The following is a 57,671-nucleotide window of genomic DNA, read 5'->3' on the forward strand; positions in this document are numbered from 1 at the left end:
CGTTCCGATGGGCAAATCAACTTGCTCAATGCGCTGTACGTCGCCGCCAACTATCCCATCAACGAAGTTTCGCTGTTCTTCAATAATCGTCTGTATCGCGGTAACCGCACGACCAAGGCCCACGCAGACGGTTTTGATGCCTTTGCTTCGCCAAACCTGGCGCCGCTGCTGGAAGCCGGCATCCATATCCGCCGTCTCGGTACCCCGCCGGCGCCACGCGGAAATGGCGAGCTGATCGTCCACCCGATTACGCCGCAGCCTATCGGCGTGGTTACTATCTATCCTGGGATTTCTGCCGATGTGGTGCGTAATTTCCTGCGTCAGCCGGTGAAAGCGCTGATCCTGCGCTCCTATGGCGTAGGCAATGCGCCGCAGAACGGCGAGTTTATTCAGGTCCTGGCGGAAGCCAGCCAGCGCGGCATTGTGGTGGTGAACCTGACGCAATGCATGTCGGGTAAGGTGAATATGGGTGGCTATGCCACGGGCAACGCGCTGGCGCAGGCCGGAGTCATTAGCGGTTTTGATATGACCGTGGAAGCGACGCTGACCAAGCTACACTATCTGCTCAGTCAGAACCTTGATGGTGCGGCCATTCGAAACGCCATGCAGCAAAACCTGCGCGGCGAATTGACCCCCGATGAGTAAGGAGCAAGCCATGAGCCACCGCGCACTGCTATTGGTCGACCTGCAAAATGATTTCTGCGCCGGCGGCGCACTCGCCGTCCCCGAAGGCGACAGCACCATTGATATCGCAAATCAGCTGATCGACTGGAGTCTGGCGCGCGGCGACGCCATCATCGCAAGCCAGGACTGGCATCCGGCCAACCATGGTAGCTTTGCCAGTCAGCATCAGGCCGAGCCCTATGCCCAGGGAGAGCTCGATGGCCTACCGCAGACTTTCTGGCCCGATCACTGCGTGCAGCATAGCGATGGCGCCGCGCTGCACCCGTTACTGAAACAGCAGGCCATCAACGCCGTGTTTCATAAAGGGCAAAACCCGGCAATCGACAGCTACAGCGCGTTTTTCGACAACGGTCACCGGCAGAAAACCGAACTGGATGGCTGGCTGCGCGCGCACGGCGTGACGGAGCTGAACATTCTCGGCCTCGCGACGGATTACTGCGTTAAATTTACCGTGCTCGATGCGCTGGATTTGGGCTACACCGTTAACGTTATCACCGACGGCTGTCGCGGCGTCAACCTGCAGCCGCAGGACAGCGCCGTTGCCTTTATGGAAATGGTCGCCGCCGGAGCCACGCTCTACACCCTCGATGACTGGCTGGAAACTCAGCCCTGACCTCACGCCCGGCGCACCTCACGCCGGGCGGTATTTACCGCCTCGTTGACCTCGATAAATTGAGCTGTCTCGCAGTTTCCCCGGATAAGGGCTGATACTGTGGGCAGGCTGTTTTTTCGCCACGCCATTTCCGTGGCGTGTGCTTATTTATTATTGTCAAAGAGGAACTCCGATGAAACTTTTGCCCTTGCTGGCAGCATTCCCCCTGCTCTGCGCCTCTGTCGTTTCCGCGCAATCTTATATGTCGGTCGGCTACTTTAACGGCGGCGGCGACGTCACCGCAGGCCCCGGCGGCGATATCGACAAGCTTGATGTCCGACAAATAACCCACCTTAACTACTCGTTCGGCCTTATCTACAACGATGAAAAAGACGAGACCAACGATGCGCTAAAAGATCCTGACCATCTCCATCAAATCTGGCTGTCGCCAAAAGTACAGGCGGATTTACAAAAACTGCCGGCCCTACGTCAACAAAATCCCGATCTGAAAGTTCTGCTCTCCGTCGGCGGCTGGGGCGCGCGTGGATTTTCCGGCGCGGCGGCCACGCCGGAAAGCCGGGCGGTGTTTATCCGTTCGGTCCAGCAGGTCATTAACCAGTATGGCCTTGATGGCATCGACCTTGACTGGGAGTTTCCGGTTAACGGCGCCTGGGGATTGGTGGCCAGCCAGCCGGCGGATCGCGATAACTTTACCGCGTTGCTGAAAGAACTACGTGCCGCCGTCGGCACTAAGAAACTGGTGACCATCGCCGTGGGCGCCAATGTTGAAAGTCCAAAAAGCTGGGTCGACGTGAAAGCGGTCGCCCCGCAGCTGGACTACATCAATCTGATGACTTACGACATGGCCTATGGCACGCAATATTTTAACTCAAATCTCTATGACTCCCGCCACTGGCCGACCGTAGCCGCAGCGGATAAATACAGCGCCGATTTTGTGGTGAATAACTATCTGGCAGCGGGTCTGAAACCGAGTCAGCTGAATCTCGGGATTGGTTTCTATGGCCGGGTCCCGAAACGTGCCGTCGAGCCTGGCATTGACTGGAGTAAGCCTGATGCGCAGAAAAACCCGGCTACCCAACCTTACTTCGGGGCGCAGCAAATCGAGTTGTTTAAATCGCTGGGTTATGACCTGAGCAAAGATACCTATGTGAAATACAACGATATTGTTGCCAAACTGCTCAACGATCCGCAGAAACGCTTCACTGAACACTGGGATGACGAAGCGAAGGTGCCGTGGTTATCGGTAAATTCTGCCGATGGCAAAGCGCTGTTCGCCCTGTCCTACGAGAACCCTCGTTCGGTGGCGATCAAAGCCGAGTACATCAAGAGCAAAGGGTTAGCAGGCGGTATGTTCTGGGAGTATGGCGCTGATGATAAAAACCAGCTTGCCCGCCAGTTGGCCGAGTCGTTAGGCATTAAGACGCAATAAAGCATGAGCCCCGGAAGCCCTGCGCAACCGGGGTGACATGAAGAGCCGCCCGGCTAGGCCGGGCGCTCAGTACGGCAGGTTACTGCGGTTTGAACGTTGCAATCGGCTTCGGCACGATACCGAAATCCTCTTTCAATTGCTGTTTACTCTTCATCACCATCTGACCGTTGGTGTCGATGGTCATGTGCTGCGCATCCGTGTTGTTGCGCGCCTGCCACAACATCACCAGCTGCATGCTGTTTTCTTTTTGTTCCGGGGTCAGCGCAACGCCGTCCGGCCATTTTCCTAACTCCACCGCGGTGGCTAAACGTTGGTACAGTTCCGGCGTCATACTGGCAATAATTTGCTCGATATCCATCATCTGCTCATCCGTCTTGGAATAATTTGCTGAATCGTTTCTTAGCCTTTAGTTCGTTCGCCGTTTTGGTCATCGGCGAAGCTTAAAGAGGCCGAATTGACGCAAAAACGCTCGCCGGTCGGCTGCGGGCCATCCGGGAAGACATGCCCCAGGTGCGCATCGCAATTGCCGCAGCGAATTTCCGTACGCTGCATCCCGTGCGAGTAATCATTGAGATAACGAATCGCGTCGTCGCTCACCGGCTCATAGAAGCTCGGCCAGCCACAGCCGGAGTCATACTTGGATTGTGAGTGAAACAGCGGCGCATCGCAGACCAGGCAGTGGTAGATGCCGTCTTTTTTATTATGCAGCAGCCGTCCGGTAAACGGCGGTTCGGTACCGTGATTCTGCGTCACATAAAACTGCATCTCGCTCAATTCTTGTTTGAGCTCGTCAGGAGATGGTTTATTAGCCATGTGATTACTTCTCGCTTTGAAAGGGCAACTTTACCCGTCGATTCTAACAAAACATTAACAATGAAACCTGTACTTTTGTTCTAAACTTATCCGATGCCATCAGGCAGCCAGATAATTGTGATGCTAATCACATTTTTATCTTATATGACCTTTAAAATTCCGGACGCAGTCCCCATATGGAATTGGGCTCAAAGGGAGAGTGAGGCAAATCAATCGCGCAAAGGTCTGCTCAGGATTGATTTGTCGCAATGATTGACACGATTCCGCTTGACGCTGCGTAAGGTTTTTGTAATTTTACAGGCAACCTTTTATTCACTAACAAATAGCTGGTGGAATATATGACTATCAAAGTAGGTATCAACGGTTTTGGCCGTATCGGTCGCATTGTTTTCCGTGCTGCTCAGAAACGTTCTGACATCGAGATCGTTGCAATCAACGACCTGTTAGACGCAGAGTACATGGCTTACATGCTGAAGTATGACTCCACTCACGGTCGTTTCGACGGCACCGTTGAAGTGAAAGACGGTCATCTGGTCGTTAACGGTAAAAAAATCCGTGTTACCGCTGAACGTGACCCGGCTAACCTGAAATGGGACGAAGTTGGTGTTGACGTTGTTGCTGAAGCAACCGGTATCTTCCTGACCGACGAAACCGCTCGTAAACACATCACCGCTGGCGCGAAAAAAGTCGTTCTGACTGGCCCGTCCAAAGACAACACTCCGATGTTCGTTCGCGGCGCTAACTTCGACACTTACGCAGGCCAGGACATCGTTTCTAACGCATCCTGCACCACCAACTGCCTGGCTCCGCTGGCTAAAGTCATCAACGACAACTTCGGTATCGTTGAAGGCCTGATGACCACCGTTCACGCGACTACCGCCACTCAGAAAACCGTTGATGGCCCGTCTCACAAAGACTGGCGCGGCGGCCGCGGCGCAGCTCAGAACATCATCCCGTCCTCTACCGGCGCTGCTAAAGCGGTAGGTAAAGTACTGCCAGAACTGAACGGCAAACTGACCGGTATGGCGTTCCGCGTTCCGACTCCGAACGTATCCGTTGTTGACCTGACCGTTCGTCTGGAAAAAGCAGCGTCCTACGAAGAAATCAAGAAAGCAATCAAAGCGGCTTCTGAAGGCGCAATGAAAGGCGTTCTGGGTTACACCGAAGACGACGTTGTATCTACCGATTTCAACGGCGAAGTTTGCACTTCCGTGTTCGATGCTAAAGCTGGTATCGCACTGAACGACAACTTCGTGAAACTGGTTTCCTGGTACGACAACGAAACTGGTTACTCCAACAAAGTTCTGGACCTGATTGCTCACATCTCCAAATAAGTTGAGATGAATAAGTAATCAATAAGAGCGGCTTCGGTCGCTCTTTTTTTTGCCTGAAAGAGGATGGCGTAATGATCAATAAAATTTTTGCTCTCCCGGTGATTGAACAACTTTCTCCTGCATTCTCCCGCCGCAAGCTGGACGATCTTGAACTTATCGTCGTTGACCACCCGCAGGTAAAAGCTTCCGTCGCCCTGCAGGGCGCTCACCTGCTCTCCTGGCAACCGGCCGGTGAAGAAGAAGTTTTGTGGTTGAGCAACAATACCCCATTTAAAAGCGGCGTCGCCCTGCGCGGCGGCGTACCCATCTGCTGGCCATGGTTCGGCCCGTCAGCGCAACAGGGGCTGCCGTCGCACGGTTTTGCACGCAACCTGCCATGGGCGCTAAAATGCCAGGACGAAGATGAAAACGGCGTGATGCTGACCTTCGAACTGCAGAGCAGTGACGAAACCCGCAAATACTGGCCGCACGACTTCACGCTGTATGCGCGCTTCAAGCTGGGTAAGACCTGCGAGATCGAACTGGAAGCCCACGGCGAGTTTGAAACCACATCCGCCCTGCACACCTACTTCAACGTTGGCGATATCGCGGCGGTGAAAGTTAGCGGCCTTGGCGACCGCTATGTTGATAAAGTGCTGAATGCCGAAGAAGGCGTGCTGAAAGACGGCATCCAGACCTTCCCTGACCGTACCGACCGCGTTTATCTGAATGCCGAAGCGTGCAGCGTGATTCATGATGACGTGCTGAAGCGCAACATCGACGTGATCCATCGCCATCACGGTAACGTCGTTGCCTGGAACCCGGGCCCGGCGCTTTCCGTCAGCATGGGTGATATGCCGGATGACGGCTACAAAACTTTCGTGTGCGTGGAAACCTGCTGCGTTACCGCGCCGCAGAAAGCCAGCGAAGAGAAACCCACTCGCCTGGCGCAGACCATTCGCGTTGTGAAGCGTTAAGACCGACAAGCGTCTGGCGTGAGCGGATGGCGCTTCGCTTATCCGGCCTACTTAACACCGTGTTTACTGAGGCGATAGTGGGCGCGACCCGTAGGCCGGATAAGGCGTAGCCGCCACCCGGCATAAACGCGAATTGTCGTGGGAGGTCGCCACTTCCGCACCACCGTATAGCAAAACAGGGCATAACGCCCTGTTTTGATGCATAAAAAAGTCTGTGGAAGTGCACTATCAGAAGGAGTAGGTGATCCCCGTCGAAATCAGGCCGCTCCAGGATTTGTCCACCATCGGGCTATCGGTGATTTCGTCAGACAGACGAGTGTAACGGGCAATACCGTAAACGCTCCAGTCGCCGAGGAAACGATAGTTCGCCGCCAGCTCCAGATACGGGTTCCAGCTGCTGTCAGGATCGTAGCTGCGCATGCCGCTACGATTCGACTCATGCTTCGAGACGCCGTAGTAGTATTCGTTTTGATTGTCGCTGTTCCACTCCACGCCAATACCCGGCGTCAGGGTCAGGTTGCCGTTGGTATAACGATACAGCCATGCCAAATCCCAGGTGATGCCGTTGCTGTTGTCCAGCGTATCGCCGGCCAGCGTCGTACGCAGGAATCCGTACTGAGTGTTATGAACGTAGCTTAAACCCGCCATCATGGTGGATTTGCGGCGATCCAGCTTGCGCATCTGCGAATTGTCGCTGTCGCCCGGCTTGAAATACATTGGCGACCAGTAAGCGGTCACGGACAGTTTGTCGTTGGTATCATTCCACAGGTAGTAGCCACCACCCAAACCGTGGAACCAGAAGTTTTCACTTTCATAACTAATGACAGGTACTGGGTAAACATCTGCATCATATTGTTTATAAGGATGCTCGACGACGCCCACGCCGGCCCCCAGCGTTAACTTCCCGTCAGCGTGCACTGCGCTAGCTGACGTCGCGATGAACACACCCAGTGCCAGAAGTTTGATTTTAGTCACGATCCATATTCCTGTTGTCAAATAATTAGCGCGTGCAGTTTAACGTCGTAGAGGTCATGCCTCAAATGCTTTACTTGCTCTTACACTAAACCGAACAATTTCCCACTGCTTAATGACCGCCCTTTTGCGACTTCATGACAGATTAATGAAAGGCTTTGGCAAGATATGCGAAAAATTGCCTGGTTTCCGGATGAGTTATTGATATGTCATTGAAATTGAGTTTTAGCGGCATGCAAGTTTTCTAAATGCATCTACGCTTAAATTTAGAAGGTGTAGTCGCAGAGCACGTTATCCAAATCGCTTCTGTAACCTGGCACGAGGGTTGCTGATAAGTAAAGGATGTCGTTCAGCCTGCTCCTTCCGGGGGCCCCTACTATTCATATGAACGGCTCTCAACCTGTGCTAAAAAACGAAAGGACGGCATGCCATGAATATATTCGATCACTATCGCCAGCGCTATGAAGCTGCCAAGGACGAAGAGTTCACACTGCAGGAGTTTCTTACCATCTGCCGGCAAGATCGCAGTGCTTATGCCAACGCGGCAGAGCGGCTATTGACGGCCATTGGTGAACCAGTCATGGTCGATACGGCCCTGGAGCCGCGGCTGTCCCGCCTCTTTTCAAACCGGGTTGTCGCACGCTATCCGGCGTTTGAAGAGTTCTATGGTATGGAAGATGCCATCGAGCAGATTGTTTCCTACCTGAAACATGCTGCGCAGGGTCTGGAAGAGAAAAAACAGATTCTGTATTTGCTGGGGCCGGTCGGCGGCGGTAAATCCTCGCTGGCGGAACGTCTGAAATCGCTGATGCAGCGAGTGCCAATCTACGTGCTGAGCGCCAACGGCGAACGCAGCCCGGTCAACGATCATCCGCTGTGCCTGTTTAACCCGCAGGAGGACGCGCAGATCCTCAATAAAGAATACGGCATTCCTAACCGTTATCTCGGCACAATAATGTCGCCGTGGGCGGCTAAACGCCTGCACGAGTTCGGCGGTGATATCACTAAATTCCGCGTCGTGAAAGTGTGGCCGTCAATCCTCGAACAGATTGCCATCGCCAAAACGGAACCCGGTGATGAAAATAACCAGGACATTTCGGCGCTGGTGGGGAAAGTGGATATCCGTAAACTGGAACACTATGCGCAAAACGATCCGGATGCCTATGGTTACTCCGGCGCGCTGTGCCGCGCCAACCAGGGGATCATGGAATTCGTCGAGATGTTTAAAGCGCCGATTAAAGTATTGCACCCCCTGCTGACGGCGACCCAGGAAGGCAACTATAACGGTACCGAGGGTATCTCCGCCCTGCCGTTCAACGGTATTATCCTCGCACACTCCAACGAATCCGAGTGGGTGACCTTCCGTAATAACAAAAACAACGAGGCGTTCCTTGACCGTGTCTATATCGTCAAAGTGCCTTATTGCTTGCGCATCTCGGAAGAGATCCGTATTTATGAAAAATTGTTGAATAACAGTGAACTGACCCATGCGCCATGCGCCCCTGGAACGCTCGAAACGCTGTCGCGCTTCTCAATCCTGTCGCGCCTGAAAGAGCCGGAAAACTCGAGCATCTACTCGAAGATGCGCGTCTATGACGGCGAAAGCTTAAAAGATACCGATCCGAAAGCGAAATCCTACCAGGAGTATCGTGATTACGCCGGCGTTGACGAAGGGATGAACGGTCTCTCTACCCGTTTTGCCTTTAAAATTCTCTCAAGGGTGTTTAACTTCGATCATGCCGAAGTGGCGGCTAACCCGGTCCATCTGTTCTACGTACTGGAACAGCAAATCGAACGCGAACAGTTCCCGCAGGAGCAAGCCGAACGTTATCTGGAATTCCTCAAAGGCTATCTGATCCCGAAATACGCCGAGTTTATCGGTAAAGAGATCCAGACTGCTTATCTTGAGTCTTATTCCGAATATGGACAGAACATTTTTGACAGATATGTCACTTATGCGGATTTCTGGATTCAGGATCAGGAGTACCGCGATCCGGATACCGGGCAACTGTTCGACCGTGAGTCGCTGAATTCGGAACTGGAGAAAATCGAGAAACCCGCCGGGATCAGCAACCCGAAAGATTTCCGTAACGAAATCGTCAACTTCGTGCTGCGCGCCAGAGCGAATAACAGCGGACGTAATCCGAACTGGACCAGCTATGAGAAACTGCGCACGGTTATTGAGAAGAAAATGTTCTCCAATACCGAGGAGCTGTTGCCGGTCATTTCGTTCAATGCCAAAACGTCTACCGACGAGCAGAAAAAACACGACGACTTTGTCGATCGCATGATGGAAAAAGGCTATACCCGTAAACAGGTGCGCCTGCTGTGCGAATGGTACCTGCGGGTACGTAAATCGTCCTGATAGCGACAAACCCGGTAGCCGCGGCTGCCGGGTTTCAGCACCACGGCTCGTATAATGAAAGACATCTACCCTAATCAACATCAGGGTACAGTTGGCAAATGCAGTACAGGAGGGCATATGACCTGGTTCATAGACCGACGCCTGAACGGGAAGAACAAAAGCGCTGTCAATCGTCAGCGCTTTCTGCGCCGTTACAAGGCGCAGATAAAGCAGTCGATCTCCGAAGCCATCAATAAACGTTCGGTGACCGATATCGACAGCGGTGAATCCGTCTCCATTCCGACGGACGATATTAACGAGCCAATGTTTCATCAGGGGCGCGGCGGGCTACGTAATCGCGTCCATCCCGGCAACGATCACTTTGTGCAGAACGACCGCATTGAACGCCCACAGGGCGGCGGCGGTGGAGGCGGCGGTGGTCAGGGGCAAGCCAGCGCCGATGGCGAGGGCCAGGATGAATTCGTCTTTCAGATTTCCAAAGATGAATATCTTGACCTGCTGTTTGAAGATCTGGCCCTTCCCAACCTGAAGAAAAACCAGCAACGCCAGTTGAACGAGTTCAAAACCCATCGTGCGGGTTTTACCGCCAACGGCGTGCCGGCCAATATCAGCGTGGTGCGTTCATTACAGAATTCGCTGGCGCGGCGAACCGCGATGACCGCCGGTAAACGGCGCGAACTGCGGGCATTGGAAGACTGTCTCGATACCATTGCCAAAAGCGAACCAGCGCAGCTGCTGGAAGAGGAGCGGCTACGTAAAGAGATTGCGGAACTGCGGGCTAAAATTGAGCGCGTGCCGTTTATCGACACGTTTGATTTACGCTACAAAAACTATGAGAAACGACCGGAGCCTTCAAGCCAGGCGGTGATGTTCTGCCTGATGGATGTTTCTGGTTCAATGGACCAGTCCACAAAAGACATGGCGAAACGTTTTTACATTCTGCTGTATTTGTTCCTCAGCCGGACCTATAAAAACGTTGAAGTGGTCTATATCCGCCACCACACCCAGGCGAAAGAGGTGGATGAACATGAGTTTTTCTATTCCCAGGAGACCGGCGGCACGATTGTTTCAAGCGCCCTGAAGTTGATGGATGAGGTTGTTAAAGCCCGCTATGACCCGGCGCAGTGGAATATTTACGCCGCGCAGGCGTCGGATGGCGATAACTGGGCAGACGACTCGCCGCTGTGTCATGAACTGCTGGCGAAGAAAATACTGCCGGTGGTTCGTTACTACAGCTATATCGAAATCACCCGCCGCGCCCACCAGACTCTGTGGCGCGAGTATGAACATCTGCAGGCAACATTTGAGAATTTTGCTATGCAGCATATTCGCGATCAGGAAGATATTTACCCGGTGTTCCGTGAACTGTTCCATAAACAAGGCACCACCAGCAATACTTAGCCTCATTAATCAGCCAGATAAATACCCATTCTGGCTGATTTTTCTGTACCACAAACACATAAATAGCCAGGTTCAGGCTCCGCTCATTTACATTTAGATAATTACCGAATTAATCCTTTACGCATTGGGCCTCTGGATGGCTAAAATAAATGTTGCACTATTTTTTCTACTATGCGTTAATGGCTACGTCGATTTGAAAGACAGAAAGATATTACCCAAGCAGTTACTCACACCTCCAGGCGCTATCGCTGATACCACCTTTCCTGAGTCTCTCCAATAGTATTAAGATTCTTCTGCAAATCAAATCCTGTATGCTTTGATACATTAAAAAACTGGATAGAAGATGACTAATAAGAGTAATGGCTTAGTAAGACGGTTAAACGCCGGCTAAATTTGATGCGAACTTCTGATTTACGATAACGATGACGGCTTTGACCTGAGTAGATAAATAAGAAGCATCTCATTCAAATCACCACAAAATGGCATAAATTGATAACATAATTTGTCAGGCATGCTATTTTTAGTAGTAACATTAAAGATATTTCCGTTTTGAAGCTCAGCCCACCAGAAACTTTACGTATTTATAATCTGTGGATGAGTGACAAAATGTAAAAAAACATAATAATATAAAAGGATAAAATTATGATTAACAATATTCATTTCCGATGCCCGTGCTGCCATGGGTCACAGTACAGAACCTCACATTTTGATGTGAGCGAAAAAAATCCCTTCGGCGCGAAATGCATTTTTTGTAAATCCGACATGGTGACTTTTGACAATATCGAATCTATCGATGTTTATCAGCCTGTCATGTCACAGCTCGCCGGAAGCGGCAAAATGTTTGCCTCCGCCGCCTCATGAGTGGCCTTAGGCCAGTCCTGCGCACTCTTCAGACACGCGTCATGAAGAGTGCCGCTTTTTAGTCCAGCCTGCCTTGCCCTATTCTCCACTCCTGAACTATCTGTCAGCATAGTTTTCTGACCAGCCGTTTGTTCACCCACGCTCTGGTAGCCAGTTTATCCACTATGATAAAATCAGCTAAACGAGTAGGACGAATGCAAACATCATGAAATTACAGAATAAATTACTGCGACATGTTATTTCCGCAGGCGTCGTGGTGTTGACGTCTTCATTTCTCGTATACGAATTAATCGCTACCCATCGCGATATGTCAGGCTATATGCGATACATCATAGAAAAAGGAGAATCGACCTTTCTCTATGATAAGTATCAGAATCAACTCATCATCTCTCAGTTTCTGCGCAAGCTGGATACTCCCCCAAACCAAACAGAGTTAGAACAGGTCTGTAATAGCGTACAACACAACGGGGATGTCAGTGGTTTGAATATCGCCGGCTATACCTATCCCCAATTGCATGGCACCCTAAGCGCCGCACATGCCGACTGCGGCAAATGGCGTGGAGATATTCCTGCGCTCCAGGCATTCGATCGCGCGGTTGCCAGAAATGATAGCTGGCAGCCAGAGGTTCCTGCGACGCTCAAATCAGAAAAACGCTTTCGCTATTACATAGATCTGGTAAATAAATACATCTACTTTTATGCGCCCGTCAGAATTAAAAGCAATCCGATACAGAACTGGAATTTTCTTCAGGACAGTAAACTGGGTATTAGCCAGGCCAGCCTTGATGGTTTAGAACAGGGTCGTTCGCTCATCTCGACCGTGTATGTTGATGCGATGACGGGAAAGAATATTTTATCGTTTTTAACGCCAGTGTATTTCAAGGATAAGCTGAAAGGCGTAGTGATGGTCGATGTGACCGCGCAAGAGATTGAGGCCTTGTTATACACCAGCGACCGACCTTTGGTGTGGCGCTATCTGGATATTACCTTGAAGGATTCCGATACCGGCGCGCTCATTGAGGTACATAATAGTAAAACACATCTGTTGAATTACGCCCATTACACCCATCAGGTAGCAGAAAACTTACGGATAACCTTATCTCTTGATATTATGTATTTTCTGCTCAGCTCGTGGAAACTCTTCCTGTTTTATTTACTCTCAACCGCCGCGTTACTGCACCTGGTGCGGGTTCATTTCCGCCACTACAACTCGGTGTCGAAAGAGAATATCAGCGATACCATGACCGGCCTTTATAATCGTAAGATCCTTACCCCGATGCTGGAATCACGCCTGCAACGACTTACCGCGCAAGGGGTTAACGTCGTTACAATGGCCCTTGACTGCGATGGACTGAAAAAGATCAACGATACCTGGGGGCATAACGCCGGCGACGAAGCGATTATTCTTCTGGCGCAGGCTATTTCCGCTTCTATTCGCAGCAGCGATTATGGCGTGCGCTTAGGAGGCGATGAGTTCTTTCTAATTCTGATCGATTATCCGGAAGATGAAGCGGAAAATATCCCGGCGAGGATCCGGCAATATCTGGCGATTCATGACCATCAACAGCGCGTCGATTTCTCCTGGGGAGCGGAACATCTCGCGCCAGAACACTCACTCGGTGAAGCAATGAAAGCAGCCGATGCGCGCCTGTATATAAACAAAAAGCAGAAAAAAATCCCCGGCATTCGCTGATAAGTTTTCATTGCCGCCGCGCGGAGTTAAGCTTGCCCTTTTCAGCAGAGGAACCATCGCAATATGCAATCGCCAGAGACAGCCGACATACACCAGCGGTTATGCCGCCTCCTTGATGAGCAGCAGGCTCGCTATCGGGTCATGGAACATGAAGCCGTTGGCAAATGTGAAGCCGTATCTGCAATCCGCGGTACCGCGTTGGGACAGGGCGCCAAAGCGCTGGTCTGTAAAGTGAAAGGTAATGGGATAAACCAGCACGTACTGGCTATCCTTGCCGGCGATCAGCAGGCCGATTTATCCCGTCTGGCGCAGCATATTGGCGGCAGTAAAGCGTCGCTCGCCAGCCCGGCGGAGGTCAATGCTCTTACCGCCTGCGTATTTGGCGCCATTCCGCCGTTTAGCTTTCACCCTAAGCTAAAACTGGTCGCCGACCCGCTGCTGTTCGAACGTTTTACCGAGATAGCCTTTAATGCCGGCCTGCTGGAAAAATCGATCATTATGAATACCGACGATTATCTGCGTATCGCCCGCCCTGAGCTGGCAGCGTTCCGTCGCGTCATTTAGCACATCGCCCGTGTGCGACAAGATTCGCAGGCGGCGCTGGTAGACTGATTTGCAGTAAATAAATTAAAAGCCTGTTTATTCACGCGATTATGCGTAGAGTAAGCAGGTTTCTTTTTTATTTTGGCAAGGACCTCTGGAATGTTCGATACAACCCTGTTTATCTTGCTGGGGCTGGCGGCGCTCGGCTTTATCAGTCATAACACCACGGTCGCTATCTCAATACTGGTGCTCATCATCGTGCGGGTGACGCCGCTTAATGTTTTCTTTCCCTGGATTGAAAAGCAGGGGCTGACCATCGGTATCATCATTTTGACCATCGGCGTGATGGCTCCCATCGCCAGCGGAACGCTACCGCCCTCAACGCTGATCCACTCTTTTGTGAACTGGAAGTCACTGCTGGCGATTGCCGTGGGCGTGTTCGTCTCGTGGCTTGGCGGACGTGGCGTCGCGCTAATGGGTTCGCAGCCTCAGCTGGTCGCCGGGCTGCTGGTGGGTACCGTACTGGGCGTTGCGCTGTTTCGCGGTGTCCCGGTCGGGCCGCTTATCGCCGCCGGCATTATTTCGCTTTTTATCGGAAAGGCTTAGATAAACTGGCGTGGTAGCGGCCAGGCGTTTGCCCTAATCCTTTTTTAAACATGGTGATAAAGGCGGTTGTTGAATCATAACCGAGCGTCTGGGCGGTTTGCTGTACCGTCTGTCCGCGCACCAGCATCTGCAGCGCCAGGATCAGCTGCAGCTGGTGCCGCCAGCGGCGAAAGCTAAGCCCGGTCTCCCGCACCACCAGCCGTGCCAGATTGCGTTCGCTCATGGCGAACGCCGCCGCCCACTGCGAGAGCGTCTGCCAGTGCGCCGGATCGCGGGCCATCGTGTCGGCCATCCGGCGGATCTTCGGATGTCCTGAAACCGGCAGCTGCAGATGTTCCTGCGGTTGTTGCGGTAGCTCATCAAATAATACCTGCACCAGGCGCTGCGTAGGCGACGTGTCAAGCGCCTCCCTGCCGCGTTCGGCAAGGGTCATAATCAACTCTCGCACCAGCGGTGAGATTTTTAACGTGCAGCAATGCTCAGGCATCGGCGCCGCCCCCGGTTCAATGAACAAAAAGCACACCTGCGCTCCTGGCGTTGCGCGATTGCTGTGCGGGAGTTGACCCGGTACCCACACCGCATACAGCGGCGGCACCATCCACATGGCGTTATCCACTTCGCAGGTTAAAGCGCCGTGCAACGCGAGGATCAGCTGACCTTTGCGGTGCTGATGACGCGGAATAAACTGCTCGTCGTCCACCACCTGAATGCGAAACGCCAGCGCCGCTTCATGGCCGCTATCTGGTTCATAGCCGTCTAAACCCAGTCCAATCATCAAATTGTCCGATATTAGCGATAATCTGTCATTTTAGCTTGATTCAAACAGCCGTTAAACAGGCTATTGTTACGACCCTGTTTATTAGTCTGAGAATGTTATGAGTCCTGTTTCTTCCTCTGCCAACGGCAACAAACTGCTGCTGATTGTCGGAATTTTATTTATCGCCGCCACGCTACGGGTAACTTTCACCGGTATCGCCCCACTGCTGGATGCGATACGCGCTGAATACCAACTGACGACGGCGCAAACCGGGCTGCTCACGACCCTGCCGCTGCTGGCCTTCGGGCTGGTCTCTCCGCTGGCGGCCGGCGTCGCCCGCCGTTTCGGCATTGAGCGTAGCCTGCTGCTGGCGATGGTGATTATTTGCCTCGGGATCGGATTACGTTCCCTCCCCTCAGCAGCCTGGCTATATATCGGTACAGCGCTCATTGGCTGCGGCATCGCGCTGGGTAACGTGCTGTTGCCAGGGTTAATTAAGCGTGATTTTTCCGGCCATGTCGCCCGGATGACCGGCGCCTACTCCATTACCATGGGCGCGGCGGCGGCGGCAGGTTCCGCGATGGTGGTGCCGCTGGCGCTGGCGGGGTTTGGCTGGCGCGGCGCGCTGCTGCTACTGATGGTTTTCCCACTGCTGGCGCTATTACTCTGGCTGCCGCAGGCCCGTCGTCAGGCTTCCACGCCGATGACCGGATCGGGCGCTGCGCACAATCGGGGGATCTGGCGTTCGGCGCTGGCCTGGCAGGTCACGCTGTTCCTTGGGATTAATTCACTGGTCTATTACGTTATCGTTGGTTGGCTGCCCGCAATCCTGCAGAGTATGGGCTATAGCGAAGCGCAGGCTGGCTCGCTACATGGCCTGCTGCAGCTGGCAACCGCCGCGCCAGGCCTGGCCATCCCGCTGGTACTCCACAGGCTAAAAGATCAGCGCGGCATCGCCGTTCTGGTAGCCTTAATGTGCGTGGTAAGCACGCTGGGATTGTGGTTACTGCCCGGTCAGGCGGTGATCTGGACATTGATTTTTGGCTTCGGATCCGGCGCCACCATGATCCTTGGCCTGACGTTTATTGGTCTACGCGCCAGCTCAGCGCATCAGGCCGCGGCGCTTTCCGGCATGGCGCAGACTATTGGTTATCTGCTGGCCGCCTGCGGACCGCCGCTCATCGGTAAAATCCATGATGCTTACGGCGACTGGCATATACCGTTAATCATCGTCGCACTCATCGCAGTGGTCATGGCGCTGTTCGGCGCCCTTGCCGGCAGGGCGCGGGAAATTCATTAATCACAAGAGTCGGCAGCCAGGGCTGCCGATTTTTTATTGCCGGGCCGCGTGCAGGAAAGCCTGTACCAGCGACGCCGGACGCCCTTCCAGCGCGTTGCGCTCGTGCTGGAACAGCGTGGCGACGAAGAACGGATGGGTGGTTAACTCCACGGCGCGGATCTCGCCGTTCTCATCCCACCCGGTTACCCGCAGCGCGCCCTGCTCCAGTTCATGGGCAAAGCTTTCGGCAATACCGTAGTTACAATGATATCCCTCTTCAATGCTGTCCCGGCCATAAGCGCGGGCGATCAGCGTGTTCGCGCGCAGTTCGATAGCATCTGATTTTTCCACCAGCGAACAGCTTAATGGCGCAATGACCATGCGCCCTTCGCTATCGGTTTCGGCGTGCGCCGCATCCTGCCATCCCATAACATTACGGGCATATTCGATAATCGCGTGCTGGAAACCGCCGCAGGTGCCGAGGAACGGAATGCTATTTTCGCGGGCGTAGCGAATGGCGATGAATGCGCCATCGGCGTTTTTATACGGGCTGGCGGGAACCACCCAGATGGCGTCATAATCGGTGAGCTGATCTGCGCTGACAATCTCGCTGGTGGCTAACCAGTCATAGCTCACCGGTTGTTCCAGGACCGCGGCAGCATCATCAATAGCCAGCGGAATAGCCTTATGGGCAATCACGTCAGGGTTGTAATCGCCAACAAGGGCAATGCGCAAAGGGGTGTTCATAGCAGGATCCTTATGTCTGAGGATTATCGGGCAACACAAGGAACCTCAGATTAGCGATATCATTCGCGGAACACAATGGTTATTTAGCGGCGCGCTGCACGGTCTTGCCGCCAGAATGACATAACGACGGGAGAATAATGATGATTCAATGTAAACGCGTTTATGACCCTACAGAGGCCAGCGACGGTTACCGCGTGCTGGTCGATCGCCTGTGGCCACGGGGGATAAAAAAAGAGGATTTGCATTATGACGAATGGTGTAAAAGCCTGACGCCTTCCAGCGATTTACGTAAGGCTCTGCACGGAGAAGCGATTGACTTCTCTCACTTCCGCCAGCAGTACCGCGAAGAGCTGGAAACCCATCGCGATGAAGGTCTACGGCTCGCCAAATTGGCCAACCAGCAGCCATTAACCCTGCTCTATGCGGCAAAAGATACGCAACAAAATCATGCGCTGGTGCTGGCGGAGTGGCTGAAGAGCTTAATTTAGCGGCGGCGAATTATTTCTTCGCCGGATGATCGCGCCGCCACAGTTCCCATTCATCAAGCGTTTCGCCACTGGGAAGTTTACAGTCGGTGCGTACGCCCTGAGGCGTCTGGACCGGAACCTGCTTACCGCCCTTCTGGTCGCAATAGACGGCGGCCGGATTGGCCATACCGATCGAATTTGGCGGCGGCGGCGCATCAGGCTGTTGCGACTGAGCGCAGCCCGCTAGCATCAGCGGCAACATCATTACTATCCACTTCATAATTACTCCTGTTTTATTCAAAGCGACCTTTCGCCCTGAATCTCCACGGTTTCTCCATTTTAACTACACTTTTGCCCTTTAGAGTAGCGCTCGTTCTCGAATTGACCAGAGAACAGATCATTCCATAATCAATGAGTTTTGCCCCATCGCCCCCGATGGGGCTTTTTTTTACCGTCGCGATAGCAGATATCCCCCTGCTAAATGTGATACATTCGTTATAAATTTGTTTGTTATTAGCTGTTCGCTGCGCCAGCTCGCAGTACTGCGCTAACCTCCGGGGGCCGTTTCATTCATGTCAGACTTCATTCTTGCCCGCGTCTCACAGACGCTTGCTACCGAACGAACGCTCGAAACGTTGGTGCGACAACTGCTGGAAATGCTGGAGCTGGTGACTCGTATGGAGTCTACCTATCTGACACGGATTGATTTAGAAGCGCAGCGCCAGTTAGTCATGTATGCCCACAACAGCAGCGAAATGCAGATCCCGGAAGGCTTTTCCGTTCCCTGGGACGAGTCGCTCTGCAAACGCGCAATCGATGATAACTGTATATTTTGCAACGAGGTTGGCCAACGCTGGCGCTCCTGCACCGCCGCGCAGGAACTCGGGATCGCCACGTTCTTTAGTATTCCTGTCCATCTTGCCGATGGTTCGTTATATGGTACGTTGTGCGCCACCAGCCGCGTCAAACAGCCCTATAATCTTGAAGGTGAGCAGGTAATGATCCTGTTCGCCAGCCTGATCTCCCATTACGTGGAGAAAGAGACGCTGGTTCAGCAGCTGCGCAGCGCGAATGCGGCGCTGGAGATGCACTCCTATACCGATGAGCTGACCGGTCTGGCTAACCGCCGCGCGTTGTTTAAACATCTTAAAACGCTGTTTACTCAAGCTCGCGCCCAGCAGCGCAGGCTCCTGCTTATTTTTATCGACCTCGACGATTTTAAAGCGATTAACGATAAACTGGGCCACCCCTGCGGCGACAGTTTTCTCATCCAGATAGGTGAACGATTAAGTGCCAACGTACGTAACGAAGATACCGTTGGCCGCCTCGGCGGCGATGAATTTTTAATCATCGGCCCGGCGCTTGAATCATCTGAGCAGGAGGAATTTATTGCCCACCTACGCCAGCAGCTTACCGGGCGTTACCGTCTGGCCGGACACGGTATAGAATACCCTGGCGCCAGCTTTGGAGTGATCGAAGTCGATCCGCAAAATATGGACGTTGAGCAGGCGCTGCGCGCAGCGGATGAAGCCATGTATCACGATAAAAACTCGCGCCGCAAGCTGACCATTTTCGATATTGACCAGAAAGCATAACTTTCCAGTATGATAGATAACATAACGTTAAGAGACAGGAACTAAGCATGAAATTGGGTATTCTTTTTCCGGTGGTGATTTTCATCGTCGCCGTGGTCTTTCTGGGCTGGTTTTTTGTTGGCGGCTATGCGGCGCCAGGGGGGGCATCATGAAAAAGACGACCATCATTATGATTATCGTCGCCATCGTGGTGATTGCCGGCACCGAATTGGGCTGGTGGTAATCTCAATTTTTCCCGCCGCCCCGCTATTGCAGAGTTGTCTTATCTACTCAATAAGTTAGGACGATACACTCATTTCATCAGCCGCTTCGCTGTATTTATGCAGCAAAGCGGGCATTAACTGGAGAAGTGAGTAATGAAAAAACCGATGGTGTTACCGTTGATTATTGCGCTGTGCACGCTGTTATCGGGATGTATCGTGGATGATGGTTACCATCATCGGCACCACCACCATCATCATCATGATCGAGGATGGTGACAGACGGGATCACGCAAAAGGCGAACTAGTGTTCGCCTTGTTGCTTTTAGTCCTGACGGTCAGAACCTAAAAACAGAAAGCCCAGCGGGATAGCAAATAATACGGTGAACACGGTACTGTAAACCATCACCATCGCGCCTTGCAGGAAGAACATCGAGGTTGTCCACTCCGAGTACGGCATATTGTACTCGCTCACCACGCCACCGAACGTTGCGCGGCCCACGACGGCAAGCGCAATAGCAAATACCGTCGCCATCGACAACAGAAACTTCTTGCCGTTTTTATTACTGAGGATTTTTTGCAGAATCATCCGGGTTCCCTTCTCTGTGAGCGATAATCGGCTGTATATGTAACACCAATGCAATAAAAATTGAAGGGTTTTTGTTACAACACAGCGATTATCGCTGGCAAACCGATTCCGGGATCAGGACTGCAGCGTCGCAAGGCGTGCGGCAAAGCCAACAAAGACCAGGCCGATCAGGCTGTTGCCCAATTTCGCCAGTTTCTTTTTGGTTTTCACATAGCGCGTAACAAACGAGCCAGACAGGATAAGGAAGCTCATGTAGACAAAGCTAATGATCTCCAGCGTCAGCGCCAGGATAAAGAACGCGACGCCCGGCGATGTCGCATTAACGTCAATGAACTGGACGAAAAAAGAGACATAGAAAAGGATCGCTTTCGGGTTGGTCAGGCTCAGGGTTAACGAGCGTTTGAGGATCGCGCTCCCCGGCTCAGCATCGGCGGCATCATGCCCCTCGCGCTGTTTAAATACCGAGTAGAGCATTTTAGCGCCCAGCCAAAGCAGATAAATCGCGCCGAGATAGCGCACAATATTAAACAGCACCGGCGTCGTTTTGATAAGCGTCGCAACGCCAGCAAATGCCAGGAACATCAGAACCGCGTCGCCGATAAACACGCCGGCGGCGGCAAGGTATCCTTTCTTAACGCCGTGCGCGATACCGGTTTTCAGTACAAAAAAGGTATTGGGACCAGGTACGAGAATGATAAAAATAGCCCCGACCAGGTAGGTCAGATAATTCAAAACACCAAACTCAGCGAACACGCTGCACTCCTTCGCTTTCAACAAAAAGTATGATCCGGCTCACGTTAACGCAACTGCGGTCATTTTGAAAGCGTGGAGCGCAACTGTGGTACTAATATACCGAAGTTTCGCCAAGCGGGCGGGTTTTGAACCGGCGATGCACCCACAGGTACTGCTCCGGCGCACGCAGAATTTCGCGTTCAATGACCTTGTTGATATAGCTGGCGGCAATCTGTTTATCTTCGCCGGGATAATCATTCATAACTTCACTGATATGCAGGCTGTAGCCTTTACGATCCAGCTTGCGCACCATACTGATACTCAGCATTTTCGAACCGGAGAGGCGCGACAACACCCAAGTACCATTAGTCGTCGCCGCCTGTGGTACCGAGAAGAACGGCGCAAAAACGCTGCCCTTCGGGCCGTAATCCTGATCCGGCGCAAACCACACCGCCTCACCGGATTTCAACGCATGTACCAGCCCGGAGAGATTACGACGGTCGATCATCGCTTTATTCGAGCGCAGACGAGCGCGAGTCTGCACCCACTCCATAAGCGGGCTATTGTGCGGGCGATACGTCGCCATCATCGGACGACACAAGCCCATTGCGCGACCACCCAGCTCCAGTGACATAAAGTGAATGCCAACAACCATCACGCCTTTATCGGCGCTAAGCGCAGCGTTCAGATTAGCGATGCCTTCGACGTCAAACCATTTTTTAACGCGTTCATCGCTCCAGAACCACGCCATACCCGTTTCGATAAGCCCCATGCCGAGGGACATAAAGTTCTCTTCCAGCAGCTTTTCGCGGGCAGCGCTGGACATTTCCGGGAAGCACAGCTCAATGTTACGCCGGGCGATGTGTTCCCGACGTTTCAGAAAGCGACGCGATAGCCGCCCTGCGCTGGTGCCGAGCGTATGTAACACGGGATAAGGGAGTTGGACGATTAACCAAAGAATGGCCAGGCCAAACCAGGTCACCCAATAACGGGGAAGCAATAGATGTTTTTTAAAGGCGCAAGACATGGTTTTTCCTGTAAACATTAAAATATAGGGTAACGCTTAAGGAAAAAACGAGTCCCTTCATCCGTCATTAGGCGATACAGCAAGTCAGACAATAGTAATCCTGGTAAATTCACGGCAGCAAGAAAAAATTACACTTAACGCTAAAATACATAATAGATTCACAGATGTTACAAATTGTAAAGCAGAATTGAGGTCCGCTCATTCATATTCACACTGATAATCATTTTCGCGCTAATGATTTTTTCTGATATAGGAATGGACTTAAACTGCCATCTGGCGATTTTACAAGCGTGGATTCACGCAGGCCGCTACTGACGCTGCCTCCCAGCGCATCAAGCCCCGAACAGTAACGACCAAAAAACATACATACCTCAAATGCGTTCAATACAAACAATCACTGTAGATAATAATATTCACATACCGTGCTGGCCGATTAAAATGTTAGTAATTAATAAATATAAATAAGAACAGGATTATTTATGCTTACTGATAAATACTGACAAAAGTATAGCGTTGCAGCTAGTAGTCACGTTCGCAGGAATATCGACCTCATCCCCCGTGATTACTCTTCGATGCACTCCAGGCAATAAAGCGGCATTGCCGATGCCATCTCACAAAATTGAGACTGACAAAACATTATCGCGGATTTGGGCATTGTCCAGTCCGCGTTTACCGTCTCCTGAAAGGTGATGTAAAAGCCATCACTCCTCACCGCAACTAGATATGAATCAAACTGTGAAGTGATTCATCATGTGATTACCAGAATGAAAGCGACTATGTGAGCTAAAATGAATTGTTTACGGAGCGTGGATGAAGCCTCAGTTATGCGTCGCTTCACTCGCGCCGCGTCCGGGAGGCATTTGAGCGCACTTTCGGATGCCACAGGATTAACGGCAACAGCGGATTGCATGGACGGAGAAAAAAATGCGTATTGCCTTAAAGTCGGCTTTAATGCTGATCACGCGCGTTATTAATGCCATCAACCCGAGGCTGGATCTGCATTTACAGCGCACGGCGCTGATAAGCTACAAATTATCACTGGCGTTGGATCTTCCAGCGCCCCAGCAAAAAACCGTTTTTCTGGCCGCGCTGCTGCATGATATCGGCGTACTGGGCGATAAGCGGCGCATTGACTCACTGAATGCGATAGATAACCTTTATGACCCACACCAAATCCGCGGCGTACAGATGCTTGCCGGCCTGGATACTTTTACTCTTATCAGCCCCATTATTGGCGATCACCACTTTAGCCCTACTCGCAAAGGTAATCTGGAGCAACATATCGTCTATTTTGCGGACTGCTTTGAACGGCTCCTTCCTACGCAAGGCGTCGTTGCCCCGGACCAACAAAAAGCGCTCATCGCCCGCTTTGTCGATGACTATCGCGATATCGATCCGCCACTGTGCGATACCCTGTGTGAACTGGCGCAACACCCTACCTTCTGGCGCCATATGCAAGCAGAACATATTCAGCGGCTGCTGGAAATTGTGGGACCGATTAATGACGTATTTATTGACATCGATGGTCTGAAAGATATTTGTTTGCTGATCGCGAAAATTGTCGATACTTACAGTAGTTTCACCGCCAGCCACAGCATTATGGTTGGCGAAATTTCTTATGCCCTCGCCGTCTATATGAATTTACCGCCGCTGGTATGCCGCAAAATTGAAATTGCCGGCTATTTGCATGATATCGGCAAAATATATATTCCACTGGCGATCCTCGAAAAACAGGCTGAACTTAGCGATGACGAAGCGCTATTGATCCGCGAACATAGCTATATGACCGGTGAAATATTACGAGATTTCACCGATCTGGCGGAAATCATCGATTGGGCCGCTAATCACCATGAAAAACTCGATGGCAGCGGCTATCCACTTCATTTAAATCATCGTTATTTACACCTTCCAGACAGAATTATCGCCGTTGCGGACATCTTTACCGCGCTCGTTGAGGATCGCCCTTATCGGCTCGGAATGCCGTATCAAGAGGCGTTACATCTTATCGAAGCTGATGTTATAAATGGCGCTCTGGATAACGATGTGTATCTTGTTTTGCGCCAGCATGCCCAGGCGCTACATCACCTCGTCACCCGCATACCGCGCCTTTGAATCTTCTGATTGGCGGCGTGGTTCTATAATAAAAATACGAATCGCTCATTCATCTGCCTGCAAGGAAATACTCGGTGAGAATCGCGACCATGACTAACTGGGCCTACGGGATCACCGTAGGGCTGACCATTGCATCCGGTATTGCGATGCTAATGGCTTCCGGCGCCGATCGCGCTGAACGCCAGGCAGTACAACAACGGGATACGTTCGTTCGTCTTGCCGATGAGATAGAAAGCGACGCGTGGGAGCTTTCAGACCTCGCGCGACTGTACGTCATCGAAAAACAACCAGAGACGCTGCAACAGTATCGTCAGCAGATCCAAACTCTCAAATCAATTGAAAATCGGTTGCTTAAACTAAAAGACATTGGCGCCAGCCAGCAGGAGCTGGCGCTGTTGCGCGACGGTCTGCGTATTGCCGATGAATTACAAGATGAACAGCAGACCGCCATCGATCGCGTCGCTCACGGCGAAGAGAAAGAGGCTATTTTGCAGGTTTACGGTAAGCCTTATGAGCAGGAGTTGGAGCGTGTGCAAACGCAAATCGATCATTTCCGCCTGCTGCTGGAAGGCCGAACGAACAACGCCATGCAGCAAGCGACTGAAAAATCGCGCCTCTGGCGGACGCTTTCGGAAGCGATGGTTGGCCTGACCGCCTTGATGTTTTTATTTGTTCTCGGCTTTATTCTCAAACGCCGGGTGCTCACCCCTGTGGTACGACTCAGCGATGTGGTACAACGTCTGGCATCGCAGGATTATGCCGTCGAACCACCGCACTTCAAACAGATCGATGAAATTGGCGATATGGCGCAGGCGATCCGCATCTTTCGCGAAAATGGCCTTGCCCGCCAGCGCCTTGAACAACAACGCGATGCCGACTGGGCCGTTCGTGAACTGCTGGCGCGCATGACTCAACGCTTGCAGGGATGTGAGTCATTTGAGGATGTGGTGAAGGTCGCTGAACTTTTCGCCCCCAATATCGCGCCTGACGTTCCTGGCCGGCTGTATATTCTGGATACCGATCCCTGGCAGATGCGCTGCGTCGCGCAGTGGCTTTCGCCACCTGACGAGGAGGCCGTGTTTTATCCCGATAACTGCTGGGCAGTACGCCGAGGCCTCAGCCATCCGCCGGTTAACGGCGAACCGGACATCGCCTGCTATCATCTGCCGCAAGAATGCAACGAGCAATCATTATGCGTTCCACTGATCGCGCAGGGTGAAGCCATTGGCCTGCTCTCTTTCCGTAATGTCACCAGTGAGACAGCCCCTTCCCGCGCCTATCTTGAACTCATGGCGGAAGCGCTGGGTCTGGCGTTGTCCAATCAGCGTCTGCGCAACGCTCTGCTGGAAAAAGCGTTGTTTGATTCTCTGACCGGGTTGCGAAACCGCCATCATCTTGAGGAAGCGCTGCATACGCAGATGAATCTCGCGGTACGCAACAACAGCCCGCTGAGCTGCCTGATGATTGATATCGATCACTTTAAGGCGGTTAACGATAATTACGGCCATGAGGCGGGCGATCTGGTGATTAAAAACGTCGCGGCGATCATCCAGCGCGCGGTTCGCGATATTGGCATGGCATTCCGCTATGGCGGCGAAGAGTTTTTGGTGCTGCTTTCCGGCAGCGATGAGGCCAGAGCGGAAACCTGCGCGACTGAAATCTACAACAACGTGAGAAATATGACCCTACGCTGCGGGCTGACGGATATAGGCCAGGTGAATGTCTCTATTGGTATCGCCAGCTATCCGCAACACGCACAAAGCGACAGCCTGCTACGTGCCGCAGATGCCGCATTGTATCGGGCGAAAGAGCTGGGACGCTCGCGAATTATCCGCTTTGATATGCTGAAATCGGCATAACATGTCACCCCAAACGGGAGTGTATCCGCTCCCGTTTGGCGCATTACACCGATTTGTCCACCCGGGTATCATTTCCCGACGTCAGGATGCGCACCTTATCTCCCTTATTGAAGATAAGCCGACCGTCGTAACCCTGTAGCACCTGTATCACCTGACCGCTACTGGTTTTGATTAACAGTTCGACCTGCTGAGCGCCCTGCTGCCGATCCTGGTGATAGCGAGAGGCGCCAGCACCGGCCAGAGCGCCTGCGGCGGTCATCGCCGTCTGCCCTTTGCCGTTGCCGAACTGATGGCCGACCACGCCGCCCAGCGTTCCTGCCGCCAGCGTGCGAAGCGGCTGGCGCTGATGCGGAGTGCTAATAATATGGCTTTCCTGTACGACGCCATAATCAACCAACGTTTTAGTCCCGGCGACGCCAGCCTGGCTAAACAACGCGGCCATTCCCAGCGCAATAAAGAGAAACTTCTTCATGATGACACCCTTGTCTTTTCATTGCGGAAAGTCAACTATCAATGCTCCGCCGGGCTGCGGAGCATTAGGACATCGCTTAGTTGAGTGCCTGCTGCAGATCTTTTTTTACCTGCTCGCGCTGTTCAGCCGTCAGCACCTGATTAATGCCGAAGTAATATTTCACGCGGTAATAACGCGTCTGCTGATCCAATTGCGCAAAAGCGGCTAGCTGCTGTTTTACTTTCGCATCGTCCCATTTACCGGACTGAATTACGTCAACCAGCGCGCCATCCTGGTAACCACCAATTTTGATATTTTTGAGGTTTGTTTCCAGCTCCTGACGCAGGGCCTGAATTTTGCTGACCTGATCGTTGCTCAGCTTGAGATGTTGCACCACCGGGTCCTGGGATAACGGCGGCACTTCGGCTGTCGTCGCGGCCTGAGCGGCGACGGAAAGACCCGCAGTCATCACTACGGCGGCCAGGGTGTTACGCAAGAAAGTATTCACGATAAATTGTCCTTAATACGCTTTATAAAGAGTGCGGATTATTACCTCCGAAATATGATCCATCTGTAACTAAGCGTTAAATTTAAATCTGGACAAATTTACAATAGATTTTATTTAATAGATAAAATAGCTGAGATGTCAGCAGCCGATCTTTTTTTAACTACACTTATTGTTAAATTGGCTGAATATTCTCTTCGACCCATCAGGAACGCCTTATGCCACCACGTAGCGCCAGCGATCTGTACGCCGAAATGAAAAATATGTCCGTAGAGGAGCGTATTCGCTTTTTCTCGCTTTCGCTTGCGGAAATGCATCGTGAGCTGCAGGAAAGCATCAGCGAGATTGAGTCGATGCAGCGAGCGCTGGCCGAAAGCGAGGAGAACCATCGGCAGCTGGTTGAAACCGCACAAGATGCGGTGATTACCATCAATCATGCCGGCGTGGTGATTAACTGGAACCAGGCTGCGGAAAGAATGTTCGGCTGGTCCGCAGGGGAGGCAATCGGCAACAACCTGGGCGAGATGATCGTGCCGGAAGAGTTTCGCGAGCAGCACGCACGTGGTTTAATGCGCTTTCAGGCGGCTCAGCCGTCGAATATTCTTAATCGAACTATTGAAATTACCGCCCTGCATCGTACTAAAGGCAAGTTCCCTATCGAGCTGTCGATCTGGCCGCATCAACAATCAGGCAAGCAGATTTTCTCCGCGTTTATTCGCGATATCACCGACCGTAAACAGCGGGAGCAGGTGGTCTGGCTGCACGCCAACTTCGACGCGCTGACCGGATTGCCAAACCGCAGGCTGTTGGTAAATCGCCTTGAACTGGCGATTACGCAGGCCATCGCCAATGAGACAGAAGTAGCGCTGCTCTTTATCGATCTCGACCGCTTTAAGCCGGTGAATGACGTTTACGGCCACGCCGTGGGTGACGAACTGCTGCGGCTAGTGGCGTTCCGTCTACAAAGCGTTTTACGAGAAGGTGATACGGTGGCCCGCCTCGGCGGCGATGAGTTTATCGCCCTGCTCCCCGGTTTAAAGGCAAACGATCCGCTCCCCCGACAAACGGCGGAAAAAATCAGCAATGCGTTGACTCAGTCATTTTTGATCCACGAGCATGTTATTACGATTTCCGGCAGCATCGGCATTGCGCTTTTCCCTCACGATGCCGCAGATGCCGATACATTGCTGAACAGTGCGGATAAAGCGATGTACAGTAGTAAGAAGGGGACGCCGCGAGAGAGGTAAGTGAGATTAGACAGCCGTTCAGCGTCAAAATACTGGCCCTGAAAACGCAGCGGATTGCTGATACGATCGGCGTAGACCTCCCCTTTTTCTCCCCATACGCCCGTCTTCTCAGACCACACTATCTCGCCCTGCAATGGCGTCAGGCGGTGCTGCCGGCTGCCAGTATCAAAAATACCCTGTGCCGCCGGCTGGAATCTTTTTTCCCGACATTATTCCATTTGGTAAAAGGGCTTTCGCATTGCAAAAACCACACAGTAGCGTGGATTCTTATCATTTAAAGAAATAGTTCTTACTCTCGCTAAAAAATAAACTCTCTCATTTTCGATTACTTTATAAAATTTCCACTATGCCCTTTTATTTAAAAAAAACTCAAGGTACTTCTTAGGTCTGCCTTTAAATGCTCTCTCTTTTCCATAGCTATAAGCATCGTTAAAATATTTGTAAGCTTCATCAAATTGTTCTAGCTCATAACAAACCATACCCAGATCGATCGATGGCGCTGTATCTATCTCCGACCCTCTCGTTTGCAACGTCATTTCGCCCCATTTTTTTGCCTCATTGTAATCACCAAGGTCAAAATAAGCGCTGAATATATTTGCGGAAATCCAGTTAGCAACTTGCCATTCTGGTTTTGGTTCAGGCAAAATACTCCAGGCTTTTTCATATTGCTCTAACGCCTGTGCATATTTTTTGTCATCATGCAACTCATTTCCTTTTTCAACAAAGAAGTTAACTCTGGATTCAATTCTTGGATTTTCGAGTTCTTTCATAGTGCAATACTCCTTTACTGGAAATACTGATATTTTTCTTCTGGGCCAATAAAATCTCCAGAATGTTTATATCTGTCAGGAAGCAAGGCTCCCTAAATCTTATGATCCCATTTATTAATTTTTAATACTTGACATTATAGATGTGCAATCCAATTTATTATTAAACCCTGCATGATAATTAACCATGCAGGGTATTAAAGTAGTACATCCTTAAATTAAGAGTATCATTACAATCCCGTAGATAACTTCATTCCTTTATTGACTGTTAGATTCATTATACTTCCAAAAAAATCTGAAAAGGTTTTATTTATAAGATAAAGATGATTTAAATCATCATCATCACTAATATCATAGCTTTGTTTATTATCCTCAGCATGTAGGCAAGTCCGGTCCCAGTAATAAACTCCGGCCAAATTATTTTTAGTTATCAGGACATAGCCATTGTCACTTGGATCCATGCCAATTATTAGTGCACCATCAATAAACGATATTTCATCTAGTAACTCTTCATTAATTTCAACTATATCAAAATTACTATTACTAGTCTTATAACCAAGAAGCACATCGAATGAAATAAAATCATTATCAACTTTGTCGAATGGTAGATCGCAATAGTCAGGTGCCACCATTCTATATCCATTGTATTTTTTTAAAAAATCTTTGTAATCATCAGGAAAAGCAACAGAGAAATGTCCCTCCAGATAACTAATATCTTGTTTATCAATACTTAATCCAGTCAAAATAGGCATTCTATAACTCCTGATATTATTGACAGTTGCTTTTTATTTTAGATACACCGCCTCTATGGGTGAACCGGCGATGAATATTTTTGGGCACTTCCTGCATTGTGATGCCATTTTGATGATGATGCCACGTATTAAGATCATAATTCGCCTGGCCTTTTGGCGCTAATGCATCTGCTTTACCAAAATCTCCTCCAGGTGACTTACTATGATCTCCCCTTAAGTCTGGAACATTAACACTCTGCCTTTCATATGGTGTAAAATCTGGAAACCCTTCTGGATAGCGAACAACATTGCCAGCACTATCTTGGTATACCCAAACTTTGCTTTCAACTTCTTGCCAAACCGTTCCCCCTTTATTAAGCCACTTGCTTATATCAGGTGAGTTTAACGGTTTTCCAGTCAGCCCCCACGGATCCACCCATCCCAGCGGGTTCGGCGCATACTGATAAACATTCAGCCCGCCGGCTAATCCAATCGGATCCTGACTAATAAATCCCGCAATTTCAGGATCATAGTAACGATGTCGATTATAGTGCAGCCCCGTTTCAGCGTCAAAATACTGTCCCTGGAAACGCAGCGGGTTGCTGATACGATCGGCGTAGACCTCCCCTTTCTCTCCCCATACGCCCGTCTTCTCCGACCACACTATCTCGCCCTGTAATGACGTCAGGCGGACCGGCGCGCCGTTCGGGTCACAATGATAGTGCCAGCTCTCCTTCCTGCCCGCTTCCTGCGTCAGCAGCGCCAGCGGCTGAAAACTTCCCGGATAGTACACGTACTCGCGCATACTGCTGAACAGCGTTTCCTGCGCTTTCTGCCGCTGCAGCCGGCTGCCGGTATCAAAAATGCTCTGTGCCGCCAGCGGTTCGCAGGTGATAGTGACCGTTTCCCCCGCCAGCGCGTCGCCCTGCCAGTAGAACCAGCGCGTCTCTTCCGCCGTCTGCTTGAACACCCGGCGCCCCAGCCCGTCATAGCCGTAACGCACCAGCCGCTCACCCTTGCGCACCGCCACCAGTTGGCGGTTATCGTCCCAGCTGAAATCCTCTTTCTCGCCGTTATGCCGGACATCGCGCCGCTGTCGCAGCTCGCCCGCGCGATCGAATACATAACGCACCCCGCGCTGCTGCCCCTCGCGGAACCAGCCCCCGGCGCTCTCATTCACCGCCCGGGTCTGCGTTTGCAGGTGGCTGCCCGCCGCATCCTGCACAAACTGCCGCAGCGTACCGTCCGGCGCGGTATGGGCCGTCAAGCGCCCCACCGGATCGTAAGCGTAACGATCGCTGCCCCACAGGCTGTCATTGCGCCGGGTCAGGTTACCCAGCCTATCCCAGCTGAAGCCGCTAGCGAACAGCGGTAAATCATTCTGCAACACCTGCTGCGACGTCAGCTGGCCGAGCCGGTCGTAGGTGAAATGACGCGTCACCTCCGCCGACAGCTGCTCGCTGACCCGCCGCCCGGCCTCATCGTAACCCAGCACGATCGGCGCATCATCATTCAGCTGGATCTGGCTCAGCCGGTCATACTCATCCATGGCGTAACGCACCTGATGACCGCTGTCGCTGCGCCGGGAGACCAGCAGGCCGCGCTCGTTATAGCCATAATGCAGCTGAAAACCGTCCTGCTCCTCCAGCAGCACCCGCCCGGCGTCATCATAGCGCCACGCCAGCCGCCGCCACGGATTCTCACACAGCACCATCCGCCCGCAGGGATCGTAATGATACTTCGCCTGCAGGGTATCGCCGCTGCGCCGCTCGCTTAGCCGCCCGCCGCGGTCGTAACCGTAGCGCACCAGCCGCCCCAGCGGATCCTCACGGCTGATCAGCCGGTTGCCTTTATCCCAGCCATAACGGGTTACCTGTCCCCAGTAATCGGTCTCCGCGGCGATGCGCCCCAGCGCGTCGCGGTCCAGCTGCCAGCGCTGACCGTTCTGGTTGATCACCGCCAGCAGGCGATCTTCCAGGTCGTACTGATAGCCAAGCGTTGCGCCATCCGGCGTCTCGCAGGCGGCCAGCATTCCGGTGCGGTTATAACGAAAACGGGTTATCTGGCCGGCTTCATCGGTGAAGTGAAGCGGTGAATCTTCCCGGTCGTAAGCGACGCTAATTTCGCCACCCTGCGGATTGACCATCGCCACCAGCCGATCCTTGCTGTCCCAGTGGAAACGGCTGCTGCCGCCGCCGGCGTCAATACGCTCCAGCAGCGTGCCGCGCGCGGAATGCCGCAGTTGAGTGGTTCCCGCGCCGGCCTGGCTCAGCGCCTGCAAAAAACCAAACCGATCATAGCGATAGCGACTCTGCCCGGAACCCGGCACGTCCGCCGCGCTCAGCTGCCCGTACTCATCATACTGATAGCGCGAGGTGACGCCGGTAGGGTCCGTTCCCGCCAGCAGGTTGCCGCGTTCGTCATAGTCCGAACGCCAGCAGGCGCCTTTCTCATCAATCAGCGCCAGCACATCGCCGTCTTCATTGTAGGCCGCCTGAATCTGGCTATCGTCCGGCAGATGTTCGGCGATCATTCGCCCCTGTTCATCATACTCCCAACGACGCGTGCTGCCGTCCGGCTCAATGAGTTCGACGGTGCGGCCAAAATCATCGTAGTGGAAGACGGTATTGCCGCCGGTCGGATCGATCTCCGAAACCGGCAGGCCGTTATCATCAAAGCTGACAGACGTTACATGGCCGTTGGAATCGGTGATTTCCACTTCGTTGAGCAAGTCGTGCCAGGCGAAATGGTAATCCCATACGCCGCCGTCGCCCCAGGCGTGGACCACCCGCCACTCGTCATTGAACTGGTAGTGGAAGCCCTGGCCGTTACGGTCGACATGGCTGGTCATATGGCGCTGTTGATAGTAGAAGCGCCGCGGATGCGAAAGCGCATCGATCTCCGCGCTCAACTGATTATCGCTATCGTATTCATAGCGGGTCAGCGGCGTGATCTCGTCATCCAGCGCGTTGCGCAGGCGTAGCGCCCGCAGGCGGCCATCCTGCCAGGTGACGAGGATCTCCCTGCCGCTCATGCCGCGCGTGCTGAACTCGCGAATACGCTCAAGTTCGCGCCCCTGCCAGTCGAACTGCCAGCCGTTACCGTTACGGTCCGCCAGCCGGTAAATCGCCAGCGGCCCGCGCTTACCGCGAAACTGCAGTCGCGCGCTCCCTTCCTGCTCAACATGCCAGAAGCATTCGCCATTGCGGGTTTCCCGCCACAGGCGGCTGCCGTCCGGCAGGCCGACAATACTCTGATCGCGGCCGTCAGACTGCGGCAACGCCGCAAACAGCGTCATCCCTTCCGGCTGAGTCAGCACCGCGACGCCTTCATCGGCCAGTATTTCAAGGCGGGTGTCCGCCGGGGTTGACCAGCCGTAACCGCACAGCCCTTCTTCATCGAGATCCGCCGACGAGTAGCTTCGCGTCCACGCCAGCGGCAGGCGTCCGGGTAACAGAAAATCCTCATGCTCCAGGCTCACGCTACCGTCGCGGATATCAACCGGTTCAGCGCGTAGCACCCGACATTTCAGGACGCCGGGATCCATGTTGCGAAACAGCTTCTGGCGCAGCTTTTTAAACCGCCGCATAAACAGCCGCCACTGCGGCGTTTTTTTAACTTTCTTCAACCCCTTGCCCAACCCGCTTAACCCGGCGCGCATCAGCAGCGCCATCAGGTTGATGGTTGGCGGCCCGCCGACAATCACATTGTTGGGAATCGCGAGGTTAAACGTCAGCGGCAGCGTCAGCGAGAGCGGCTTTGGTTTACTCAGCCGCTTCAGGCGGAACGGCGGCACCATTCCGAGGATGTTACAGCTCAGTACCGGCATGCCGATGCGGGAAAACGGCTCGCCGTCGACGGCGACGGTTTTACTGCCCATAAACAGCTCGTCTTCCATCTGCGGGCCGCCAGGCGCGCGCAGCGGCGGCACCCACACCCCGCCGACCGGGATATGTACCGCAATACCGCCGGTCCCCGCGCTGGCGCGTTTGATGCTGTTGACGTGCACGGTAGTCCCCAGCAGCGGCAGATAATCAAACACGTCGAAAACGATGCCAATATGCGGCGTCGGCAGCGGCCAGGGATAAGTATGGATATCCAGGCCAAGCTGCGGGTCGAAGTGAGCGCCGGAATGCATCAGACGCGCCTCAGAACATGGCGCGCAGCAGCGCGCGCAGGAAGGTACGCACTTCGGTGGCGAAACCGCCGTCCGAGAAGCTTAAAAACAGGATTGCCAGCAGCGTCACGGCAACAATAATAATAATCCGGGTCTTCATAGCGGGTTGCTCCCTGCAGTTTCAGTGGATGATGCATCGGTATTTCCCCAGGCTGGCAGGCTTTGCCATTCACCCGGCGGGGCATCAAAGGGGTGGGCGATCTCCGGCAGGCCGTTCCAGTGCGGATGCAGCGTCTCCCGCGCCAGGCGGATCACGCGGCGAAAGCTGTCATCGCCGCCGCGGATCAGTTTTTCCCGCGCTTCGCGGATCAGCGCGAACGCGGCTTCCAGCTGTAGCTGTAACTGCCGGTCCACGCGTTTTACCTGTTCGACGGCGGGTTCCCGCGGCAAGCGGTCTTCCGCCTGCTGGATTAAGCGCTGTTTTTCGCTTTGCCAGCGCGTCGCGCAGGCCTCAAGCGCTTCGGTCCGTCGTTTATCATGGATGCGCAGCAGATCCTGAAATGCCAGCGGCAGCGTAGTCTGGGCGCGCTCCTGGCGTGGGATCGGCTCCGCCGCCTGGATAGCGTGGGCATACTCCTCCATCGCTTTTGCCCGGTGCCCGGCGAGGTTGAGACAAAAACCGGACATCCGCCAGCCTTCCACGGCAAATACCGGGTGTGGAATGGTTTGCGCTTCGCCCGCCGCCCGGCGATAGCCTTTCGCCGCCTGGAGATACTCTTTTCGTGCGAACCAGGCGCCAGCCTCGCCAAAAGTGCTTTGGGTACGCAATTGCCCTTTAAGCGCCGGGTCGGCAATTTCGCCGCTGATGTTTTGCGCCTGGCGGTAGTGATCGACGGCCCGTTGATGATCGTTACCTTTCAGCCAACCGCCGGCGATCAGGTTATGCATCATCGCCTGCTGCTCGGCCCAACCGCAGCGCTGGGCGACGCCGAGCGCCATGCCGCCGCGCGCGGCCACCTGCGCGGCGCTGCCTTTTTCCAGCAGCAGCATGGCGTCAGCCAGATAGCGGCGAAACAGCAGGCGATCGGGATTCGGATCGCTCTGTCCACGCGCGGTTTGATGCATCACTTTCATACTGTCGACGTCATCGGTCAGCAGCCGTACCCTGCGCGGATGCGCCTCATACAACGGCTGCCAGATCGGTTGCTCAAGGGTGTCGATAAGTAACAGTCTGGCGTTGCACGCCTCCTGCGCCAGCCAGCCGTTCAACCAGCGGTTCAACGCCTTTTCATCGCTGACGGCGGAGGGTTTCAGCACCAACACCAGATAACGTAAATCGTCATGAAATGTCGTCGCAAAATCCTGCAGCAACTGCCGCAACTGCGCCGGACTATAGGTCGGAAGAAAGCGTTCGGCATCCCATATGTCGGCATCCGGCGTCGCTTCGTAGTGTTCCACAAACTCGCGCCCGAGCGCGTCGCTGTAGCCATAGCCGGTCTCAAACGGCGTGGTTAGCCCCAGCAGCAGATCCGGCAGCGAGCGCCCTTCAGGGTGCTGCTGCAACGCGATAAAACCATCAAGCAGCGACTCGCCGCCGGCAGGCGCCCGCCAGATAAATAAGCGGATCTGCTCCGCCTGCTCGCTGGCGTCCAGCCAGCTAAGTTCAAGCTCGATCATTACTTTTTCGGTCGGATTCTTCGCCGCGTTCATTCCCTTTCCCTGTCAGGCATTGAGCTCAATCTTTTTACCATTCACCATCACGCCGGCGGCGTTAATGGTGATCGTCGACCCGCCAGCGGTAATCTCCACGCTGCCGTTGCTTATCAGAATGCCGCTTTCGCCCACGTTGATATGTACGGTATCGGTAGCGCTGTCGGTTACGCTCCCTTGCGTAAAGCGGGTATCACCGCCGGTGATGCTCAGGGTACGCCCGGCGCCGATCGTCACCTCTTGCTTACTGGTGATGGTCTGCGTTTGCTTACCGGTCACGGAAATATCGTGATTGCCGGTCACTCCCAGCGTCTGATTGCCGGTGACCTGCACGTTACGGTTCTGCTGGACGCTGACGCTTTCGTTACCCTGCACCTGGCGGGTGCGATCCTGTACGACCGTCAGTGACTGCTTGCCTTCGACGGTCGCGGTATGGTCGCTTTTCACCGTGGTGGTATGGTTGCCGCTGATGGTTTCATCGCGGTTCTGCTCAACGCTTAGGGTCTCATTCCCCTTCACGCTTTCGGTACGGTTCTGCTCAACGGTGGTGGTTTCATTACCATTGATGGTTTTGCTGCGATCTTTGCCGACGGTAACGCTTTCATTGCCATCCACCGTGCGGGTGCGGTTCTGTTTGATATGGCTGGTTTCGTCTTTGCCGACGGTTTTGGTGCGGTTATTGCCGACATCATGGGTCTCGTCGTTTTCGACTTCAGTGTCCATGTTGCGCTCAGCGTGCAGCCAGAGCTGCTCTTCGCCGGGTTTATCTTCAAAACGCAGGGCGTTGGCATTGTCCGGCGAACCATCCTTTGAGCGGCTCATAAAGCCCATTTGCGTGGCTGCCGCCGGTAGCGCCCACGGCGGCATACTGGCTTCGTTATAGACGCGGCCAATGACAATCGGCCGGTCCGGCTCGCCGTTAATAAAGTCCACCACCACTTCATCACCGACGCGTGGGATCTGCACCCCGCCGTAACCCTGGCCGGCCCAGGCGCTGGAAACGCGCACCCAACAGGAGCTATTTTCATCGCCCTGGCTTTCGCGGTCCCAGTGGAATTTCACCTTAATCCGGCCATATTTATCGGTCCAGATCGATTCTCCTTTCGGCCCTACCACGCGAGCGGTTTGCGGCCCGTAGGTGCGCGGCCAGTCGGTCCTTGACGCGGGGACAAATGGCGTCGCGGCGGGAATAACGGTGAATGCGATGCGGTGCTGCGCGGTATTTCCGCCGCCGGAGGCATACTGATTCTCTTCAAAATCATAGCGGGCGCCCACCACCAGCCATTTAGCATTATCAGCCATGTTAGGCGCATGCGTCAGGGTAAACGTGTGTCCCGGGACGATACCAGTCGCGGTGGCGATACCCTGAGTTTGCTGCTGTTCGGCCTGCCAGGACTGCTGACGAATACGGGCGTAGGCTTCGCCGTCGCCGTGCTCCATAAAGCGCCCCGGCCAGTCGTAAACGTCGATTTTGCCCGGTGTCGGCGAGACCGGATTCTGCAGCGTTTGCAGCATCCAGGCGTGGGGCTTGCGAAAATCATAGTCATCGGTGCTGTAAAGCCCCGGCGTGACGACGTGGCTCGCCATCAGCTGGCTGATGCCCTCTTCGCCGACCGCGCCGCCGCCCGGCTGCGCATGCCAGGGAATAGTTTCATAACCGGGGAAGGATTCAGCCTGCTGATAGTCATCCATCAGCACCAGGGTATGGCCGTCTTTATCGTGGCGGAACAGATAGCTAATACCTTCCAGCTCCAGCAAACGGCTGATGAAATGGAAGCTGCTTTCCGCATACTGTACACAATAATCCCACTGCCGGTAGCTACGCGTAAGTTTGTCCTCAAACTTAACGTTATGCTCGCTAAACAGTTTGGCCACGATATCCGGCACCCGCTGCTGCTGGAAAATACGGAAGTTGCGGTCGCGCATCATCGGCCAGAAATCGGGTTCCAGCGTGGTCTGATAGACGGCGTAGCGCGTCTCGCCAAGATCTTCGGCGCGCACGGTTACGGCGGTGATTTTGCCGGAAAGATAACGCTCCTGTCCCCATTGGCCGGGAACCGCCACCGTCATGTTTTTGCCGAGCATGGCCTGACGGTCGATAGCAAAATCCTGGCTGAGTAAATCGACCTGAAAGTGGAAAGGTTCGGACAGTTTCTCCTGCCCGCTGAATTTCCAGAATAATAACGAGGAGCTGTCGACAGATGACAGGATCGATATCCGATTAACCATATGGATTCCTTTATGGTGCAGGCAGTCGCGGGGCTAATTCCTTAAGATTGATAAATTATCCTGAATATTTATCAGAAGTCATCTCTCTGCCCGAGATTTCACCCAGGAATACTCTTAATTATTCAACTCTGTGCTTTTGTTCATCTTTATACCGTCATTATTAGTAGTGGAGCTTTCTTAACAGGCGTTAATTACTGGTTTGACTTATTAGAAACGGTAATGAGGTAAGTCTGAAAATAGTCTCCTGGCGCGAAGAAATATGTTTAAACCGGCCCGGACGCTTTAAAATAACCGCGGCTGCGAACTGCCATCACAGCCATTTGCTCACCGGCCTGCTCTTGCATACGGTCGGCCGGTGAGCAATCCCTGCGCGTTAATCGCGCAGACATCCCCTGCCTCGTTAATATCGGATCCTTTACCTCAGTCATATTCAGATTGTTTTTATAGAAAATCGTCACGCTATTTTCGCCAGCTAAACGGCCAGTCGCTAATATTAGCGATGAGATAATCTATTGTTTATCAATCGGCTTCAGGCATAACCCCCCCGCCTGCCGGGCGCTGGCGCAAGTTTTGATAAGGTACGACCCTCTTGATCTCTGCCATCGATCTACAATACTGTATATAAATACAGTAAAGATAATCGGTGATCATCATGCAGTTTTTCACACTAACCGAGCTACGCCAGATCGTGGCATTACCTCTGTTCAGCGATCTTGTTCCCTGCGGTTTTCCTAGCCCCGCGCAGGATTATGTTGAACGGCGTATCGACCTGAATGAACTGCTGATTCAGCATCCAGGCGCCACCTACTTTGTGAAATCAAGCGGTGACTCAATGATTGGCGCTGGCATTGGCGATGGTGATTTACTGGTGGTGGATAGCTCCCGCAAGGCTGTCCATGGCAGCATCGTTATTGCCGCAGTGGATGGAGAATTCACGGTTAAGCGCCTCCAGTTACATCCTGTTGTCATGCTCAAACCTGATAATCCCGCCTACCAGCCGATTATGCCAGGCAGTGAAGAGTGTCTGGAAATTTTTGGCGTGGTGACCTACATCGTGAAATCGGCGGGCTGATCGTGTTTGCCCTGTGTGATGTGAACTCGTTCTATGCTTCCTGTGAAACCGTCTTTCGCCCGGACTTACGCGGCCGCCCGGTGGTTGTTTTGTCCAATAATGACGGTTGTGTGATTTCACGTTCTGCGGAAGCCAAACCGTTTGTGAAAATGGGTGAACCGTACTTTAAACAAAAAGATATCTTCAGGCATTATGGCGTGGTTTGCTTCAGTAGCAACTATGAACTCTACGCCGATATGTCCAACCGGGTAATGACAACGCTTGAAGAGATGTCGCCTCGCTGTGAAAAATACTCCATTGATGAAGTTTTTTGCGATCTTACCGGTGTTCGTAACTGCCGCGTTCTTACCGAGTTTGGACATGAGCTCAGAGCCACGGTGCGGCAACGCACGCACCTGACGGTGGGCGTCGGAATAGCCCAGACAAAAACGCTGGCTAAACTGGCGAATCATGCGGCAAAACGCTGGCAACAGCAGACAGGAGGCGTGGTTGACCTGTCGAATGCGGAGCGGCAAAGAAAATTGATGGCGGCGCTACCGGTGGAAGAGGTTTGGGGAGTGGGTCGACGCATCGCGAAGAGGCTTGAAACGATGGGGATCCGGACGGTATTGCAGCTGGCTGACACGGATATCCGATTCATCAGAAAACACTTTAATGTCGTACTGGAAAGAACCGTCCGTGAATTACGCGGCGAGCCCTGCCTCGAGCTGGAAGAGTTTGTCCCGGTAAAGCAAGAGATTATCTGTTCCCGTTCGTTCGGCCATCGCATCACCGAGTACGAAGAAATGCGCCAGGCCATCTGTAGTTACGCCTCCCGGGCTGCAGAGAAACTTCGTCAGGAACATCAATACTGCCGGTTTATCTCCGTCTTTGTAAAAACGTCGCCCTTCGCGCCTGACGAACGGTATTACGCCAATAATGCCTCGGTGGCCCTGCTTACCCCAACGCAGGACAGCAGGGATATTATCGCCGCCGCGACGCGTTGTCTGGATGCCATCTGGCAAAGTGGCTGCCGGTTCCAGAAAGCCGGGGTGATGCTGGGCGATTTTTATAGCCAGGGCGTCGCGCAACTTAATCTGTTTGACGAAAATGCGCCGCGAAAAAATAGCCAAAAACTGATGGAGGTGCTGGACCGCCTGAATGCTGAGGACGGACGTGGAACGCTTTACTTCGCCGGCCAGGGTATCCAGCAACCGTGGCAGATGAAGCGGGAAATGCTCTCCCCGCGATACACTACCCGATATAGCGATCTGCCCACGGTTAAATGATTCCCCGACAGGCCAAACCTTAAATAAAATCAGGTTTGGCCATCATGGCGTCCGTCAGGTTATTTATTGAATATAAAATTGCGCAGCGCGTTTCTCACTTGTCCTTCCGCGGTTGCAGAACAAGTTGATGATGGCTGGCCTCAATGACGCGCGCGCGGTCCGGGTCAAGATCCTCACGGGCAAGCACCAGCTTCCAGTCGTTTTTCGTCAGATCCGGCGCCCGGAACAGCGCCACCACGGCAACATACTGCGCCTGTTCATCCAGCGGCATGGTGAGACTCATCTCCGTTCCCGGTTTGAGCACCAGGCTGCGGCTGGCCAGTTGGTCGTCTTTTAATATCTCCTCCCCCTCCGCCGCCAGCTGCTGGTAAACCGTCTTATCGAAAGTCTTGCGATCTTTCAGCACATAGACCCGTACCATCACCGGCTGGGAGGCGCTGTTATCCTCGCGGTTATCGGTGTTTAACGCATTGCGCGCGCTAAAATCCAAACGCAGCGTTTTCACCTGGCGATAAAATACTGACTTTACGGCGGACGAAGCGCCGTCGCTGATTTTCTGTGTTAGCCCGCAACCCGCCAGCATGAACGGTAGAAGAATCAGTGCGGATAGTTTAAGCGAAGTGATATGCAACACGTTGGTTTCCTTGTGATAATGGTGCAAGCGGCATGCCGCGGTAGCCGCCCAGTTCCGTGGTAAACGTGGCCGGTAAATCCGGCGGAACCGCGTCCCCCTCCATGCCCAGAACGCCGGTGATGCCGAGCATAAACGGCGTTTCGCCAAGTACCGGCGCGGGTAACAGCGGCGTGGGAAGCGTTAAGGTGATTTTGGCCTTATAGCGCCAGCCGAGATAAACCCGCAGCAGAACCAAAAAGTCCGCATAGATTTGCCCTTCCGGCATCCAGCCTGCGGCCTCGGCGATATCATCGGTATACAGCGCGATCAGCAACTGGCTGGCAATCTCGGTCGTTTCATCGCCCAGCACCGTGTAGCCATCAAGCAGGAAATCGTTATCGCCGTAAAAACCCAGCGGCTGCGCCGGGTACACCGTCCGTGGGCAGTGCGGCGACGCTTCCGCCCGCGTATGGGGCGCCAACAAGCGTACCAGCGCCTGAATTCCCTCTTCGGTACGCGCGGGCAGGCGCATCACGCTGAGTAATGCCAGAAAGCGAGATACCGGCGCGGCAATATGCTGAGCGGTACCGGGAATGCCCAGCCCGATCAGCCCCAGCAGGCTCTGCGAAGTACGGTCGCAACCGCCGTCTTCAAAGGTTGCCGGATACGAGTATTTGCGCCAGATGCGATAAAACTGGCTCAGAATGCGGTGGTTAAAAATATCGAGAAATGCTTCCTGCGCCTCATGCCCTTCTCTTTGCTGCGCAATATCATCCAGCCAGGCGGTAGGCAACGGTGAATCGACACCGTATAGCCCCATAAAGGTGGTGCGCAGCGTCGGCGGCGCGTCGGGATGCGCCTCATCATACTCCACCGCTTTGAGTTCGCTGACCGGAAAACCCATCCCCGGATGCGGACGAAAGCGTATCGGATCATCCGCCGGGTTCAGCGTGCTGCCTAATGCCGGCGCGCCAGGTCGCGATTTTTCCAGTAGCTGGCAGAAACGGTAAAAGTTGATGCGCTGAATATCCCGCTCAAGCCGCGGGCTCAGCCGGGAATGCGGCGTTTGTGGTTCTCCTGCCATTCGAGACGCTCTCCGGTAGGTTGCAGTATCAAAATCAGACGATTAAACAGGTGGATATCGGTGTACAGGGCAAAGAAGCGGTTGAGCATCTCGCCAAACAGGCAGATGTCGCCGTGCCCGGCGAAGCCGTTACCGTCGAGCGTCACCTCTATCTGCACGCCGCGTAGAAAATGCCCCTCGGCAAAACGCTCCACCTCACAGTGGCTCACGTCGACGATCGCCTGCAGGCGACGGCGGTTCATTTCGTTGTCCGTCCAGTCATACAACGCCAGCGCGCCGCGCAACACCTCGGCGTTATCCATCATCCACAGGAAGCTGCTGCCGAGATGGCTCAGCACCCGCCAGTGAAAACGGTCGCGATCCGGTGGATAACACGGCAACGTCGGCGCGCTGAGATTGCGCACCTGGAGTCGCGACGTCGTGGATTTGACCACCGTGTCCAGCAGCGTGCTTTGCAGCGCCCGCCGCGGCAGCTGGCCGTTGGTGCCGATCAGGCTCAATGACAGGGTTTCATTCTGCGGCACGCGATGCTGGTCAAACGCCTCGCCGCCCAGCGTCAGCCAGGTATCATGCAGCCCGGACGGGCCACGTTTAACGCGCGTGTGGTAATAATATTCCGGCGCATCATGGCGCAACATGCCGCCTTTGTGGCGAAAACTGGTAAACGGCACATACGCCTGGGTGCCGGAAAGGCGGGAAGAGGTGACGGACTCCACCGAATAGATTTCGGTGTGCCCATCCTGGACGCGCATGGGGCGCAGCAGATACTCACTTTGTAGTGAATCCAGATGCAGCGGGTCCGACTCCAGCGGAAACAGGTTAATAACCGGGCTGCAGTGTAAGCGCAGATGTTTCTCTGACAACGCGTATTCCTGCGGCCACGGTTTATCCAGCACGACCTCGATCTCAAACCATCCCGGCGCATCAGGAAACGTCATATTCTCCAGCCCGCACAGCGCGACCGACATAAACTTTTCACGAAAGCTGAAATACTCCAGCAGCAACTGGTAGCCGCTGAACCCGCCGCTTTGAGGCAGCAGCGCCTCATCGCTGCCAAACCCGCAGACGGCAAAATGGGCCGCCAGCGGCCTGCTATCGGCCTCCCCCGCCAGACGTATGCCGATGTGCGCCACATTCAGCGTCAGCGCTTCATGCAGCACGCAGGCCAACGGCGCATCGGCGTTCAGATACAACGGAATACGGCTCAGGTCGAGCGCCCGCCAGTCCACCAGCGCGCTACAGTCAAAACGCAGACAAATCGCCTGGCGGCCATCTGCCAGCGTCCTGACGTTGGCGCGGGAGAGCGCGAGCGGCTGTAAGGTTAGCGGCTGGGTCGTGGTGTAACGGCAGCGGGTGCCCGTCTCGCCGATGGGCCGGGAGATCACTTCCGTTCCCTTCTTCAGCCGCTGCGGCTCTTTCATCTCCCGCCAGTCGACGCTGAATTCCACCATCGCCAATGACGGAATAGTACGGAGATAATGCGGCCAAATCATACTCACCAGCCCGCCGGTCAGCTCCGGCAGGTCGTCGTCGAGCTTTTCGCGCAGCCGCCCCATCAGGAAAGCAAAACCTTCGAACAGGCGCTCAACATAGGGATCGCGGGCGCCGGCTTTATCGAGGTTTAACGCCGCGGCGCGATCGGGATGGGCGCGGGCAAACTCCTCGCCAGCTTCGCGCAGGTAGCGCATTTCAGCGTCAAAATAACGCAGAGTTAAATCGTCCATGGAATATCTCAAATGTCAGAATTGGAAAACTCGCCGCTTGTAAAGCAGCGCTTGCAGCGTGAGTGTCGGCCCTTATTCCTCTACGTCACCGTCAGCAAACGGTTCCGCACGGGGAGCCTCCACGATGAAAATCTGTGTCGGCACCGTGAAGTTTCGCAATTTCAGCAACGCCAACGGGCCATCGCCGAGTTCGGTACGCAGCAGCCACTGCAGTTGCCGGTTATCCGGCGTATTGACCGTCAGGCGAAACAGCCCATCGCCGATCTGCTGGCGCTTCATTCTCTCCAGCATACGCAGCGTGCCCCACGGGCCGCTGTCGTTCGCCAATAGCCGGGCGCCCGCCGCCGTTGAGCTCCAGCTCAGCATCGCGCCGGGTTTGTTGATAGTCCCCGGCCAGCGGAAGCTTTTCCATTCGGCAAGCTGGTTAAAGTAGTGCAGATTCTGGCCGTCGAGGGTGAGCTGCGTTTCAACAATGCCCGGCGTCGCCACCCCCTGTAGTTCAAATCCCATTCCCTGGCTGCCGTCGGTAAACAGGATGTCGGACAAGGAACTCAGTTGATTAATCGCCTTCAGGAAGGCCGGGTTAAACGTCAGCCCCTGACTGTGCGTGCTATCGGCCACCCAGCGGCTGCCCTCCCGGTTGAGCACGCCGCCCAACTGTCGGGCGAGAAACTGGTCGATCCGCCCGCTATCGCGACGGATGAATGCCGCCAGCATCGGTAGCGAGACATCGTTTTTGCCCGCGGCAAACGGATAGCGGCCGTCGAAAGCCGAATGCCAGTTAGCGACCACAGAACGCTGCCACGCCTCGTTCAGGCTGGCCGCCGATGGCTGCAGCACCGTTTCCCAGGCCTGCGTCAGCGGCTGGACGAACATGGTCTGGCCGAAACCGCTCCACTCTTCGCCGAGGCTGGCCGCCACCAGGCTGCCGTACTCCTGGGTGTCGGTCAGATCGACGCTTTTACCCTGAAACACGGTCTGCGCCAGCTGCTGCATCATCGCCTGCGGGTCGGGGGCGTTTGCCACCTGCTGGAGCCGCAGGCGTACGCGGGTCAAGCGCGTCAACCAGGTCTGTAAACTGAGGGTGCTGTCTGCGGCGACCACGCTCTGAGAGGGATTTTTGCCCATCAGCGCCAGCAGCGGCCCAAAGGTGCTATCCAGCGGGCCGCGCACGCCGCCGGCCTGCTGGTCGATAAACGGCTGCTGGTCCTTATCGAGTAGATTTTTTGCCGACTTCACCAGCGAATCCGCCACGCCCTCACGCTGCTGCCCGGTCTGCCCCTGCCAGGCAAGGGTATTCATCAACGCAATCAGCGGCGACTGACGAACGTCGCCCGCCAACGTGAGCTGATCGGTAACATCGGCAATATTGCGCGCCGGATTTAAGCGAAGGCTATTGAGGAAACCCAGCCACGCCCCGGTGAAATCGGTGAAATAGCGATCGGTCAGCCGCTGTTTCAACGCCGCCGGGGAGACATCGCCGCTGACGGTCTGGCGGCTATCGCTCAGCACCCAGTCAATCTCATCGCGCCTGGCCGCCACCGCCTTATCGATCGCCTCGCGGACGCCGCCCTCCCACGCCTGGCGGGTAAACATCCCCGGAACCACCTCTTCCGTGGTAAACAACCGGCTGGCATTGGTCTGCGGCGTCATATCTTCCAGCATCATGTCGGCATAATTACGGCGCACCTGCAGCAGCATGTTCTCGTAAAGCGTGCTTTCGGCGTTGCGCCGCCCGATTTGCGCCAGCAGCACCTGACGCGCTTGCGTCACCAGTGCGGCATCCGGGGTGATTTTCCACGTCGGCTGCGACGGCAAGTTACGCATATAGAAGGCCCATAAATCAGGGGCGATACTCTGCCATAGCGCCGGGGCGACTCCCTGACGCGTCTGCTGCGCGGCGGTCATTGTCTGGCGGTAAAACGCCGCATCGGCTTTGTCCGGACGCGCCATCATCAGATAGGCCTTTAACTGGTCATAACCCGCTTTCGCCAGCTGCGCCCGCTGCGGGCTGCGCGGCGGCAGGTTGACCAACACGTTCAGTTGCCGGGTCAGCGCCTGCGCCGCCGCGTCGCGGATCAGACGCTGGTTAGCCCGCCCATACCACGGCAGCAGCACGGCAGAAAGCGGCGCATTATGATTAAGACCAAAGCGCTGATACCAGGGCGCGCCGTTGGCGAGCCGATTCTGTAGACGGCCGATATCGTTGCGCAGCATCTGCAAATCGATCAGCTGTTGGTCGTTAACGACGGGCTGCCGCAGCAGCTGTACCCGCTGGGTGGCGCTGACAATTTGCTGGCGGTTGACGATAAAAGAGAGCAGGCTTCCCGCCGCCCACAGGGCAATCAGCGCCAGCAGGCCGACGCCGAGGGAGCGGCGCCACGCCACCCCCACCGGCACGCCGCGCGCGCGGCCGCAGTCTGCGATGATCCCCTGCCAGGCGGCCGGGGCCGGCCAACGGTGGGGATAGAGCCCATTGTCCACCGCCTCTTCCGCCTTTAACGCGGGGCTGAACAGCAGACCGCGGAGCGGGATCTGTTGCAGATGCCCGGTAAGCCACGGCGTCAGTAGCGTCTTCCAGCCGCTGATACCGCCCTCCTTCAGCCATTTAGCGACACGCAGCAGGTAATCGTGGGACGAATCAGCGCACAACTGCTGAGTACCCTGCGCCAGCATGGCGGGCAGAATGGCGCGAAGCTGCCGTTCAACATCCTGCGGGACGGCTCGCGGCGGGAACAACGCCCCCAGCGTCTGGGTAATGCGCGTATCCTGCGGCCAGTCGCTGTCGCGGAGTTGCCACAGATAGACCGGCGGCTGGTAGCGCAGGACCTGCGCAACCTGCTCCAGCGTACGCAAATACTCGTCCAGATTCGCGGCGGTGGCCTGAGTGTTGTTCAGCGCCAGCACGATACCATCCAGCGGCCGGCGGCCGCGCAGCCGACGCAGAGCGCTGAGCCGCTCGTTATCCACCGTCGCCGACAGGCTACCACCGTGAATTAGCACCGTACCGCGGCCCTCCAGCCATTGCTGTTGCGCAAGGCCGGGAGCGATGCCGGCAATCTGCGCCGCCTCGCCAGCGACCCACAGCAGGCGGACCTTATTGCGCCACAATCGGCCGTAGCGGCGACGAAGAGAGTGCTTTAAGGACGCAAACGGCTGCGCCGGTTTTGTCTGCTGGCTAATAAAAGTCCGCGTCTGACGCTGTTGCCCATCGGCTTTTTGCCTGATAAACAGGTGGAAAGCAATAAAGCCCAATATCCAGAGACAGAGACCATACGCCCAGATCAGGCCACAGACGGTCAATATCTCGCGGATCGCCGTCCACTGCAGCGTGCGGTTGGCGTGCCAGTTCCACCATCCCAGACCGCTCAGCAGGACCACAATTGTCCAGACGGCAAGACACAGGGTCGCGGTAGCCGCTACGGTCATTACCGCGGCATTTTTTTCCTTGAACATAAAATTGATGATTCCCTTAGCCACGGGCGTGCATCATCACGCCCGTATAGCGTTATTAAGGATACTTAGCGGATATAATGAATATGGCGATAACGAATTAAGGCAGCAGTATTTTAAAAGCCTCGCTTTTTATATCGCGATATATTTTACCCAGCACGCCCGATACCGTATTCAGATCTTTCATATCCGTTCGCGCCTGCACTAATATATCGCCAACATTAATATCTATAATCGCTTTTACCCGCTGGCCAAATTGTTTCACCGAATCCCACGTATCGTCATCGTTATCGTAAATCGTCCGCGACGCAAAATAACCGTGGGAAAACGAGGAGTGCAGCGGGTCGTGATTATATTTAGCCAGCGTGTCATGCACGTAGTTATCGTAAAAATCCAGCATCGTCGGCGAGCCCATCAGCGCCGCCCGCCGGGCATCGCCGCTTTTCTTGATCTGGATATATTCCGACTCCTGCGCCGCCACCAGCGGACCGCCGAGCTGGTTGGTCTGCGTGGTGGGGATCACATCCAGCAACACCTGAGCCAGCAGCGCCACGATACCGGTATGGGCAAAGTCATAGCCCCACGCCGCGCGGTCCAGCCGATCCTTATCGATAAACGGCACTTCCCGCGGCCCTTCGCTTTCCGCGGGCGCCGCCGCCGACGGCAGCGCGCTGGCCTGCTCATTCAGCGCCTGCAGATAAAAAGGCTTACGCTGATAATACTTATCGGCGTATTGCGGGCTGGCGAAGCGCTCGGTGCGCCAGGCGGTGATCCAGCTCAGCTGGTCCGCCAGCATCACCTCCAGCGCTTTAGCCTTCAGCGGCACATACACCGGATCCGGCAGTTTGCCCAGCGGGCCGTTCTCCGGCGGCTTCGCGGCGGCGGCGGCTTTCGCCTTATCGCTATCCGCCTTGTCGTGAGCCGCCTTCAGCGCGGCGACCGGATCCCGCCCCTGAGCCACGGCGATGGCCACCACCTCCGCCTCGTTGACGGCCGGCGTTTCGGTCTTCGCTCCCGCCTGCTGCGCCCCGGCCTGCTGCCAGGCGTTAAACAGGGCGATGGCCTGGGCGGAGATTTTGAATTGTTTTATAACGGCATTCGTCATTATCCGATAGGTCTTATTTTTAGCCCCTCCGGGCAACACCTCCTCAGGCACGCTCAGCGGCGCCCCGGCATCGAAGGCGGCGGCATACATATCGTGCAGCACAATCTTTGACAGCAGGCTGCGGGCGTCGGTCTGCACTTTGCCGAGTTCCGTGGGTTTACAGTCGCCGCCGACATCGGCATGCATCCCGGGGTAGATCACCTCCACCGCTCCCGCCGGATATTTACCATCCGGACCGCGAATGGAGTCCAGCGGCAGGTCGCCGTGCTGCTCGTGGCCGGCGACAAAATGGTAGCAGCTTTTTAAGAAGCCTTTGGTGGTCGGCAGCCGCAGGCTGTTGGCCGCCCAGCCCAGATGCCCGGTGGCCGACGGCAGGATATGCGGCACGCCAACCGCGGAGACCGTATCCAGCAGCCCCATAAACTCGATACTAATGGGAATGCCCATCAGGGTCGGGCCGGCGGGTACCACCGTCCCCGCCGGCAGCATATTTGTCGCATCGAGCGGCATTTTAGCGTCATCGAGCAGCGACTCCAGCCCGCGGGCGAAGGCGCGGGCGGTGGCGGCCCCCCGGCAGTAGCCGTAGACAAAGAGCTTGATTTTGGCGATGCGCCGCTGCGAGCGCTGGATATGCAGCCGCGTTGGCTGCCGCGGCCACTGATTGACCACGGCACCCAGATGGTCGTCGCAGAATTTGTCAAGCGCGCTTTTACGGTTGAACTTCTGGGTCAGCCGCGAGAAGGGCCAGACGGTGGCCATACTGTTCCGGTATCTGGTCAGTTCGCTGTCTTTGATCGCGGTTTTGTTCACCGCATAGCAGATGCTGCTGTAGGTTTTAAGCAGCGCCTGGTTGATACGGTCTTCGCCGCCATTGGCAAACAGCTCGCCGTCCAGGGAGTAGTGCTCTTCGCCAATCTCAGGAAAGCGCGCCCCGCAGCCGGGAAAGTAGTAACAAAAGAAACCATCGTTATCAGCTGAAAAGCTCTGATCCGTCCAATTGGCCGCATGGTAAAGGCGGCCAATATTGGTCAGCGGCGGATTACGCGAGCCATACACTTCATCAGCACCTTCTTTATTGCAACAGGTACCGTCGAAGAACAGGCTGATATGCAGACTGGCCGGGCAGCCCGGTTCCGTCGTTTTTTTGTCCGATTGATGATCGGACTCCCCGATATATCCCTCCAGGTACTGCCTGGCATAGTTGCCTTCGGTCTGCGTTCTGTTCGCCGGCAGGCGCCCACGCTCGTTGTATTCGGTTTTCTGCTGCGTGGATTCATCCGCTGGCGCTTTCCCCTTTTTATCATCCGGCCCTGGAAACTTCGGCGGTAAGCTGGCCGCTTCCGCGGTGGAGGTTTTAACCGTGACCGGAGTGGCGCCGGTCTGAAAAGCCGCAATAAGCGCCTTCAGGGCATTCAGCGTGGAGTCTGCGGCGTCGGACATACGATCTCCTCCTTGATATGTTTGATAAGTATTTTCTGAGCCCTAATCTGCCAGTCAGGAGGAGACTGGGGAACCGGATACCCCGGCTGTCCCGGCGGGATGCAGGAACGGACTATCCGCACCTTATCGCAGGGGAAAATATGCACATGAAAACCGCAGGCCTGCTCCTCTTCCCAGCGCTCAATGGGTACGGTAATCGGTCCATGCCGCTGATAGTTTGTTTCATAATCATCGGGCATCTCACTCGATTTCATCCAGGCATTAGGATCTGAAGTCCAGGTGATTTTTGCCGTCAGTCCCGGGCGCCAGACATCTGGCACCATCACGCAACAGAAGCCGCCGCCGCCGCCGTAGGGATTAGCCCTGGGGCCCCCGTAACCGTTCACCTGCACCGAAACAATGTCGTCCGGGCCGTGGTTTAAAAGAGTGATGTCAGCGCCGCTCATCCCGTCGCGACTGTGGTCGCGGCAGGCCGTCAGCAGGCAGAGCAAAACGGCGGCCAGCACCGCCAGCCCGCCGGGCAAAATACGGATATGCTTTATCATTGATGTGTCCTTACAAATTTAAAGTGATGGCTTATTAATAAATGACGTAATTAAAGGATTGTATTTATGCTAATAGATGCCCCCCATATATAACTGATAATGATATTTGTAGCGGTCAAATAAAATTGGCCGCTATAAATATCTTCAGCTGTATTTTCATATCCGTTCGCGCCTGCACTGATATATCGCCAACATTAATATCTATAATCGCTTTTATCCGCTGGCCAAATTGTTTCACCGAATCCCACGTATCATCATCGTTATCGTAAATCGTCCGCGACGCAAAATAACCGTGGGAAAACGAGGAGTGCAGCGGGTCGTGATTATATTTAGCCAGCGTGTCATGCACGTAGTTATCGTAAAAATCCAGCATCGTCGGCGAGCCCATCAGCGCCGCCCGCCGGGCATCGCCGCTTTTCTTGATCTGGATATATTCTGACTCCTGCGCCGCCACCAGCGGACCGCCAAGCTGGTTGGTCTGCGTGGTGGGGATCACATCCAGCAGCACCTGAGCCAGCAGCGCCACGATACCGGTATGGGCAAAGTCATAGCCCCACGCCGCGCGGTCCAGCCGATCCTTATCGATAAACGGCACTTCACGCGGCCCTTCGCTTTCCGCGGGCGCCGCCGCCGACGGCAGCGCGCCGGACGATTCATTCAGCGCCTGCTGATAAAAAGGCTTACGCTGATAATACTTATCGGCATATTGCGGGCTGGCAAAGCGCTCGGTGCGCCAGGCGGTGATCCAGCTCAGCTGGTCCGCCAACATCACCTCCAGCGCTTTGGCCTTCAGCGGCACATACACCGGATCCGGCAGTTTGCCCAGCGGGCCGTTCTCCGGCGGCTTCGCGGCGGCGGCTTTCGCCTTATCGCTATCCGCCTTGTCGTGAGCCGCCTTCAGCGCGGCAACCGGATCCCGGCCCTGGGCCACGGCGATGGCCACCACCTCCGCCTCGTTGACGGCCGGCGTTTCGGTCTTCGCCCCCGCCTGCTGCGCCCCGGCCTGCTGCCAGGCGTTAAACAGGGCGATGGCCTGGGCGGAGATTTTGAATTGCTCCAATACATAAACAGACATCATTCGATAAGTTTTCTCTTTGGCGCCGCCGGGTAATACCTCAGGAGGCACGCTCAGCGGCGCCCCGGCATCAAAGGCGGCGGCATACATATCGTGCAGCACAACCTTTGACAGCAGGCTGGCGGCATCGGTCTGCACTTTGCCGAGTTCCGTGGGTTTACAGTCGCCCCCAACATCGGCATGCATCCCGGGATAGACCACCTCCACCGCCCCGGCCGGGTATTTACCGTCCGGACCGCGAATGGAGTTCAGCGGCAGGTCGCCGTGCTGCTCGTGGCCGGCGACAAAGTGGTAGCAGCTTTTTAAGAAGCCTTTGGTGGTCGGTAGCCGCAGGCTGTTGGCCGCCCACCCCAGATGCCCGGTGGCCGACGGCAGGATATGCGGCACGCCAACCGCGGAGACCGTATCCAGCAGCCCCATAAACTCGATACTGATGGGGATACTCAGCAGGGTCGGGCCGGCCGGAACCACTGTCCCCGCCGGCAGTATATTTGTCGCATCAAGCGGCATTTTAGCGTCATCGAGCAGCGACTCCAGCCCACGGGCGAAGGCGCGGGCGGTGGCGGCCCCCCGGCAGTAGCCGTAGACGAACAGCTTGATTTTGGCAATGCGCCGCTGCGAGCGCTGGATATACAATCGTGTCGGCTGCCGCGGCCACTGGTTCACCACGCAGCCCAGATGATCGTTGCAGAATTCATCGATCGCGCTTTTACGGTTGAACTTCTGGGTCAGCCGCGAGAAGGGCCAGACGGTGGCCATACTTTGCCGATATCTGCTCAGCTCGCTGTCTTCTATCCTTTCCTTTTTCACCGCATAGCAAATGCTGCTGTAGGTTTTAAGCAACGCCTGGTTGATACGGTCTTCGCCGCCATTGGCAAACAGCTCGCCGTCCAGCGAGTATTCGTTCTCGCCAATCTCCGGAAATCGCGCCCCACAGCCAGGGAAGTAGTAACTGAAGTAGCCGTCGTTTTCCGCAGTTTCATCCTGCTCTTTCCAGTTTGCCGCATGGTAGAGGCGGCCAATATTGGTCAGCGGCGGATTGCGGGAGCCGTACACTTCATCAGCCCCTTCTTCATTACAGCAGGTACCGTCAAAGAACAGGCTGATATGCAGGCTGGCGGGGCAGCCCGGTTCCGTTTTTTTATCCGATTGATGATCGGACTCCCCGATATATCCCTCCAGGTATTGCCTGGCGTAGTTGCCTTCGGTCTGCGTTCTGCTCGCCGGCAGACGGCCGCGCTCGTTGTATTCGGTTTTCTGCTGCGTGGAGTTATCCGCTGACGTTTTCCCTTTTTCATCATCCAACCCGGGAAACTTTGGCGGTAAACTGGCCGCTTCTGCGGTGGAGGTTTTAACAGCGACCGGGGTGGCGCCGGTCTGAAAAGCCGCAATAAGCGCCTTCAGGGCATTCAGCGGAGAGTCTGAGGCGTCGGACATACAACTTCTTCCTTAATATGTTTGATAAGTATTTTCTGAGCTCTTTGCTTCCAGTCTGTCGGCGACTGGGGTACCGGATATCCCGGCTGTCCAGGTGGTATGCAGGAACGGACTATCCGCACCTTATCGCAGGGGAAAATATGTACATCAAAGCCACATCCCTGACCTTTTTCCCAGCGTTCAATGGGCACGGTAATCGGCCCATGCCGCTGGTAATGACTCGCATGATCATCAGGGATGTGCTTCGGGTCTATCCAAGCGTTAGGATCGGAGGTCCAGGTGATTTTTGCCGTTAATCCCGGGCGCCAGACATCTGGCACCATCACGCAGCAGAAGCCGCCGCCGCCGTAGGAATTGGCCCCAGGCCCGCCGTAGCCGTTCACCTGCACCGAAACGATGGCGTCCGGACCGTGGTTATAGAGATTTAAATCAGCGCCGCTCATGCCGTCACGACTGTGGTCGCGACAGGCTGTCAGCAGGCAGAGAAAAACGGCGGCCAGCACCGCCAGCCCGCCGGGCAAAATACGCATATGCTTTATCATTGATGTGTCCTTACAAATATAAAGTGATGACTTATTAATAAATGACGTAATTAAATGCTTGTATTTATGCTAATAGATGAACCCCCCATATATAACTGATAATGATATTTGTAGCGGTCAAATAAAATGGGCCGCTGCAAATATCAATACCGGTTTCTCATAGGCCAGAGCCGGCAATATTAGTCAGCAGCGAATTGTGTATGCAGGCTGGCGGGCAGCCTGGCTCCGTTTTTTTGTCCGATTGATGATCGGACTCCCCGACATATCCCTCCAGGTACTGCCTGGCGTAGTTACCTTCGGTCTGCGTTCTGCTCGCTGGCAGGCGGCCGCGCTCGTTGTATTCGGTTTTCTGCTGCGTGGAGTTATCCGCGGGCTTTTTGTCATCCGACCCGGGAAACTTCGGCGGTAAACTGGCGGCTTCCGCGGTGGAGGCTTTAACCGTAACCGGAGTGGCGCCGGTCTGAAAGGCGGCAATGAGCGCCTTCAGGGCATTCAGCGTGGAGTCTGCGTTGTCGGACATACGATCTCCTCCTTGATATGTTTATAAAGTATATTTTTGGCTCTTTCCTTCCAGTCTGGTGGCGATTGGGGTACCGGATATCCCGGTTGCCCCGGTGGTATGCAGGAACGGACTATCCGCACCTTATCGCAGGGGAAAATATGCACATGAAAACCGCAAGCCTGATCCTCCTCCCAGCGTTCGATAGGGACGATAATCGGCCCATGTTTCTGATAGTGAGTCTCATAATCATCGGGCATCTCACTCGATTTCATCCAGGAGTTAGGATCGGAGGTCCAGGTGATTTTTGCCGTCAGGCCCGGCCGCCAGACATCTGGCACCATCACACAGCAGAAGCCGCCGCCCCCCCCCGTAGGAGTTCGCCCTTGGCCCCCCATAACCGTTGATCTCCACCGAAACGATAGCGTCCGGGCCGTGGTTTATAACGGCTATATCAGCAGCGCTCATGCCGTCGCGACTGTGATAGCGACAGGCCGTCAGCAGGCAGAGCAAAACGGCGGCCAGCACCACCAGTCCGCCGGGCAAAATACGGATATGCTTTATCATTGATGTGTCCTTACAAATTTAAAGTGATGGCTTATTAATAAATGACGTCATTAAATGCTTGTATTTATGCTAATAGATGAACCCCCATATATAACTGATAATGATATTTGTAGCGGTCAAATAAAATGGGCCGCTACAGACATCAATACCTGTTTTCCAAATGATAAAGCCGGCCGATATTGGTCAACGGCGGGTTACGCGAGCCGTATATCTCATCAGCCCCCTCTTTAGTACAGCAGGTACCGTCGAAGAACAGGCTGATATGCAGGCTGGCCGGGCAGCCCGGTTCCGTTTTTTTGTCCGAGGGATGTTCTGACTCTTTAACATACCCCTCCAGGTACTGCCTGGCGTAGTTGCCTTCGGTCTGCGTTCTGCTCGCCGGCAGGCGCCCGCGCTCGTTGTATTCGGTTTTCTGCTGCACAGAGTTATCGGCAGGCTTTTCTCCCTTTTTATCATCCAGCCCGGGAAACTTCGGCGGTAAGCTGGCAGCTTCCGCGGTGGAGGCTTTAACCGTGACCGGAGTGGCGCCGGTCTGGAAGGCCGCAATAAGCGCCTTCAGGGCATTCAGCGTGGAGTCTGCGGTGTCGGACATACAACTTCCTCCTTGATATGTTCGATAAGTATTTTGTGTGCCCTTTCCCTCCAGTCAGGGGGAGACTGAGGGACTGGATATTCAGGTTGACCTGGCTGAACCGGCCCCCCCGGGAGCACACAGGAACGCACTATCCGCACCTTATCGCAGGGGAAAATATGCACATGAAAACCGCAGGCCTGCCCCTTCTCCCAGCGCTCTATAGGTACGGTAATCGGCCCATGTTTTTGATAGTGAGTTTCATAGTCGTCCGGCATCTCACTGGACTTCATCCAGGAGTTAGGGTCGGAAGTCCAGGTGATTTTTGCCGTCAGCCCCGGGCGCCAGACATCAGGTACCATCACGCAGCAGAAGCCGCCGCCGCCGCCGTAGGAATTGGCCCTTGGTCCCCCGTAGCCGTTCACCTGCACCGAAACGATGGCATCCGGACCATGGTTTAACAACGTTATGTCGGCGCCGCTCATCCCGTCGCGACTGTGATCGCGACAGGCCGTCAGCAGGCAGAGAAAAACGGCGGCCAGCACCGCCAGTCCGCCGGGCAAAATACGGATATGCTTTATCATTGATGTGTCCTTACAAATTTAAAGTGATGGCTTATTAATAAATGACGTCATTAAATGCTTGTATTTATGCTAATAGATGAACCCCCATATATAACTGATAATGATATTTGTAGTGGTCAAATAAAATTGGCCGCTACAGACATCAATACCGGTTTTCCAAATGATAAAGCCGGCCGATATTGGTCAGCGGCGGGTTACGTGACCCGTACACCTCATCAGCCCCCTCTTTATTACAGCAGGTACCGTCGAAGAACAGGCTGATATGAAGGCTGGCCGGGCAGCCCGGTTCCATTTTTTTGTCCGAGGGATGTTCTGACCCTTTAACATACCCCTCCAGGTACTGACTGGCGTAGTTGCCTTCGGTCTGCGTTCTGCTCGCCGGCAGACGGCCGCGCTCGTTGTATTCGGTTTTCTGCTGTGTAGAGTTATCGGCAGGCTTTTCTCCCTTTTTATCATCCGGCCCGGGAAATTTCGGCGGTAAACTGGCGGCTTCTGCGGTGGAGGCTTTAACCGTAACCGGAGTGGCGCCGGTCTGAAAGGCGGCAATAAGCGCCTTCAGGGCACTCAGCGTGGAGTCTGCGGTGTCGGACATACAACTTCCTCCTTAATATGTTTGAAAATGATCTTATCCGCTCGTTGCTCCCAGTCAGGGGGCGACTGGGGTACCGGGTAGCCCGGCTGTCCCGGCGGGATGCAGGAACGCACTATCCGCACTTTATCGCAGGGGAAAATATGCACATCAAAGCCACAGGCCTGCCCCTTTTCCCAACGTTCAATAGGTACAATAATCGGCCCATGGCGCTGATAGTGAGTTTCATAATCATCCGGCATCTCACTGGATTTCATCCAGTAATTGGGATCGGAGGTCCAGGTAATTTTTGCCGTCAGGCCCGGGCGCCAGACATCAGGCACCATCACACAGCAGAAGCCGCCGCCGCCGCCGTAGGAGTTAGCGCCTGGCCCGCCGTAGCCATTCACCTGCACCGAAACGATGGCATCCGGACCGTGATTGTAGAGGTTTAAATCGGCGCCGCTCATCCCGTCGCGACTGTGGTCGCGGCAGGCCGTCAGCAGGCAGAGCAAAACGGCGGCCAGCACCGCCAGTCCGCCGGGTAAAATACGGATATGCTTTATCATTGATGTGTCCTTACAAATATAAAGTGGTGACTTATTAATAAATAACGTAATTAAAGGATTGTATTTATGCCAATATATGAGCCTCCATATATAACTGATAATGATATTTGTAGCGGTCAAATAAATTTGGCTGCTACAGACATCAATACCGGTTTTCCAAATGATAAAATCGGCCAATATTGGTCAGCGGCGGGTTACACGAGCCATACACCTCATCGGCCCCCTTTTCATTACAGCAGGTACCGTCAAAGAACAGGCTGATATGCAGGCTGGCGGGACAGCCCGGCTCCGTTTTTTTGTCCGATTGATGTTCAGACTCCCCGACATATCCCTCCAGATACTGTCTGGCATAGTTGCCTTCGGCCTGCGTTCTGCTCGCCGGCAGGCCGTCAGCAGGCAGAGAAAACCGGTGGTCAGCACCGCCAGCCCGCCGGGCAAAATACGGGTATGCTTTATCATTGATGTGTCCTTACAGAACTGATCATCACCTATTGATGATCAAAAGGGAGGATGTTTTATTCCTTAAAGTGGCTTTCAAACCAGGACGCTAAATCGCCGACAAAATTCTGCTGATGCGCCTGCCAGCCGAGCTGCCAAAGAGTGTTAAATTTGTCCTCCTGGGTGGCAAAAAAGGTGCTGAATTTTTCAGAAACCGTAAATCGCTGGGCATCGATAGCGACATCCAGTTTCATCATTTGCTCATCGCTGAAATTAATCTTGATCGCCTCCGGGATCGCTGCCTGAACTGGCGAACATTCGCCTTCCAGCCAGCAGATCTTGTTGTCTCTATCGCGGTAGCTCCAGAGATAAACCGGTTCTAAAAACCATGCTTTTTGTTCTTCAGTGAGCACATGCTGCATCAGCAACGGGAACATACGGGTATCGTAATAACGCACCAGGCCAGAACGGTCTTCCCATGCGCCGTCGGCCAGATTGCGCAGATGAGCGGCGAGCGTTGAAAAACTTAGCGGTGAGAGGAAGATCAGCAGACACGGCTTGTAGGAAAATGCGGCGATCAGATCGGCGATCCATTGACGATGCTGCCAGCAAGCTAGCTCCAGCCGCATCAATAAAGGCGCCATCTCCAGCAGCGGCTCTTCCGGTTGCCCCTGATAGAGCGAGAACCACTGCACCGGAGGAGAAAGTCTATTTAAGCCATCCAACAACGGATTGCTTAAAACACCTTGATCGGCAATGAGATAGACGTCGCGCAGCGCGAGTTTTCGGGCAAATTGTTCCAGCTTGCTAGTCCATTCCTGATTCATTAACGACATGTTCATTCCTTCTTATCTTGAGGTTGCGGTGCCGGCACGGCTGCGGTGACGATGCCCAGTGAGAGAGGATGACGCGGGTCGCGGGCGATCCAGCCGCAAGACTGATGAAAGCGACAGGCAAATATCGCCGCCAGCGTAATCGTGATGAGCTGCTCCATCGGCCCCGCCTCCCCCCAGTTTTCATCCTGCAGCAGCTGGTTGCTGTTCCAGCCGCTTTGCGCCAGTTCCGGGATTTGCGGCTGTGTGAATGCGATACAGGGATCGGGCGGACGTTCGGCCCCGCTTTGCTG

General features: G+C 54.4%; 53 protein-coding genes and 2 pseudogenes (2 of these 55 cut by a window edge). 21 read left to right on the plus strand and 34 right to left on the minus strand.

All coding sequences use genetic code 11. The features are described 5' to 3' along the window. The 3 genes from ansA to PGQ95_RS11430 all read left to right on the plus strand — a co-directional run. Positions 1-645, plus strand: the 3' portion of a protein-coding gene (gene ansA, locus PGQ95_RS11420; protein WP_430918129.1) for an asparaginase. It extends 372 nt beyond the left edge of the window; 645 of the gene's 1,017 nt are visible here — the last part of the coding sequence; its start codon lies beyond the left edge, outside the window; its stop codon occupies positions 643-645. Between the two features lie 10 nt (positions 646-655). Next, positions 656-1,297 carry a bifunctional nicotinamidase/pyrazinamidase gene (pncA, locus tag PGQ95_RS11425; protein ID WP_430918131.1) on the plus strand — a complete coding sequence of 214 codons (642 nt, stop codon included), beginning with the start codon at positions 656-658 and terminating at the stop codon, positions 1,295-1,297. Between the two features lie 172 nt (positions 1,298-1,469). Further along, the gene (locus PGQ95_RS11430; RefSeq protein ID WP_213316367.1) at positions 1,470-2,726 is read left to right on the plus strand and encodes a glycoside hydrolase family 18 protein; all 1,257 of its coding nucleotides are present in this window, start codon (positions 1,470-1,472) and stop codon (positions 2,724-2,726) included. Between the two features lie 79 nt (positions 2,727-2,805). On the opposite strand, the gene PGQ95_RS11435 is transcribed toward PGQ95_RS11430, so the two are convergent. After that, on the minus strand, positions 2,806-3,084 hold the full coding sequence (locus PGQ95_RS11435; RefSeq protein ID WP_015366149.1) for a YeaC family protein: 279 nt from the start codon (positions 3,082-3,084) through the stop codon (positions 2,806-2,808). A gap of 41 nt (positions 3,085-3,125) precedes the next feature. Beyond that, positions 3,126-3,539 (minus strand): peptide-methionine (R)-S-oxide reductase MsrB, encoded by a 414-nt coding sequence (gene msrB, locus PGQ95_RS11440; protein ID WP_213316369.1) that lies wholly within the window; start codon positions 3,537-3,539, stop codon positions 3,126-3,128. Positions 3,540-3,877: 338 nt separating this feature from the next. Between msrB and gapA the strand changes: the two genes are divergently transcribed. Together gapA and PGQ95_RS11450 are read left to right on the plus strand one after the other, a co-directional pair. Continuing rightward, positions 3,878-4,873 (plus strand): glyceraldehyde-3-phosphate dehydrogenase, encoded by a 996-nt coding sequence (gene gapA, locus PGQ95_RS11445; protein WP_004203784.1) that lies wholly within the window; start codon positions 3,878-3,880, stop codon positions 4,871-4,873. A gap of 71 nt (positions 4,874-4,944) precedes the next feature. Beyond that, on the plus strand, positions 4,945-5,829 hold the full coding sequence (locus tag PGQ95_RS11450; RefSeq protein WP_430918134.1) for a D-hexose-6-phosphate mutarotase: 885 nt from the start codon (positions 4,945-4,947) through the stop codon (positions 5,827-5,829). A 228-nt stretch (positions 5,830-6,057) separates the two neighbouring features. Here the strand turns inward: PGQ95_RS11450 and PGQ95_RS11455 are convergent, their stop codons facing one another. Further along, positions 6,058-6,804: a MipA/OmpV family protein gene (locus PGQ95_RS11455; protein WP_087859324.1), complete on the minus strand. Its 747-nt coding sequence runs from the start codon at positions 6,802-6,804 to the stop codon at positions 6,058-6,060. Positions 6,805-7,231: 427 nt separating this feature from the next. On the opposite strand from PGQ95_RS11455, the gene yeaG reads away from it, so the two are divergent. The 6 genes from yeaG (at position 7,232) to PGQ95_RS11485 (ending at position 14,270) form a co-directional block, all read left to right on the plus strand. After that, positions 7,232-9,166 (plus strand): protein kinase YeaG, encoded by a 1,935-nt coding sequence (gene yeaG / locus PGQ95_RS11460; RefSeq protein ID WP_015366145.1) that lies wholly within the window; start codon positions 7,232-7,234, stop codon positions 9,164-9,166. Between the two features lie 117 nt (positions 9,167-9,283). Continuing rightward, positions 9,284-10,567 carry a YeaH/YhbH family protein gene (locus tag PGQ95_RS11465; RefSeq protein WP_087859323.1) on the plus strand — a complete coding sequence of 428 codons (1,284 nt, stop codon included), beginning with the start codon at positions 9,284-9,286 and terminating at the stop codon, positions 10,565-10,567. A 642-nt stretch (positions 10,568-11,209) separates the two neighbouring features. Next, positions 11,210-11,428 (plus strand): cold-shock protein, encoded by a 219-nt coding sequence (locus PGQ95_RS11470; protein ID WP_087859322.1) that lies wholly within the window; start codon positions 11,210-11,212, stop codon positions 11,426-11,428. 205 nt (positions 11,429-11,633) lie between these two features. After that, positions 11,634-13,121, plus strand: coding sequence for a diguanylate cyclase DgcJ (dgcJ, locus tag PGQ95_RS11475; RefSeq protein WP_271032359.1), 1,488 nt, complete (start codon positions 11,634-11,636; stop codon positions 13,119-13,121). Between the two features lie 63 nt (positions 13,122-13,184). Then, positions 13,185-13,685, plus strand: a complete 501-nt coding sequence (locus PGQ95_RS11480; protein WP_430918136.1) for a YbaK/prolyl-tRNA synthetase associated domain-containing protein — start codon at positions 13,185-13,187, stop codon at positions 13,683-13,685. Between the two features lie 138 nt (positions 13,686-13,823). Next, complete coding sequence (locus tag PGQ95_RS11485) at positions 13,824-14,270, plus strand: DUF441 domain-containing protein (protein ID WP_045393296.1); 447 nt, start codon at positions 13,824-13,826, stop codon at positions 14,268-14,270. Here the strand turns inward: PGQ95_RS11485 and PGQ95_RS11490 are convergent. Then, positions 14,254-15,048 (minus strand): AraC family transcriptional regulator, encoded by a 795-nt coding sequence (locus PGQ95_RS11490; RefSeq protein WP_162750167.1) that lies wholly within the window; start codon positions 15,046-15,048, stop codon positions 14,254-14,256. The two genes, PGQ95_RS11485 and PGQ95_RS11490, sit on opposite strands and share 17 nt — an antisense overlap. Before the next feature lie 97 nt (positions 15,049-15,145). On the opposite strand from PGQ95_RS11490, the gene PGQ95_RS11495 reads away from it, so the two are divergent. Beyond that, entirely contained in the window at positions 15,146-16,327 is a 1,182-nt protein-coding gene (locus tag PGQ95_RS11495; protein WP_087859318.1) for a CynX/NimT family MFS transporter, read from the plus strand. A gap of 33 nt (positions 16,328-16,360) precedes the next feature. On the opposite strand, the gene PGQ95_RS11500 is transcribed toward PGQ95_RS11495, so the two are convergent. After that, the gene (locus PGQ95_RS11500; RefSeq protein WP_430918138.1) at positions 16,361-17,053 is read right to left on the minus strand and encodes a CTP synthase C-terminal region-related (seleno)protein; all 693 of its coding nucleotides are present in this window, start codon (positions 17,051-17,053) and stop codon (positions 16,361-16,363) included. 140 nt (positions 17,054-17,193) lie between these two features. On the opposite strand from PGQ95_RS11500, the gene PGQ95_RS11505 reads away from it, so the two are divergent. Beyond that, positions 17,194-17,541: a DUF488 domain-containing protein gene (locus PGQ95_RS11505; RefSeq protein WP_087859627.1), complete on the plus strand. Its 348-nt coding sequence runs from the start codon at positions 17,194-17,196 to the stop codon at positions 17,539-17,541. A 10-nt stretch (positions 17,542-17,551) separates the two neighbouring features. Here the strand turns inward: PGQ95_RS11505 and PGQ95_RS11510 are convergent, their stop codons facing one another. After that, positions 17,552-17,800 (minus strand): putative hemolysin, encoded by a 249-nt coding sequence (locus PGQ95_RS11510; protein WP_015366135.1) that lies wholly within the window; start codon positions 17,798-17,800, stop codon positions 17,552-17,554. 292 nt (positions 17,801-18,092) lie between these two features. Between PGQ95_RS11510 and PGQ95_RS11515 the strand changes: the two genes are divergently transcribed. From PGQ95_RS11515 to PGQ95_RS11525, 3 genes are all read left to right on the plus strand, one after another. Next, complete coding sequence (locus PGQ95_RS11515; protein ID WP_087859316.1) at positions 18,093-19,115, plus strand: sensor domain-containing diguanylate cyclase; 1,023 nt, start codon at positions 18,093-18,095, stop codon at positions 19,113-19,115. 47 nt (positions 19,116-19,162) lie between these two features. Beyond that, positions 19,163-19,267 carry a YoaK family small membrane protein gene (locus PGQ95_RS11520; RefSeq protein ID WP_045374857.1) on the plus strand — a complete coding sequence of 35 codons (105 nt, stop codon included), beginning with the start codon at positions 19,163-19,165 and terminating at the stop codon, positions 19,265-19,267. Between the two features lie 204 nt (positions 19,268-19,471). Then, positions 19,472-19,594: a hypothetical protein gene (locus tag PGQ95_RS11525; RefSeq protein ID WP_015366133.1), complete on the plus strand. Its 123-nt coding sequence runs from the start codon at positions 19,472-19,474 to the stop codon at positions 19,592-19,594. A 46-nt stretch (positions 19,595-19,640) separates the two neighbouring features. Here PGQ95_RS11525 and PGQ95_RS11530 read toward each other — a convergent pair whose 3' ends face one another. The 3 genes from PGQ95_RS11530 to lpxP all read right to left on the minus strand — a co-directional run bounded on the left by PGQ95_RS11530 (position 19,641) and on the right by lpxP (position 21,663). Continuing rightward, complete coding sequence (locus PGQ95_RS11530; RefSeq protein ID WP_015366132.1) at positions 19,641-19,904, minus strand: DUF2534 family protein; 264 nt, start codon at positions 19,902-19,904, stop codon at positions 19,641-19,643. Between the two features lie 114 nt (positions 19,905-20,018). Further along, positions 20,019-20,657, minus strand: a complete 639-nt coding sequence (gene leuE, locus PGQ95_RS11535) for a leucine efflux protein LeuE (RefSeq protein ID WP_087859315.1) — start codon at positions 20,655-20,657, stop codon at positions 20,019-20,021. A 91-nt stretch (positions 20,658-20,748) separates the two neighbouring features. Then, positions 20,749-21,663 (minus strand): kdo(2)-lipid IV(A) palmitoleoyltransferase, encoded by a 915-nt coding sequence (gene lpxP / locus PGQ95_RS11540; RefSeq protein ID WP_087859314.1) that lies wholly within the window; start codon positions 21,661-21,663, stop codon positions 20,749-20,751. Positions 21,664-22,587: 924 nt separating this feature from the next. On the opposite strand from lpxP, the gene PGQ95_RS11545 reads away from it, so the two are divergent. Continuing rightward, complete coding sequence (locus PGQ95_RS11545) at positions 22,588-23,775, plus strand: HD-GYP domain-containing protein (RefSeq protein WP_087859313.1); 1,188 nt, start codon at positions 22,588-22,590, stop codon at positions 23,773-23,775. A gap of 74 nt (positions 23,776-23,849) precedes the next feature. Continuing rightward, positions 23,850-25,634, plus strand: a complete 1,785-nt coding sequence (locus tag PGQ95_RS11550) for a diguanylate cyclase (protein WP_087859312.1) — start codon at positions 23,850-23,852, stop codon at positions 25,632-25,634. A 43-nt stretch (positions 25,635-25,677) separates the two neighbouring features. Here the strand turns inward: PGQ95_RS11550 and PGQ95_RS11555 are convergent, their stop codons facing one another. Together PGQ95_RS11555 and PGQ95_RS11560 are read right to left on the minus strand one after the other, a co-directional pair. Beyond that, a complete protein-coding gene (locus tag PGQ95_RS11555; RefSeq protein WP_015705797.1) occupies positions 25,678-26,106 on the minus strand; it encodes a glycine zipper 2TM domain-containing protein in 429 nt (142 codons plus the stop codon). A 76-nt stretch (positions 26,107-26,182) separates the two neighbouring features. After that, positions 26,183-26,593 carry a Spy/CpxP family protein refolding chaperone gene (locus tag PGQ95_RS11560; protein ID WP_015366126.1) on the minus strand — a complete coding sequence of 137 codons (411 nt, stop codon included), beginning with the start codon at positions 26,591-26,593 and terminating at the stop codon, positions 26,183-26,185. A 215-nt stretch (positions 26,594-26,808) separates the two neighbouring features. Between PGQ95_RS11560 and PGQ95_RS11565 the strand changes: the two genes are divergently transcribed. After that, positions 26,809-27,837, plus strand: coding sequence for a diguanylate cyclase domain-containing protein (locus tag PGQ95_RS11565; protein ID WP_308958764.1), 1,029 nt, complete (start codon positions 26,809-26,811; stop codon positions 27,835-27,837). A gap of 17 nt (positions 27,838-27,854) precedes the next feature. Here PGQ95_RS11565 and PGQ95_RS11570 read toward each other — a convergent pair. From PGQ95_RS11570 to PGQ95_RS11600, 7 genes and pseudogenes are all read right to left on the minus strand, one after another. After that, positions 27,855-27,983 (minus strand): annotated as a pseudogene (locus tag PGQ95_RS11570) (sugar-binding protein); the annotation flags it as partial. Positions 27,984-28,181: 198 nt separating this feature from the next. Continuing rightward, positions 28,182-28,607, minus strand: coding sequence for a hypothetical protein (locus PGQ95_RS11575; RefSeq protein WP_430918142.1), 426 nt, complete (start codon positions 28,605-28,607; stop codon positions 28,182-28,184). A gap of 227 nt (positions 28,608-28,834) precedes the next feature. After that, positions 28,835-29,356 carry an SMI1/KNR4 family protein gene (locus PGQ95_RS11580; RefSeq protein WP_430918144.1) on the minus strand — a complete coding sequence of 174 codons (522 nt, stop codon included), beginning with the start codon at positions 29,354-29,356 and terminating at the stop codon, positions 28,835-28,837. Positions 29,357-29,372: 16 nt separating this feature from the next. Next, complete coding sequence (locus tag PGQ95_RS11585) at positions 29,373-33,473, minus strand: RHS repeat-associated core domain-containing protein (protein ID WP_430918146.1); 4,101 nt, start codon at positions 33,471-33,473, stop codon at positions 29,373-29,375. Positions 33,474-33,483: 10 nt separating this feature from the next. Then, positions 33,484-33,612 carry a hypothetical protein gene (locus PGQ95_RS11590; protein ID WP_080961905.1) on the minus strand — a complete coding sequence of 43 codons (129 nt, stop codon included), beginning with the start codon at positions 33,610-33,612 and terminating at the stop codon, positions 33,484-33,486. Further along, the gene (locus tag PGQ95_RS11595; RefSeq protein WP_430918148.1) at positions 33,609-35,162 is read right to left on the minus strand and encodes a hypothetical protein; all 1,554 of its coding nucleotides are present in this window, start codon (positions 35,160-35,162) and stop codon (positions 33,609-33,611) included. The genes PGQ95_RS11590 and PGQ95_RS11595 overlap by 4 nt, the downstream gene beginning before the upstream one ends. 12 nt (positions 35,163-35,174) lie before the next feature. Beyond that, positions 35,175-37,391: a type VI secretion system Vgr family protein gene (locus PGQ95_RS11600; RefSeq protein WP_045389741.1), complete on the minus strand. Its 2,217-nt coding sequence runs from the start codon at positions 37,389-37,391 to the stop codon at positions 35,175-35,177. 652 nt (positions 37,392-38,043) lie between these two features. On the opposite strand from PGQ95_RS11600, the gene PGQ95_RS11605 reads away from it, so the two are divergent. Together PGQ95_RS11605 and PGQ95_RS11610 are read left to right on the plus strand one after the other, a co-directional pair. Continuing rightward, entirely contained in the window at positions 38,044-38,463 is a 420-nt protein-coding gene (locus PGQ95_RS11605) for a translesion error-prone DNA polymerase V autoproteolytic subunit (protein WP_015705808.1), read from the plus strand. 2 nt (positions 38,464-38,465) lie between these two features. Further along, positions 38,466-39,731, plus strand: a complete 1,266-nt coding sequence (locus tag PGQ95_RS11610) for a Y-family DNA polymerase (protein ID WP_316424338.1) — start codon at positions 38,466-38,468, stop codon at positions 39,729-39,731. Positions 39,732-39,825: 94 nt separating this feature from the next. On the opposite strand, the gene tssJ is transcribed toward PGQ95_RS11610, so the two are convergent. The 16 genes and pseudogenes from tssJ to PGQ95_RS11690 all read right to left on the minus strand — a co-directional run. Continuing rightward, entirely contained in the window at positions 39,826-40,365 is a 540-nt protein-coding gene (tssJ, locus tag PGQ95_RS11615; RefSeq protein WP_045413530.1) for a type VI secretion system lipoprotein TssJ, read from the minus strand. Next, positions 40,343-41,428, minus strand: a complete 1,086-nt coding sequence (gene tssG, locus PGQ95_RS11620) for a type VI secretion system baseplate subunit TssG (protein WP_430918152.1) — start codon at positions 41,426-41,428, stop codon at positions 40,343-40,345. Before tssG ends, tssJ begins: the two co-directional genes overlap by 23 nt. Continuing rightward, entirely contained in the window at positions 41,392-43,152 is a 1,761-nt protein-coding gene (tssF, locus tag PGQ95_RS11625) for a type VI secretion system baseplate subunit TssF (protein ID WP_430918154.1), read from the minus strand. Before tssF ends, tssG begins: the two co-directional genes overlap by 37 nt. Positions 43,153-43,224: 72 nt before the next feature. Continuing rightward, a complete protein-coding gene (locus PGQ95_RS11630) occupies positions 43,225-46,608 on the minus strand; it encodes an ImcF-related family protein (protein ID WP_430918156.1) in 3,384 nt (1,127 codons plus the stop codon). Between the two features lie 97 nt (positions 46,609-46,705). Continuing rightward, a complete protein-coding gene (locus PGQ95_RS11635) occupies positions 46,706-49,150 on the minus strand; it encodes a T6SS phospholipase effector Tle1-like catalytic domain-containing protein (protein ID WP_430918158.1) in 2,445 nt (814 codons plus the stop codon). Beyond that, positions 49,123-49,695, minus strand: a complete 573-nt coding sequence (locus tag PGQ95_RS11640; RefSeq protein ID WP_430918160.1) for a DUF3304 domain-containing protein — start codon at positions 49,693-49,695, stop codon at positions 49,123-49,125. Before PGQ95_RS11640 ends, PGQ95_RS11635 begins: the two co-directional genes overlap by 28 nt. A 115-nt stretch (positions 49,696-49,810) precedes the next feature. Then, the gene (locus PGQ95_RS11645; RefSeq protein ID WP_430918162.1) at positions 49,811-52,207 is read right to left on the minus strand and encodes a T6SS phospholipase effector Tle1-like catalytic domain-containing protein; all 2,397 of its coding nucleotides are present in this window, start codon (positions 52,205-52,207) and stop codon (positions 49,811-49,813) included. Further along, entirely contained in the window at positions 52,180-52,749 is a 570-nt protein-coding gene (locus tag PGQ95_RS11650) for a DUF3304 domain-containing protein (RefSeq protein ID WP_430918164.1), read from the minus strand. Before PGQ95_RS11650 ends, PGQ95_RS11645 begins: the two co-directional genes overlap by 28 nt. A gap of 157 nt (positions 52,750-52,906) precedes the next feature. Then, on the minus strand, positions 52,907-53,269 hold the full coding sequence (locus PGQ95_RS11655) for a hypothetical protein (protein WP_430918166.1): 363 nt from the start codon (positions 53,267-53,269) through the stop codon (positions 52,907-52,909). Then, a pseudogene (locus PGQ95_RS11660) lies at positions 53,242-53,815 on the minus strand (DUF3304 domain-containing protein). Before PGQ95_RS11660 ends, PGQ95_RS11655 begins: the two are co-directional and overlap by 28 nt. 142 nt (positions 53,816-53,957) lie before the next feature. Next, the gene (locus tag PGQ95_RS11665; protein ID WP_430918168.1) at positions 53,958-54,407 is read right to left on the minus strand and encodes a hypothetical protein; all 450 of its coding nucleotides are present in this window, start codon (positions 54,405-54,407) and stop codon (positions 53,958-53,960) included. Continuing rightward, on the minus strand, positions 54,380-54,970 hold the full coding sequence (locus PGQ95_RS11670) for a DUF3304 domain-containing protein (RefSeq protein ID WP_430918170.1): 591 nt from the start codon (positions 54,968-54,970) through the stop codon (positions 54,380-54,382). The genes PGQ95_RS11665 and PGQ95_RS11670 overlap by 28 nt, the downstream gene beginning before the upstream one ends. Before the next feature lie 142 nt (positions 54,971-55,112). Beyond that, on the minus strand, positions 55,113-55,562 hold the full coding sequence (locus PGQ95_RS11675; protein WP_430918172.1) for a hypothetical protein: 450 nt from the start codon (positions 55,560-55,562) through the stop codon (positions 55,113-55,115). After that, positions 55,535-56,107, minus strand: a complete 573-nt coding sequence (locus PGQ95_RS11680) for a DUF3304 domain-containing protein (protein WP_352509734.1) — start codon at positions 56,105-56,107, stop codon at positions 55,535-55,537. Before PGQ95_RS11680 ends, PGQ95_RS11675 begins: the two co-directional genes overlap by 28 nt. 515 nt (positions 56,108-56,622) lie before the next feature. Beyond that, entirely contained in the window at positions 56,623-57,381 is a 759-nt protein-coding gene (locus PGQ95_RS11685; RefSeq protein WP_430918174.1) for a DUF4123 domain-containing protein, read from the minus strand. Positions 57,382-57,383: 2 nt separating this feature from the next. Continuing rightward, a protein-coding gene (locus PGQ95_RS11690) for a hypothetical protein (RefSeq protein ID WP_430918176.1) crosses the window boundary here: on the minus strand, positions 57,384-57,671 show its 3' portion. Its footprint extends 873 nt past the window's final position; 288 of the gene's 1,161 nt are visible here — the last part of the coding sequence; its start codon lies beyond the right edge, outside the window — the gene reads right to left on this strand; the stop codon is at positions 57,384-57,386.

Source organism: Klebsiella sp. 141240, from assembly GCF_050600805.1.
GTDB classification, from domain to species: domain Bacteria; phylum Pseudomonadota; class Gammaproteobacteria; order Enterobacterales; family Enterobacteriaceae; genus Klebsiella; species Klebsiella aerogenes.

Excerpts from the sequence above, each read along its gene's own strand:
- PGQ95_RS11655 (WP_430918166.1), bottom strand. The coding sequence starts at position 53,269 with ATGTCCGACAACGCAGACTCCACGCTGAATGCCCTGAAGGCGCTCATT.
- PGQ95_RS11545 (WP_087859313.1), top strand. The coding sequence starts at position 22,588 with ATGCGTATTGCCTTAAAGTCGGCTTTAATGCTGATCACGCGCGTTATT.
- PGQ95_RS11665 (WP_430918168.1), bottom strand. The coding sequence starts at position 54,407 with ATGTCCGACACCGCAGACTCCACGCTGAATGCCCTGAAGGCGCTTATT.
- PGQ95_RS11650 (WP_430918164.1), bottom strand. The coding sequence starts at position 52,749 with ATGATAAAGCATATGCGTATTTTGCCCGGCGGGCTGGCGGTGCTGGCC.
- PGQ95_RS11640 (WP_430918160.1), bottom strand. The coding sequence starts at position 49,695 with ATGATAAAGCATATCCGTATTTTGCCCGGCGGGCTGGCGGTGCTGGCC.
- PGQ95_RS11470 (WP_087859322.1), top strand. The coding sequence starts at position 11,210 with ATGATTAACAATATTCATTTCCGATGCCCGTGCTGCCATGGGTCACAG.
- PGQ95_RS11435 (WP_015366149.1), bottom strand. The coding sequence starts at position 3,084 with ATGGATATCGAGCAAATTATTGCCAGTATGACGCCGGAACTGTACCAA.
- PGQ95_RS11630 (WP_430918156.1), bottom strand. The coding sequence starts at position 46,608 with ATGTTCAAGGAAAAAAATGCCGCGGTAATGACCGTAGCGGCTACCGCG.
- PGQ95_RS11590 (WP_080961905.1), bottom strand. The coding sequence starts at position 33,612 with ATGAAGACCCGGATTATTATTATTGTTGCCGTGACGCTGCTGGCAATC.
- PGQ95_RS11680 (WP_352509734.1), bottom strand. The coding sequence starts at position 56,107 with ATGATAAAGCATATCCGTATTTTACCCGGCGGACTGGCGGTGCTGGCC.
- PGQ95_RS11585 (WP_430918146.1), bottom strand. The coding sequence starts at position 33,473 with ATGCATTCCGGCGCTCACTTCGACCCGCAGCTTGGCCTGGATATCCAT.
- PGQ95_RS11465 (WP_087859323.1), top strand. The coding sequence starts at position 9,284 with ATGACCTGGTTCATAGACCGACGCCTGAACGGGAAGAACAAAAGCGCT.
- PGQ95_RS11500 (WP_430918138.1), bottom strand. The coding sequence starts at position 17,053 with ATGAACACCCCTTTGCGCATTGCCCTTGTTGGCGATTACAACCCTGAC.
- msrB (WP_213316369.1), bottom strand. The coding sequence starts at position 3,539 with ATGGCTAATAAACCATCTCCTGACGAGCTCAAACAAGAATTGAGCGAG.
- PGQ95_RS11595 (WP_430918148.1), bottom strand. The coding sequence starts at position 35,162 with ATGAACGCGGCGAAGAATCCGACCGAAAAAGTAATGATCGAGCTTGAA.
- PGQ95_RS11685 (WP_430918174.1), bottom strand. The coding sequence starts at position 57,381 with ATGTCGTTAATGAATCAGGAATGGACTAGCAAGCTGGAACAATTTGCC.
- tssG (WP_430918152.1), bottom strand. The coding sequence starts at position 41,428 with ATGGCAGGAGAACCACAAACGCCGCATTCCCGGCTGAGCCCGCGGCTT.
- PGQ95_RS11605 (WP_015705808.1), top strand. The coding sequence starts at position 38,044 with ATGCAGTTTTTCACACTAACCGAGCTACGCCAGATCGTGGCATTACCT.
- PGQ95_RS11505 (WP_087859627.1), top strand. The coding sequence starts at position 17,194 with ATGATTCAATGTAAACGCGTTTATGACCCTACAGAGGCCAGCGACGGT.
- PGQ95_RS11555 (WP_015705797.1), bottom strand. The coding sequence starts at position 26,106 with ATGAAGAAGTTTCTCTTTATTGCGCTGGGAATGGCCGCGTTGTTTAGC.
- PGQ95_RS11645 (WP_430918162.1), bottom strand. The coding sequence starts at position 52,207 with ATGTCCGACGCCTCAGACTCTCCGCTGAATGCCCTGAAGGCGCTTATT.
- PGQ95_RS11675 (WP_430918172.1), bottom strand. The coding sequence starts at position 55,562 with ATGTCCGACACCGCAGACTCCACGCTGAGTGCCCTGAAGGCGCTTATT.
- PGQ95_RS11450 (WP_430918134.1), top strand. The coding sequence starts at position 4,945 with ATGATCAATAAAATTTTTGCTCTCCCGGTGATTGAACAACTTTCTCCT.
- PGQ95_RS11635 (WP_430918158.1), bottom strand. The coding sequence starts at position 49,150 with ATGTCCGACGCCGCAGACTCCACGCTGAATGCCCTGAAGGCGCTTATT.
- yeaG (WP_015366145.1), top strand. The coding sequence starts at position 7,232 with ATGAATATATTCGATCACTATCGCCAGCGCTATGAAGCTGCCAAGGAC.
- pncA (WP_430918131.1), top strand. The coding sequence starts at position 656 with ATGAGCCACCGCGCACTGCTATTGGTCGACCTGCAAAATGATTTCTGC.
- PGQ95_RS11485 (WP_045393296.1), top strand. The coding sequence starts at position 13,824 with ATGTTCGATACAACCCTGTTTATCTTGCTGGGGCTGGCGGCGCTCGGC.
- PGQ95_RS11495 (WP_087859318.1), top strand. The coding sequence starts at position 15,146 with ATGAGTCCTGTTTCTTCCTCTGCCAACGGCAACAAACTGCTGCTGATT.
- PGQ95_RS11575 (WP_430918142.1), bottom strand. The coding sequence starts at position 28,607 with ATGAAAGAACTCGAAAATCCAAGAATTGAATCCAGAGTTAACTTCTTT.
- tssF (WP_430918154.1), bottom strand. The coding sequence starts at position 43,152 with ATGGACGATTTAACTCTGCGTTATTTTGACGCTGAAATGCGCTACCTG.
- PGQ95_RS11430 (WP_213316367.1), top strand. The coding sequence starts at position 1,470 with ATGAAACTTTTGCCCTTGCTGGCAGCATTCCCCCTGCTCTGCGCCTCT.
- PGQ95_RS11520 (WP_045374857.1), top strand. The coding sequence starts at position 19,163 with ATGAAATTGGGTATTCTTTTTCCGGTGGTGATTTTCATCGTCGCCGTG.
- PGQ95_RS11600 (WP_045389741.1), bottom strand. The coding sequence starts at position 37,391 with ATGGTTAATCGGATATCGATCCTGTCATCTGTCGACAGCTCCTCGTTA.
- gapA (WP_004203784.1), top strand. The coding sequence starts at position 3,878 with ATGACTATCAAAGTAGGTATCAACGGTTTTGGCCGTATCGGTCGCATT.
- PGQ95_RS11515 (WP_087859316.1), top strand. The coding sequence starts at position 18,093 with ATGTCAGACTTCATTCTTGCCCGCGTCTCACAGACGCTTGCTACCGAA.
- PGQ95_RS11530 (WP_015366132.1), bottom strand. The coding sequence starts at position 19,904 with ATGATTCTGCAAAAAATCCTCAGTAATAAAAACGGCAAGAAGTTTCTG.
- PGQ95_RS11510 (WP_015366135.1), bottom strand. The coding sequence starts at position 17,800 with ATGAAGTGGATAGTAATGATGTTGCCGCTGATGCTAGCGGGCTGCGCT.
- PGQ95_RS11670 (WP_430918170.1), bottom strand. The coding sequence starts at position 54,970 with ATGATAAAGCATATCCGTATTTTGCCCGGCGGACTGGCGGTGCTGGCC.
- PGQ95_RS11480 (WP_430918136.1), top strand. The coding sequence starts at position 13,185 with ATGCAATCGCCAGAGACAGCCGACATACACCAGCGGTTATGCCGCCTC.
- PGQ95_RS11525 (WP_015366133.1), top strand. The coding sequence starts at position 19,472 with ATGAAAAAACCGATGGTGTTACCGTTGATTATTGCGCTGTGCACGCTG.
- lpxP (WP_087859314.1), bottom strand. The coding sequence starts at position 21,663 with ATGTCTTGCGCCTTTAAAAAACATCTATTGCTTCCCCGTTATTGGGTG.
- dgcJ (WP_271032359.1), top strand. The coding sequence starts at position 11,634 with ATGAAATTACAGAATAAATTACTGCGACATGTTATTTCCGCAGGCGTC.
- PGQ95_RS11565 (WP_308958764.1), top strand. The coding sequence starts at position 26,809 with ATGCCACCACGTAGCGCCAGCGATCTGTACGCCGAAATGAAAAATATG.
- PGQ95_RS11580 (WP_430918144.1), bottom strand. The coding sequence starts at position 29,356 with ATGCCTATTTTGACTGGATTAAGTATTGATAAACAAGATATTAGTTAT.